The sequence below is a fragment of the Pseudoxanthomonas spadix BD-a59 genome (assembly GCF_000233915.3).
Lineage (GTDB): Bacteria > Pseudomonadota > Gammaproteobacteria > Xanthomonadales > Xanthomonadaceae > Pseudoxanthomonas_A > Pseudoxanthomonas_A spadix.
Genome location: NC_016147.2, coordinates 1,357,393 through 1,414,684 on the forward strand (window position 1 = coordinate 1,357,393; position 57,292 = coordinate 1,414,684).

Sequence of the window (57,292 nt, forward strand, 5' to 3'; positions counted from 1 at the left end):
AGGCGCGGGCTGGCCAGCCACACCGAGCAGCTCGAAGCGCTGCGCGACAAGCGCATCGTCTTCATCTTCGACGAATGCCACCGCTCGCAGTTCGGCGACAACCACCAGGCCATCAAGGAGTTCTTCCCCAAGGCCCAGCTGTTCGGCTTTACCGGCACGCCGATCTTCGAGGCCAACGCCAGCTACAAGCGCATCGAGGGCGAAGAGCAGACGCTCAAGACCACCGAAGACCTGTTCCAGCAGTCCCTGCACGAATACACCATCACCCACGCCATCGAGGACAGGAACGTCCTGCGCTTCCACGTGGACTACTACAAACCCGACGGCAAACGCCCGCCCAAGCCCGGCGAAACGCTGGCCAAGCGCGCCATCGTCGATGCCATCCTGGCCAAGCACGACACCGCCACCGGCGGGCGCCGCTTCAATGCCATCCTCGCCACCGCATCGATCAACGACGCCATCGAATACTTCAAGCTGTTCGCGGTGGCGCAGGCCGAGAAGCAGCAGGCCGACCCGCACTGGCAGCCGCTCAACATCGCCGCCGTGTTCTCCCCGCCAGCCGACGTCAGCCCCGATGTCAGGCAGCTGCAGGAGGACCTGCCGCAGGAGCAGGAAGACAACAAGCACGATCCCGAGGCCAAGAAGAACGCGCTCAAAGCGATCATCGCCGACTACAACGCGCGCTTTTCCACCAACCACCGCATCGAGGAGTTCGACGCCTACTACCAGGACGTGCAGCAGCGCATCAAGGACCAGCAGTTCCCCAATGCCGACCTGCCGCACAAGGGCCGCGAGAAGCTGGACATCGTGATCGTGGTGGACATGCTGCTCACCGGCTTCGACAGCAAGTACCTCAACACCCTGTACGTGGACAAGAACCTCAAGCACCACGGCCTGATCCAGGCCTTCAGCCGCACCAACCGCGTGCTCAACGACACCAAGCCCTACGGCAACATCCTCGACTTCCGCGGCCAGCAGAAGGAGGTGGATGCGGCCATCGCGCTGTTCTCCGGCGCCAAGGCCGACAAGGCGCGGGAGATCTGGCTGGTCGACACCGCGCCCGTGGTCATCGACAAGCTGAAGGACGCGCGCGGCAGGCTCGACCGCTTCATGGCCTCGCAGGGGCTCAGCGGCAAGCCGGACGACATCGCCAACCTCAAGGGCGACGCCGCCCGCGCCGCCTTCGTCGAGCACTTCAAGCAGGTGCAGAAGCTCAAAGTGCAGCTGGACCAGTACACCGACCTCACACCCGAACAGGCGCAGCAGATCGACCAGGTGCTGCCGCGCGACGAGCACAACGCCTTCCGTGGTGCCTATCTGGAAACCGCGCAGCGGCTGCGCGCCCAGCAGGCCAAGTGGTCAGGCCAGAAAGACGGGGCGGCCGATGAGCAGATTGACCAGCTCGATTTCGAGTTCGTGCTGTTTGCCTCCAGCACCATCGATTACGACTACATCATGAAGCTGATCGCCGACTACTCGGCCAAGGCGCCCGGCAAGGCCAGCATGAGCCGCGAGCAGCTGATCGGCCTGATCGCCTCTGATGCCAAGTTCATGGACGAGCGCGAGGACATCAGTGAGTACGTGCGTGGCCTCAAGGCCGGCGAAGGGCTCAACGAGGCCGCCATCCGCGCCGGCTACGAACGTTTCAAGCAGGACAGGGCGGCGCAGGAAATGGCCGCGCTGTCCGACAAGCACGGTCTGCCCGTGACCGCGCTGCGGGCCTTCGTCGATGCCATTCTCGCCCGCCGCATCTTCGACGGCGAACAGCTCACCGAGCTGCTTTCGCCGCTCGATCTGGGCTGGAAGGCGCGCACGCAGAAGGAACTGGCGCTGATGGGCGATCTGTTGCCGTTGCTGAACAAGCGGGCGGGTGGACGCGAGATTGCCGGGCTCAAGGCGTACGAGGAATGATGATGGCGAAGCAGGGTGCGTCGACGGTGATGCCGAGGCTGCGGTTTCCGGAGTTTCGGGAGGAGGGTTCGTGGGAAGAGCACACCCTTAAACAGTTAGCAACGGAATTCCTTGACGGTGATTGGATTGAATCGAAAGACCAATCCGAAAGCGGCTTTCGGCTTATTCAGACGGGAAATATTGGAGTAGGCGTCTTCATTGAGAAGAGTGGAAAAACCCGTTACATCTCTGCCGAAACCTTTGTGAGACTTCGTTGCACGGAGGTCTTTCCAGGCGACTGCTTGGTCTCTCGACTTCCAGACCCAGCGGGGCGGTCTTGTCTTCTCCCCGATATTGGCGCGCGGATGATTACGGCAGTTGATTGCACGATCGTTCGATTCGATGAGAAGAAAATTATTCCCTCCCTGTTCATCGCCCACTCGCAAACCGAGAACTACTTTCGTGAAGTCGCCGCGCTTTCATCTGGATCGACGCGCCAACGTATAAGCAGGGAAAATCTATCAAGCCTCCCTGTTTTCCTCCCGAACATAGATGAACAACAAAAGATCGCCGACTGCCTGACGTCGCTGGACGAGGTGATTGCCGCGCAGGGGCGGATCGTTGCGGCGTTGAAGGCGCACAAACGCGGCCTGATGCAGCAGCTTTTCCCCCGCGAAGGCGAAACCCGCCCCCGCCTCCGCTTCCCCGAGTTCCGCAACGCGCCGGAGTGGGCGCAGAAAGCGCTAAGTTGCATTTGCGAGATGCAAGCCGGCAAGTTCGTTTCAGCCTCGGCAATAGCCGAGAAACAGGGCGAAGGTATGTATCCGTGCTATGGCGGGAATGGCATTCGCGGCTATACCAGAACATTCACACATTCCGGGATTTACTCGTTGATCGGACGTCAAGGGGCACTCTGCGGCAACGTTCAGTTGGCCCGGGGTGATTTCCACGCTACTGAGCATGCACTCGTTGCCTCACCGAGGCCAGGAGTTGATGTTGACTGGCTCTTTTACACGCTAGATCTGCTGAATTTGAATCGATTCGCGACTGGACAAGCCCAGCCAGGATTGTCTGTTGACGTGCTCAACAAGGTTGAGTGTGCGGTGCCGGCTAGCGAGAAAGAACAGCGTCGCATCGCCGACTGCCTCTCCTCCCTCGACACCCAAATCACCGCCGAATCCAACCAACTCGCCGCCCTCAAGACCCACAAGCAGGGCCTGATGCAGCAGTTGTTCCCGTCGCGGGAAGTCGTCGCCGCATGAGCAAGAAGATCCTCATCCTCGACGGCCCGAACGGCGCCGGAAAAACCACCTTCGCCCGTTCGTTTCTTCCCGAGGAGGCGCAGTGTCCCCGCTTCATCAATGCCGACCTGATCGCGGCGGGCTTGTCGCCCTTCGCACCGGACGCAGCGGCGGTGGAGGCGGCGCGGCTGATGCTGGAGGAGATCAACGCCTGTGTTGCCCGCGGTGAAAGCTTCGCGTTCGAAACCACGCTTTCCGGCGTCGGCTACCGGTGGCACATCCGGCGCTGGCGTGGATTGGGATACCACGTCAGCCTGTTCTTCCTGCGCCTGCCCGATGCAGGCACTGCCATCGCCCGTGTGGCGATGCGTGTACGTCAGGGCGGCCATGACATTCCCGACGACGTGATCCGGCGCCGCTTTGATGCCGGACTGCGGAACCTGGACGCGATCTACAAGGAGGAAGTGGACACCTGGGCTTTGTACGATAACGCGGGCGAGGAGCCCGCCCTGCTTGACTGGAGCCAGAAGTGATGAATCCGCGCGATATTTCCCAGGCCAGCGATCCGGATCTGCGTGCTTCGCTGACGGCGTTGCGTCGTGCAGCCGCCTTGGCGCGCAAGACGGCGATCCAGACCGGCACCGACCTGGTCGTGGTGCGTGACGGCCAAACGGTGTGGATTTCCGCCGATACCCTGCGCAACCAGACCAAGACCGACAGGGATTCGGCACGGTGACCGAAAACGACCAGAAACAACTCGGCAAGACCCTGTGGGCCGTCGCCGACCAGCTGCGCGGCACGATGGACGCGGACGACTTCCGCGACTACATGCTCTCGTTCCTGTTCCTGCGCTACCTCTCGGATAACTACGAGGCGGCGGCGAAGAAGGAGCTGGGCTCGGACTACCCGGACCCCAACGCCATCGGCAATGCCGGCAAGACTCCGCTGTCGGTCTGGTATGCGGAAAACCCTGCGGATGTGGCACAGTTCGAACAGCAGATGCGGCGCAAGGCGCACTACGTCATCCAGCCCAGGTATCTGTGGGGCCATATCGTCCACCTGGCCAGGACCCAGGACGACACGCTGCTGGATACGCTGCAGGCCGGCTTCAAGTACATCGAGGAAGAGTCCTTCCAGAGCCACTTCCAGGGCCTGTTCTCGGAGATCAACCTCGGCTCGGACAAGCTTGGCCGCAAGTACCACGACCGCAACGCCAAGCTGTGCTCCATCATCAGCGAGATCGCGCGCGGCATGGCGCTGTTCTCCACCGACAGCGACACGCTGGGCGATGCCTACGAATACCTGATCGGCCAGTTCGCGGCAGGCAGCGGCAAGAAGGCCGGCGAGTTCTACACCCCGCAGCAGATTTCCAACATCCTCTCGGCCATCGTCACCCTGGACAGCCAGGAGCCAAAGACCGGCACGCGCACCAAGCTGGACAGCGTGTTCGATTTTGCCTGCGGCTCGGGTTCGCTGCTGCTCAACGTGCGCCACCGCATGACCGATGCCGGCGGCAGCATCGGCCGCATCTACGGGCAGGAATCCAACATCACCACCTACAACCTGGCACGCATGAACATGCTGCTGCACGGGGTGAAGGACACCGAGTTCGAGATTTACCACGGCGACACGCTGAAGAACGACTGGGACTGGCTGCGCGAAACCAATCCGGCGAAGAAGCCGCAGTTTGATGCCGTGGTGGCCAATCCGCCTTTCAGCTACCGCTGGGAACCCAAAGACGAGGCAAGCCAGGATCCGCGATTCAAGAATTACGGCGTGGCGCCCAGGAGCGCGGCCGACTTCGCCTTCCTGCTGCACGGCCTGCACTACCTCAAGGACGACGGCGTGATGGCCATCATCCTGCCGCATGGCGTGCTGTTTCGCGGCGGCAAGGAGGCGGACATCCGCACCAAGCTGCTCACCGACGGGCACATCGACACGGTGATCGGCCTGCCGGCCAACCTTTTTTATTCCACGGGCATACCGGTCTGCATCCTGGTGCTGAAGAAGTGCAAGAAGCCGGACGACGTGCTGTTCATCAACGCCGCCGCGCACTTCACCAAGGGCAAACGGCAGAACCAGCTGGGCGACAGCGACATCGCCAGAATCGTCCAAACCTACCAGCAACGGCCTGAAGAGCCGATCGAGCGGTACGCGCGCCGCGTGCCCATGCAGGAAATCATCGACAACGACTACAACCTCAATATCTCGCGCTACGTCAGCACTGCCGGTTCGGAAGCGGAAATCGATTTGGCCGCGACCCATGCCGAGCTGGTGAAACTTGATGGCGAACTGCGCGCCGCAAAAAACAGGCACAACGCGTTCCTGCAAGAGCTTGGCTTGCCGCTGCTGCCATGAGCGGCCGATTCATCGTGCCCGGGCATCTGTTGCGATATGCAGCAGCAGCGCGAAAGGCGGTCTCAAGCATCAAGTGCAACACGTGATTGAACCCGGCGATTTCCTTCTCGATCGCCTCCCGAGGCGGGAATCGGGACGGCAGCCGGGCAGGCGATCTGCCGTCGTATGAAGCGAGCAGCGAAGCGGCGCTTGAAACAGCCCTCTGGTCGGTTGGGCTGGCGGGCGGATCAGCGGAGCGGAAATGTCTGGCACCGGTCGTGAGCATGTACCACACTTCGTTGCCGTAGGCACGATGGAGGCGATGTGGCAATACATCCTTCAAACAACGAAGTCCAGGTCGGCGCGCAAGGGCGATTGGTCATTCCCGCCGCGCTGCGCAAGGCGCTGCACCTGAAGCCGGGGGATCGGCTGATCGCCCGGCAAGAGGGCGAAAGACTAGTCCTGGAGCGGCGCGAGGCGATCGAGAAACGGCTCCAGGATCGGTTTCGCCACATCCCCAAAGAGATCAGTCTGGTGGATGAGCTGATCGCCGAGCGTCGCGCCGAGGCAGCGAAGGAGGCGGCGGAGGGGGGTGACGCTGGTCCTTGATGCCTCGAGTCTGCTGGCGTTTCTGCACGCCGAGCCAGGGGCCGACCGGGTCTGGTTCGTATCGGCGGGCGCCATGGTCTGCGCGGTGAACTGGTCGGAACTCGTGCAGAAATCCCTGCGCCGTCAGGTCGATATTGCCGGGATGCGGCAGGAATTCGCGGAGGCGGGCGTCATCTTCATGCCGTTCACGCAGGAGCAGGCCGAAATCGCCGCCCTGTTGTGGGATAAGACACGCCACCACGGGCTGTCGCTGGCTGATCGCGCCTGTCTGGCGCTGGCGATGGAACGCCAACTCCCAGTTCTTACCGCGGACCGGGCCTGGTCCGGGCTGAGCCCGGATCTGGATATCCAGCTCATCCGCTAAAGACGGGCCATGGCAAAAAGCGCCAGCGAAGCTGCGTTTGAAGCCGCCAGTCCAGCCGGTGCATCGGTCACGTTGCGCTGCCTGGGTGGCGATATCATCGCCTCCGAGCGCTGGTGATCGAGCCATCGGACGGGGCAGATTGCCGGGGCCAGCTCTGTTCGAGGAAGATCGGTGATGGAAAAGAAAAATCAGTGGCACGTCGGCTACTGGATCTTCGCCTTCGTGTTCCTGTTGATGCTGCAGAACTATTGGCAAGTGGCCAGGACGGTCGAGCCGGTGCCGTACAGCGAGTTCGAGAAGGCGCTGGAGGAAGGGCGCGTGGCCGAGGTGCTGGTGTCCGACCGCACCGTCACCGGGCGCCTGAAATCGCCCGACAGTAGCGGCAAGACCACCATCGTCGCCACCCGGGTGGAACCGGAGCTGGCCGATCGCCTGTCCAGGTACGACGTGCGCTACACCCGCGTGGTGGAAAACACCTGGCTGCGGGACATCCTGTCGTGGATCCTGCCGGCGGTTGCGTTCTTCGGCGTCTGGTTCTTCCTGTTCCGCCGCTTTGCCGACAAGCAGGGGATGGGGGGCTTTTTGAGCATCGGCAAGAGCCGCGCCAAGGTCCTGGTGGAGAAGAACACCGGCGTCACCTTCGCCGATGTCGCCGGCGTGGACGAAGCCAAGGCCGAACTGGTGGAGATCGTCGATTTCCTGAAACACCCGCAGGACTATGGCCGCCTGGGGGCGCGGATTCCCAAGGGCGTGCTGCTGGTGGGCCCGCCGGGCACCGGCAAGACGCTGCTGGCCAAGGCGGTGGCCGGTGAGGCCGGGGTGCCGTTCTTTTCCATCTCTGGCTCGGAATTCATCGAGATGTTCGTCGGCGTGGGCGCCGCGCGCGTGCGCGACCTGTTCGAGCAGGCCCGCGCCAAGGCACCGGCCATCATCTTCATCGACGAACTCGATGCGCTCGGCCGCGCGCGCGGCGCCGGCGGACCGATGGGCGGGCATGATGAGCGCGAGCAGACGCTCAACCAGTTGCTCACCGAGATGGACGGGTTCGACAGCTCGGTCGGCCTGATCATTCTCGCCGCCACCAACCGTCCGGAAATCCTCGATCAGGCGCTGTTGCGCTCCGGGCGCTTCGACCGTCAGGTGCTGGTGGACCGGCCCGACAAGCGGGGTCGTCTGGAGATTCTCAAGGTCCATGTCAAGAAGGTCACCCTGGCCAGCGAGGTCGATCTCGAACAGGTCGCGGCGCTGACCACCGGCTTTTCCGGCGCCGATCTTGCCAACCTGGTCAACGAAGCGGCGTTGGCCGCGACCCGGCGCAAGGCGCAGGCGGTGGAGTTGCAGGATTTCACCAGCGCCATCGAGCGCATCGTGGCCGGCCTGGAAAAGAAGAATCGTGTGCTCAACCCCAAGGAGCGCGAAACGGTGGCCTATCACGAGATGGGCCACGCGCTGGTGGCGCTGTCGCTGCCGGGCACCGACCCGGTGCACAAGATCTCGATCATCCCGCGCGGTATCGGCGCGCTGGGCTACACGCTGCAGCGTCCCACCGAAGACCGCTTTCTGATGACGCGCGCCGATCTGGAAAACAAGATCGCGGTGCTGCTGGGCGGGCGCGCGGCCGAGAAGCTGGTGTTCGGCGAGCTCTCCACCGGGGCGGCGGACGATCTGGCGCGGGCCACCGATATCGCCCGCGACATGATCACCCGCTTTGGCATGGACGAGGGACTTGGCTATGTCGCCTACGAGCCGCAGCGGCCGCGCTTCCTCGACGTGCCCGAGCTGGCGCACGGCGGCTTGCAGGTGGCCGAAACGACCCAGGCGCGCATCGATCAGGCCATCCGCGACATCGTGATGGGCGTGTTCGCGCGTGCATATCGCATCCTGGAGACCAATCGCGCGGTGCTGGAACGCTGCGCGCGCGAGCTGCTGGCGCGGGAAACCCTGGACGAAAACGATATCCGCCAGCTGACCGAGGGGCTGCAGCGCGAAGCCGCGGAAACGACCGTCCCGGCGGCGGGTTGAGCCCTTCAGGGAAGGGCTGAACGACAGACCTGACGCCTGGATTTCCCGTATCAGAGCGCCGAATCATCCTCGAAGGCGCGTTTACCTGTCGGTTGCAGCAAACGCCGACGGTCGTCCAGGTTGGACAAGGCAAGGATGCCGGGCATCCGGGCGCGTGCGTTGAAGCACAGCGCCTGCCGAGGCCAGGCTCAGGCCGGCCAATGGATCGGCGCCAGCCCGTCCAGCTGCGGGCGGGCGAACAGGTAGCCCTGCTGCAGGTCGATGCCAAGATCCTGCAGCGCGCGCGATTCGTCGGCGGTCTCGATGCCTTCGGCGATGACTGCGATGCCCAGCTCCAGGGCCAGCGCGGCCCCGTGGCGGGCGATGGCCTGGCGCTTGCGGTCCTGGTCGATGCCGCGCACCAGGTGCATGTCCAGCTTCAGCAGGTCCGGGGTGAAGTCGGCCAGCAGGTTCAGGCCCGAGTAGCCGGCGCCGAAGTCGTCGATGGCCGTCTTCAGGCCGACGTCGCGGTAGGTGCGCAGGATGTCCAGCAGGTGCGCCGGGTCGCGCATGACCTCCTGCTCGGTCACTTCGAACAGGATCGAGGACAGCGGCCAGCCGTGCTGGGTGGCCGCCGCCACGGTCGCGCGCAGGCAGTGCGCCGGGTTGTAGACCGCGTTGGGCATGAAGTTGATCGACAGCAGCGCCGGCAGTGCCAGCGCGGCGGCCTGCTCGATCGCCCTGACCCGGCAGGCCTGGTCGAAGGCGTAGCGGTTGTCGGCGGTCACCTGGGCCAGCACCTGGGCAGCACCTTCGCCATGGGCCCCGCGCACCAGCGCTTCGTGGGCAAAGACCACGCGGCTGGAGACCGCGACGATGGGCTGGAAGGCCATCGTGATGTCCAGGGAAAGCGCGTCCCCATCGCGGCAGGCGCGACAGACGGGAATCGAGGGCATGGGTTGTGGCGCGTGGTGATGGGAACTGATTTCATTATCGGCAGCGCAGGCGAGAATCTTGAGTGAAGCCGGGGGCGGCGGCCGGCGTCGGACGTGGACGCGGGTCGCGCAGTCTGTGCGCGAGAGCCGCAATGGCAACGTGCCGATCTTGGCGCTTGCCTGATGCACCTGGCCTGCCGTCTCAGGTGCTGAGATGGGCATGGGCCAGGGTTGCGCGATGAGAGCCGTTCCGTGACCCGCCGCGCCGGCAGCGCCGATCTTCCCCTGCATGGCGGGCGCGTGCCGGCGTGGCTGGGACAGCGGATGACCCGGCTGGGGGCGGTGATGTGCCAGGCCATCGTCCACAGCTACGGGCGCGATGAACTGCTGCGCCGGCTGGCCCATCCGTTCTGGTTCCAGTCCCTTGGCGCGGTGATGGGGATGGACTGGCATTCCTCGGGGATCACCACCAGCGTGATCGGCGCGCTCAAGCGCGGGCTGGCGCCGCTGTCGGGCGAACTGGGGATTCATGTCTGCGGCGGCCGCGGCCGGCATTCGCGCGCCACGCCTGAGGAGCTGCTGGCGGTGGGCGAACGCACCGGCGTGGATGGCGCGGCACTGGCGCGCGCCAGCCGGCTGGTGGCCAAGGTGGACAGCGCCGCGGTGCAGGATGGGTTCGATCTGTATCTGCATGGCTTCATCGTCAGCGACGAAGGCCGCTGGGTGGTGGTGCAGCAGGGCATGAACACCGCCAGCAGGCAGGCGCGCCGCTATCACTGGCTGTCGGAGGGGCTGAAGGATTTCGTCGATGCCCCGCATGCGGCGATCGATGGGCCGCGCCAGGGCAACATCGTCAACCTGGCCGACCGGCGTGCGGCCGGCGCGCGTGCGGCGCAGGTGGAGCTGCTGCAGGCGCTGGGCCCGCATGAGATCGCGCGCGAATATGCGCACCTGGCCACGCCCTCGGCCGCTGCGAGCAGGCGCGCCGCGCGGGCGCGGGCCAAGGCGGCGGTGCCGGTCACCGGCGACCTGTTCGCCACGCCAGCCGCTTGGCCCGACCGGTGGGCGTGGGACCCGGCCGTACAGCCGCATCTGTCGCTGCCGGACCATCACGACGTGCGTGCGCAGGACATCGTGCTGCGCCGCCTGCATGGCAGCCTGGCCGCCGCGGCCGAACAGGGCCCGAAAGACTTCGCGCAACTGCTGCAGGTGCCCGGGGTCGGTGCGCGCACCGTGCGCGCGCTGGCGATGGTGGCCGAAGTGCTGCACGGCACGCCGTGCCGGTTCAGCGATCCGGCGCGTTTCTCGCTGGCCCATGGCGGCAAGGACCGGCATCCGTTTCCGGTGCCGACCGCGGTGCTGGACCACACCATCGGCGTGCTCAGGACCGCCGTGCAGCAGGCCAGGCTGGGCAATGAGGAAAAGCTCGCGGCGATCGCGCGGCTGGATGCGCAGGCGCGCCAGCTGGAAGCGCACGCCGGCGGACCATCGCTGGATGCCTACCTGGACCAGGAGCGGCGCCAGTCGCATCGCTATGGCGGGCGCAGCGTGTTCGGTTGGGAGCCGGCGCCGGGCGAGGCGGCGCGGGCGCCCCGCCCAGCAGACCCTGCGCAACGTGCTGGATGGTGACCGCGCGCTGGACATCGACCTTGCCGACCGGCTGCCGCCGGCGATCGCGCGCTGGTACGGACTGGCCTGGCGTTAGCCGGTGTCGGCGATCGGATTGATCGGGGCGGCGTGCCGGTGCGGCTCACGTGGCGCCAAGGGCGCTTGCGCGAACATTTCTCCTTCCTTGCTGTTGCCCACCGGTTCCGTTGAAACCCGAACGCCTGCTCCCGCTCATCGTCGCCACGGCCCTGTTCATCGAGAACATGGATTCCACCGCCATCGCGACCTCGTTGCCGGCCATGGCCGCGGACCTGGCGGTGGAGCCCGTGGAACTGAAGATGGCACTGACCGCCTACCTGCTGGCGCTGGCGGTGTTCATCCCGGTCAGCGGCTGGGTGGCGGACCGGTTTGGTGCGCGGCCCACCTTCATGAGCGCGATCGGGGTGTTCCTGCTGGGCTCGCTGGGCTGCGCGGTGTCCACTTCGCTGGAATGGCTGGTGCTGGCGCGCTTCATCCAGGGCATGGGCGGGGCGATGATGGTGCCGGTGGGCCGGCTGGTGCTGCTGCGCAGCGTGGCCAAGGCCGATCTGGTGCGCGCCTTGAGCTGGCTGACGATCCCGGCGCTGCTGGGGCCGATCCTGGGGCCCTTGCTGGGCGGCCTGATCACCACCTACAGCCACTGGCGTTTCATCTTCCTGATCAATCTGCCGATGGGCGCGCTGGGCATCTGGCTGGCGTGGAAGTACATCCCGCTGCTCAAGGGCGAGGTCAAGTCGCTGGACTGGACCGGCTTCGTGCTGTCCGGTGCGGGCCTGGCGCTGTCGATGTTCGGCCTGGCCACGCTGGGCCGGCACATGGTCGGCACCTGGACCGCCGTGGCGTGCGTGGCCGCCGGCGTGACGATCCTGGCAGCCTACGTGATGCACGCGCGGCGGCACCGGCACCCGCTGATCGACCTGGGACTGCTGAAGCTGCCGACCTATCGCATCGGCGTGATCGGCGGCTCGCTGTTTCGCATCGGCATCGGCGCGATCCCGTTCCTGCTGCCGCTGATGCTGCAGCTGGGCTTCGGTCTGAATCCGCTGCAGTCCGGCGCGGTGACCTTTACTTCGGCCGCCGGGGCCATGTTCATGAAGACCCTCGCCGCGGGCATTCTCAAGCGCTTCGGCTTTCGCAGGGTGCTGGTGTTCAACGCGGTGGCCGCCTCGCTGATGCTGTGCACCTATGGCTTGTTCCGGCCCGGGACGCCGTACCTGCTGATGGTCGCGATCCTGCTGGTCAGCGGCTGCTTCCGTTCGCTGCAGTTCACCAGCCTCAACGCGATCATCTATTCGGAGGTGGACCAGGCGCGGATGGGCCAGGCCACCAGCCTGGCGGCAATGGTCCAGCAGGTCTCGCTGGCGCTGGGTGTGACCGTCGGCGGCTATGCACTGAGCCTGACCAGCCTGGCCACCGGGCAGGCCACCGGCGCGCCGATCAACTTCACCTTTGCCTTCCTCACCATCGGCCTGATTTCGGCCAGTTCGGTCTACACGATGAGCAAGCTGGCGCCCGATGCCGGCGCCGAGATGGCCGGACGCGCCCAGCCTGGCGGTGAGATCACCGATCCCAAACCGATGGCGCGGCCGGGGACCTGAGATTGCGGTGGCTGACTGACCGGCAAAACATCCGCGGACCACCGCGGAGCGGTTGCCCGGCCCGCGGACTTGCAGCGTTGGCGTTAGCCGCCCGGCTTGCCCCGCGTCTTGCGCAACGATTCGCCCTTGAGCTCGATCTTCATGCTGGAGTACACGAGCCGATCCATGATCGCATCGGCCACCGCTGGATCGCCGATGTACTTGTGCCACTTCCCAATCGGCATCTGCCCGGCCACGATGGTCGAGCCTTCCGCCCGCCGCTCGACCAGTTCCAGCAGATCGGTCTTGTGACGCTGAATCAGCCCGACTAGCAGCCTGTCGGGCTTTGGTGGTCGAGGCGAGAATTCGGCTGTGCGAGGTCAGATTTTCGACGGTTCGCCGGCCCATAGTGGTGCTATGGGCCAAGAAGCGGCGGAAAGATGGACCGCACAGGCGGATTCGCAGCCCGGCCGGCCAAAGTCCGACAGGCTGCTAGGCCGAAGTCATCGAGGATGAGCAACTGTGGCCGGGCGTACTGATTGCGCACCTCTTCGATGTCGCAGGTTTCGTGCGCGATCGCCATCTCCTCCAGAATGATCGCAGCCCTCTGGTAGAGGATGGAGATGCCATGCCGGGCGGCATTACTATTAATAATAACTACGTTAACAAAGCCTCACATAGCTGCGTACACGCAGGTCGGTGTCGAAAGAAGCCGGCCACGATCTGCGGTAGTTTCTGCAAACGACGCATCACGCGCTCAACCCGTACCTTCAGATCGTCTTTGGTCTGTACGGTAGCCTTGGCGATCTCTGACTTGATGTGCGCCCAGGCAAGTTCGTCCGGATTGGGTTCCGGGGCGTACGGTGAGGGGCCGGCTGGATGATCTCGTCGCCGGCGAGGTGTCGCGGGCATTCGCAGAGGAACTATCCAGGAAGCTGGACGACCTCGTGGAGGAACCTGCCTACGCTTAGCCAAATCGAGACTGATAGGATCGCCGGATAGGGTCCTGAGGCGCAACAAAAATGGACTGGAATGCGGTCAGCTTGCAGTTTCAGTTCAACGGCAAGAACGGCCAGTCAATCACCACGATGAAGGAGCACCGTGCATCATGAGCAAGTGGGCAATTGAAGGAGGGCTTGGCCTCGCGCTCGGTATTCTGCTGTGGTCGTGTAGCGCATGCGCTGCTGAGCCCACTGTATCCGCGATGCCTAGGTTTCAGGAGGCATTCGGCAAGATTACCCAGGACAAGGGCGACGCATTCGCCGAGTACGAGCGGCTGCAATCGCTCTATGCGCGGATGGCAGGCAAGGAGCAGGCGCAGGCAGCGCAATTGCTGTCCATGACCGATGCGATGTTCGGGCGCTATCAGGATGCAGAGGATCATTATTACGCGGCCTTTCCCGCCGGCCGAAAACCCATCTCGTGTCCTGCGACGGGTGTGACGCCCGAGCCGGCGCTGATGGCATTGCGCAGGTTCGCCGCCGAAGCGCAGGTCGTGATGATCAACGAATCCCACTCGATGGTCACCACGCGAGTCTTCCTGTACGACTTGTTGCCAGTGCTGCGCGCGCTTGGGTTCAAGTATCTGGCAATGGAGGCGCTCGCGCCCGCATCGGACGAACCGCCGCAGGGCCAATCCATGATGGCACTGCAGGATCCCGCCTTGCCCTCGCGCGGCTACCCACTCGACCAGTCTGCCGCCGGGTTCTATCTGCGCGAGCCGATCTACGCCGATATGGTACGGGAGGCCATCGCGCAGGGGTTTACCCTGGTTGCTTACGAGACCCTGCAGGCCAAATCCCGTGACGAGCGCGAGGCTGGGCAGGCCGATGCGCTGGCCAAGCTGATCGCCTCCGATCCTCACGCCAAGGTCGCGGTCATCGCAGGCTATTCCCACATCTGGAAAGCCGATGGATGGATGGCCGAGCGGCTGCAGAGGCAAATCAGTGGGAAGATCCTGTCGATCGATCAGACCGCTGGCCTCCTTGGGTGTGATTTGCCGCCCAAGACCGATTCGCTGCAGCCTTACGTTCTCGTGGATGCCAAGGGAGTCGGCTGGGCGAGCAAACCTGATCGTGTGGATGTCACTGTTCTGCACAAGGCACGCAAGGATGGACGCACAGCGCACTCGGGGTGGCTCACCTTGGGGGGGCGCCGTAAGGGCATTCAGCCGGACACACGCGCATGCGCCGACGCATGGCCGTGCTTGGTCGCCGCGATCTACGCCAGCGAGGGCGAGGACGCGGTGCCTGCCGACCGGGTCCTGCTCGAGGGGCCTGACGATCGGGCTCTGCTGTTCCTTCGTTCTGGACAGTACCGCTATGTGGTGGAGCCGAAGGGTGGCGCGCGGACACAGCAAACCCTGATCGTTGATTAACGGCGCCCTGTGAAAACGATCCTGCAATCGGAAGCGGCGGAATGCGGCTTGGCCTGCTTAGCGAGGGTCGCCGGCGTGCGCAGCGTGTTCTTCTGGGCGTCGGTCACCACGTTAAGCATGACTGGGAAGTAGTTGGCCCCGCGGTTGCCGACGTTCATCCCGGCCTCGCGCATGTAGCCCATCATCTCGACGTTGAAGGCGCGGATCTTCGCCACCGCCTCCTGCACCACCGGACGCTCTGCCGACAGGTCGGTCGCCCCGGACTGCAGCAGGGTCATGGCCCGGGCCATCTCGCCGCGCTTCATGCCAGCTACCGCACGGCGCAGGTAGTTGCTGCGGCGAGCGAGGGCGTCACGGGCGGCCGGGATGTAGCCACGATCCTCGCCGGCGCTGCCATGCGGCTTCTGCAGCAGCACGCCGATCTGGCGCAGCGCCGGTACGTTGTGCCCGCTCAACCGCGCCCACTTCCCGTCCACGGCCCGGCTCAGTGCCTCGCCAACGACGCCGATTATCTCGGCCGCCTGGTTGAACAGCTTCTGCTTCGTCCCACGCTCGCGGGCCTCACGGGCCATCGGGTCGTAACGTGGCACCAGGTCATCATTCACCCCGTTCCTGCTCCTGAGCCGATACGCGCGCCGCACATCGGGGTCCTGGAGCGCATCGTTATCCATAGTGGCATGCGCCGACTTCAGGTTCTTGATCCGCTCCACACGCCGCACGGCGATGTCCTGGAAAATCCGCTCGGCTACGTCCCCCTTGCCAGCCAGCCCCAGGATCTTGGCCAGGTCATCCTTCACGGTGAGCATGGCACTGCGGGTCTTGGGGCCGAGCTTGATCGACTCGGTGCTGGAGAAGTCGCGCGCAGTAGTTGTCAGCTCGCCGCTGCGCCAGATGATGTACCCGGCGGCGAACCGCGCTTCGAGCGCTGTGCGCGCGTTGTTGAGCAGCGCAGACTCGCGCGGCATATCGCCAAACACCGCGTCGATCATCGCCTTGGACGCTGGTGTGCTAAGCCCACGGTCGATGATGCCGCGCACATCCGGGGTGAGGAACTCGCGGCTGTAGCGCATCAGCTCGGCGAACCCCGCCGTGCTCGGATCGAACTCGCGCAGGGTGCCACCAGCTTTCTTCGGGGGCGCAGGTGGTTGGTTCGATGCGTCGCCCTCGCGCGAAGGGGCGGTGTTCACTCTCGGCCCCGGCTTTCGTGCCCGTGATTCCAGTGACTTGGCGCACCGCAGCGATGTTGCCGTCGAACAGGTCGTTGACCCACGCTTCGACTGTCGGCGCCGGCTTGTACTTGGCTAACTTCGGGTCGCCGGCGATGGCCGCGTAGAGCTTGCGCAGCTTCTCGGCGATGTCGGCGAAGAACATACCAACCACCGACTGGGTCTCGCGCTTGCCTTCCAGCGCGCGGGCGATGTTGTCGGCCAGCCACTCGTGGAAGCTGTTGTTGCGGTTGACGTACTTGCCCATGCTGCGCTCTTTGAGCCCCTGCGCACGCGCGAACGTGGCCGCGCCCTGACTCAGCGGAGCGCCAGAACTGGCGGGACCAGGTGTACTGCTCAGCGGTAAGGGCGGCGAAATTGGTAGTTGCCATGGGTATGATCTCTGAAAAGTGAGTGGTGGCCGGAATGGCCGCGTCGTCACCTGGATCACGCTCAGGTCTGCGAGTAACACGGTTTTCGCCCCGCGAAGCGTTGCCAAACTGACGCGTTGGCGGACGAGTAACAACCGGGTTGTTCGGTTGATGTGGAGAACGCTACAACAGCTGAAACGGTATGTAAACGATTGAATTATAAGAATTAATTGAAGACGGCGCCCGGAGGCGCCGTCTGTTTCAAACCCCGGTGAAGGGCTACGCGTAGTCGCCCCGCAACTCCGCTTTCTTGGATTCCGGGAGCTTGTCAAACTCGGCGTCCGAAAGCTCTGCAATGCGGATCTTCGTGCTGTCGCGGTTGACGCCGCGATCGCCAGCGTCTGGCGGCTGGCGCTTTGCCGTATCGACGGCCTTGGCCGCATCGGCCTTCTTCTGGGCCGGCGCTTCCTTCGCCTTGGTCCTGCTGGTGTCCTCGGCCGAGGGCTTGGTCAGGTCGATCTTGTACGCCAGCTTCATCGCCTTGCTCAGTGCCGCCGTCGGCGTCATGCCAGCGCGCTCGAAACCGACGACCATGGTCCCCAGGTCATCGGCCGCTTCGCGGTCGAAGTCGGCGTGCCTGGCTGGTCAAGCTGATGCTGGGATTGCTGCGGGCGCACGCATGGCGTGACAGGGATCTCGCCAGTGCAAGGTGTCGATCAGCGGCGATAGCCCGCCGCGGCTTCGTGCACTTGGCTGCCCGGCTTGGGCTTGAGGTGGACCCGCAGCCAGTCGGCGAATTGGGCTTGGTCCAGGGAGCCGTCGGCCAGCCCTAGATAGACCGGATAAAGTGTCAGGTCATCGGCATCCAGCTCCACATCATTGAGCAGCAGGAAGGTTTCGCAGACGACCGCTGCGGTGCGCTTGTTGCCGTCCACGAACGGATGGTTGCGGGCCAGCCCGAACGCCAGGCTGGCTGCCAGCGCGGCAATGTCGGGGGGTGGGTCGCCATAGGCGAACAGTTGCTGCGGCCGTGCCAGGGCCGAGTCGAGCAAGGCATCATCGCGCACGCCGCTGGCGCCGCCATGCTCGGCCAGTTGCCGATCGTGAATGGCCAGGACCAATGCACGACTGATCCAGACGATCATGGTGGTGTCATCCCTACTGCGCGAGCTTGTTCAGCAAGCTGCGGCGATTGCGCATCACCTGCTCGGCCACTTCCATCTGCCTGGCCAGTTCGGGATCGAATACGGTCAGCTTGATTCCGTCCGGCGTCTCCAGCGCATATAGCTCATCGCCCTTGCCCAGGCGCAGCCGCGCCAGCAGGTCCTTGGGCAGGATGACGCCTGCGGAATTGCCGATGGTGGTGATCTTGAGCTTCATGGCAGCGGCCTGTTGGTTATAACGGATGTTATACGGGTGGACTATAAACCGCCCGCGCCTGCGGCGCAAAGTGGGGTGGCCGGCATGAATCTCGCCGCGTGCGACCGAATCGGTGTACAAATGTACACCCATGGATACCTTGCCCCCCAAACGCGCGGCCGTGCTGGCCTTTCTGCAGCAACAGGCCGCGCTCGGCCACGCGCCCAGCCTGGCCGAGATCGCCGCCGCCTTCGGTTTTTCCTCGCGCAATGCCGCCCAGAAGCACGTCCAGGCGCTGGCCCAGGTCGGGCTGATCCAGCTGCAGGCCGGCCAGCGCCGTGGCATCCGCCTGCCGGGCGCCGGGCGCGGCGCCGCGCTGCTGTCGCTGCCGGTGCTGGGCCGGGTCGCTGCCGGCGTGCCGATCGGCGCGGACATCGGCCTGGACCAGCAGCTGCTGCTCGATGCCGGCGTGTTCTCGCTGCGTCCGGATTACCTGCTCAGGGTGCAGGGCGATTCGATGATCGACGATGGCATCGTCGATGGCGACCTGGTCGGGGTGCATCGCAGCGCCGAGGCGCGCAACGGGCAGATCGTGGTGGCCCGGGTCGAGGGCGAGCTGACCATCAAGCGCCTGGAGCACGGCCCGCGCCAGATCCGCCTGCTGCCGCGCAACCCGGCCCATGCGCCGATCGTGGTGCCGGCCGGCGCGGACTTCGCCATCGAAGGCCTGTACTGCGGCCTGGTCCGGCAGGGCTGAGCGATGGCCCCGGTGCCACCTCGAGCAGCGTCCGCTGTGCCAGCCCAGGCCATGGCGCTGGAGGACCTGCTGGCCGCGCGCACGGTCTGGCGGGCAGGGCGCGGCGGCGCGATCCAGCATGCGGGTGAAGCCAGCGGCCATGCCGCATTGGACGCGCTGCTGCCTACCGCCGGCTGGCCGCGCAAGGCGCTGACCGAACTGCTGCTGCCGGCCGCTGGCATCGGCGAGATCACGCTGCTGCTGCCGGCTCTGGCGCGGATGACTGCTGCCGGCGGGCGGGTGGCGCTGGTCGCGCCGCCGTACATCCCCTACGCGCCGGCCTGGCAGGGCGGCGGCATCGACCTGGCGCAGCTGGACGTCATCCAGGCCGAGCCGCGCGATGCGCTGTGGGCGTTCGAACAATGCCTGCGCAGCGGAGCCTTCGCGGCGGTGCTGGGCTGGCCACAGACGGCCGATGAGCGCGCGCTGCGGCGCCTGCAGGTGGCGGCCGACAGCGGCCACTGCTGCGGCTTCGCCCTGCGCGATGCACGCCATGCGGTCAACGCCTCGCCCGCGGCGCTGCGCCTGGAATACCGCAGCCAGACCGGTGCCTGGCACGTGCGCAAATGCCGCGGCGCGCAGGTGCCGTCGCAGCCCTTGCGGTTGGTCCATTGAGGCCCGGCCATGGCATCGCACCCTTCACTGCCGTGCAATCCGGCCTTGCGCTGCGACGCTGAAGCAACCGCCACGCCGCAGGCGGCGCGCTGATGCTCTGGGCCTGCATCCTGCTGCCGCACCTGGCGATGGACAGCATCCTGCGCCGCCGCCCGGACCCGGCAACCGATACGCCGCTGGTGCTGGTCGAAGGCCCGGCGCAGCTGCGCCGCCTGCATTCGGTCAATGCCGCCGCCGCGCAGGCGGGCCTGAAAGCGGGCATGCGCCTGTCCGCCGCGCATGCGCTGATGGCCAAGGTGGAGACGGTCGATTTCGATCCGCGCGAGCAGGCGCGCAGCCAGTGCTTGCTGGCCAATTGGGCCTACCGGCACAGCTCTCTGGTCAGCCAGCAGTGGCCGCACGCGATCGTGCTGGAGGCGCGTGCATCGTTTCGCCTGTTCGGGCCCTGGCCGCAGTTCGCCCGGCGCCTGCGCAACGAGCTGGCCGCACTGGGCTTCCGTCATCGTCTGGCGCTGGCCCCCACGCCGCGCGCGGCCTACGTGCTGGCCGGGCTGGAAGACGGCCTGGCCATTGCCCACATCGAGCGCTTGCAGCAGGTGCTCGATGGAGTCTCGGTGCGGCGCGCGCACCTGCCCGAAGACAGCGGCGAACGGCTGCAGCGCATGGGGCTGCGCACGCTGGCTGCGCTGCGCGCACTGCCGCGCGATGCGCTGCGGCGGCGCTTTGGCGCGGCGCTGCTAGATCACCTGGATCGGCTGTACGGGCAGGCCGACGATCCGCTTGATTGGTACAGGCCGCCGGACCATTTCGACGCGCGCGTGGAAATGGGCTACGAGGTCGAGAGCCACATGGCGCTGCTGTTCCCGCTGCGGCGCCTGATCGGCGAGCTGTGCATGTCTCTGTCCATCCGCGACGGCGGCGTGCAGCATTTCGTATTGCGGCTGGAGCATGAGCACGGCCACAGCGACGTGGAGGTGGGCCTGCTGGCACCGGAGCGCGAGCAGGCGATGCTGTTCGAACTGGCCCGCAACCGGCTCGAGCGCGTGGCGATCGATCGCCCGGTGGTCGGCGTGCGCCTGCTGGCGCGGCAGCTGCCGCCGTTCGTGCCGGCCGCGCGTGATTTGTTCGATCCACGCCCGCAGCAGGCGCTGGACTGGCCGCAGCTGCGCGAACGCCTGCGCGCGCGGCTGGGCGACCAGGCGGTGTATCGGGTCGAACCGGCCGGCGATCCGCGCCCGGAGCGCGCCTGGCGCCGCGCCAGCGGCGATGCACTGGCCGGTGGGGTGCAGAGCGCGCCGGCACGCCCACCGCGTCCGGCCTGGCTGCTGCCGCAACCGGTGCCGCTGCAGGGCATGGCCAGGATCATCTCCGGCCCCGAGCGCCTGGAAAGCGGCTGGTGGGATGACGGCGACGCCCGCCGCGATTACTACGTGGTGGAAACCGTCCACGGCCAGCGCGCCTGGGCGTTCCAGCCGGCAGGCGTGCGCGATGCCGGCTGGATGCTGCATGGGTGGTTCGGGTGAGCCGGGAGCAGGCCATCGACGGGCTGGATCGCGACACGCCCGGTGGCCGCATGCCGCGTGCCTGGCGCAGGCCTCCGCGCCTGCAGCAGGCGGCCAATGACGATCTGCTGCAGGGCGGCCAGGACGATGGCCTGCCGGCCTATGCCGAACTGCATTGCCTGTCGGATTTCTCGTTCCTGCGTGGCGCCTCCGATGCAGCGGCGTTGTTCGAGCGCGCCGGCAGGTGTGGCTACCAAGCCCTGGCGATCACCGACGAATGCTCGCTGGCCGGCATCGTGCGCGGCTGGGAAGGGGCCAAGGCCACCGGCGTCAAGCTGATCGTCGGCAGCGAGTTCGCCCTGGTCGACGGCACCCGGTTCGTCCTGCTGGTGGAAACGCGCGCCGGCTACACCCAGCTGTGCGCGCTGATCACCACCGCGCGGCGCGCAGCCGCCAAGGGTCACTACACGCTGACCCGTGCTGATGTGCAGGCGCAGTTCGAAGATGCGGCGCCCGAGCTGTTCGCGCTGTGGCTGCCGGGCAGCCTGCCGCAGGCCGAAGCCGGGCGCTGGCTGCAGCAGGTGTTCGGTGAGCGCGCCTATCTGGCGGTGGAGCTGCACCGCGAGTGCGATGATGCAGCGCGGCTGGATGCGCTGCTGGCGCTCGCCCGCCAGCTGGACATGACGCCGCTGGCCAGCGGCGATGTGCACATGGCCAACCGCCGCGACCGCGCCTTGCAGGACACGCTCACCGCCATCGGCCATGGCGTGCCGCTGGCCGAGGCCGGCGCGCTGCTGTTCCGCAACGGCGAGCGCCACCTGCGTTCGCGCCGGGCGCTGGGCAACATCTATCCGCCGCAACTGCTGCAGGCAGCGGTGGAACTGGCCCGGCGTTGCAGCCGATTCGATCTCAGGCGCGACGTGCGCTACGACTATCCGGCCGAGTTGGTGCCCGCCGGGCACACCGCGACCAGCCATCTGCGTGAGCTGACCGAAGCCGGCATCGGCGAGCGCTGGGACGCGCGTGGGCTGAGGATCTCGGCCAAGGTCCGCCAGGACATCGAGCAGGAACTGGCGCTGATCGAGGAGCTCGGGTACGAGGCGTTCTTCCTCACCGTCCATGACCTGGTGCGCTTTGCCAGGTCGCGGCAGATCCTGTGCCAGGGGCGGGGGTCATCGGCCAATTCGGCGGTGTGCTACGCGCTGGGCATCACCGCCGTGGACCCGGAAGAAAACCGCCTGCTGATCTCCCGGTTCCTGTCCAAGGCACGCAACGAGCCGCCGGACATCGACGTGGATTTCGAGCACGAACGGCGCGAGGAAGTCATCCAGTACATCTACGGCAAGTATGGCCGGCATCGTGCGGCCCTGGCCGCGACGGTGATCTGCTATCGCGGCAAGAGTGCGGTGCGCGATGTGGCCAAGGCCTTCGGCCTGCCGCCGGATCAGATCTCGCTGCTGGCCAACTGTTTCGGCTGGGGCAATGAGCAGACGCCGATCGAACAGCGCCTGGAGGAAGCCGGGTTCGATCCGGCCAACCCGTTGATCGCCAAGATCCTGGCGCTGACCGGGCAGCTGCAAGGCAAGCCGCGCCATCTCTCCCAGCATGTCGGCGGGTTTGTCATCGCCGAGCAGGCCCTGTCCACCGTGGTGCCGGTGGAGAACGCGGCCATGGCCGATCGCACCATCATCCAATGGGAAAAGGACGACCTTGAGACCATGGGCATGCTCAAGGTCGATTGCCTGGCCCTGGGCATGCTGACCTGCATCCGCAAGACCCTGGACCTGATCCGGGTGCACCGCCGGCGCGATTACCAGATCGCCACGATTCCCGGGGAGGACGCGCAGACCTACGCGATGATCCAGCTGGCCGACACCGTGGGGGTGTTCCAGATCGAATCGCGTGCGCAGATGGCGATGCTGCCGCGGCTCAAGCCTGCAAGGTTCTACGACCTGGTGATCGAAGTGGCGATCGTGCGTCCCGGGCCGATCCAGGGCGAGATGGTCCATCCGTACCTGCGCCGTCGCCAGGGCCTGGAAAAGCCCACGTATCCTTCCCAGGGCGTGGAAGACATCCTCGGGCCAACCCTGGGCGTGCCCTTGTTCCAGGAACAGGTCATGGAACTGGTGATCCATGCCGGCTATTCGCCTGATGAGGCCGATGGCCTGCGCCGTTCGATGGCCGCCTGGAGGCGTGGCGGCGACATGGAACCGCATCGCGCGCGGATCCGCGCCTTGATGGAGCAAAAACACTACGCGCCGGACTTCATCGACCAGATCTTCGAACAGATCAAGGGTTTTGGCTCCTACGGCTTTCCGCAGAGCCATGCCGCTTCGTTCGCCAAGCTGGTCTACGTCAGCTGCTGGCTGAAGCGGCACGAACCGGCCGCCTTTGCCTGCGGACTGTTGAATGCGCAGCCGATGGGGTTCTATTCGCCCAGCCAGATCGTGCAGGACGCACGCCGTGGCCGCGCTGGCCGCAAGCCGATCCAGGTGCTGCCGGTGGACGTGATGCACAGCGACTGGGACAACACGCTGGTCGGCGGCACGCCCTGGCGCGGTGAGGATGACCAAGGCCAGCAGCCGGCTATCCGCCTGGGCCTGCGCCAGGTGGCAGGGCTATCGGGAAAGGCCGGGCTGGCGATCATGGCCGCACGTAGGCGGCAGCCGTTTGGCGATGTCGCCGACCTGTGCCTGCGTGCGCAACTGGACGAAAAGGCGCGCAGCGCACTGGCCGAAGCCGGCGCCCTGCACGCGCTGGTCGGCAACCGCAATGCCGCGCGCTGGGCGGTGGCCGGCATCGAACGCCAGCGGCCGTTGCTGCCGGGCAGTCCCGAAGAACGGCAGGTCGAGCTGCCCGCGCCGCGCCTTGGCGAGCAGGTCACCGCCGACTACCGCAGCCTCGGCCTGAGCCTGCAGGCCCATCCCCTGGCGCTGCTGCGCCCACGGCTGCGCGCCCAGCGCATCCTGGGCCTGCGCGATCTTCAAGGCAGGCGCCATGGCAGTGGCGTGCATGTGGCCGGGCTGGTGACCCAGCGCCAGCGCCCGGCCACCGCCAAGGGCACCTTCTTCGTCACCCTGGAGGACGAGCACGGCATGATCAACGTGATCGTGTGGTCGCACCTGGCCATGCGTCGGCGCCGCGCGCTGCTGGAGTCGCGCCTGCTGGCCGTGCGCGGGCGCTGGGAGCGGGTGGACGGGGTCGAACACCTGATCGCCGGCGACCTGCGCGACCTGAGCGCCATGCTGGGTGCGCTGTCGCTGCCGTCGCGGGATTTCCGATGAACGCACACCCGCACGACCTGTTCGCGCCGCAGCCGTTGACGGTGTTCGACGATGCGGAAGGCGGCATGCGCTACTGGCCGGAGGTGGTCGATCCGGCCACCGCCGCGCGCTGGTTCGACACGCTGCGCGCCCACGCCCACTGGAAGCACGAACGGCGGCCGATGTACGAGCGCATCGTCGAGGTCCCGCGCCTGCGCGCCGGTTATCGCCTGGACGCGCTGCCGGCGCAGCTGCCGCTGGCGCAGATGCTGGCCGTGGTCCAGGGCAGGGTGCCGGCGCCGTACACCGAGGTGGGATTGAACTTCTACCGCGACGGCCGCGACAGCGTGGCCATGCATCACGACAAGCTGCACATGCTGGTCCCGGGCCAGCCGATCGCGCTGCTGTCGCTGGGCGGCCCGCGGCGCATGCGGATCCGCGCCATGCACACACCCAGGACCTGGTCGCTGGAACTGGCGCCGGGCAGCCTGTTGATGATGAGCCACGCCTCCCAGCGCACCCACGAGCACGGCATCCCCAAGACCGCCGGTCCGGTGGCGCCGCGGATGAGTGTGGTATTGCGCGCACGCCCGGATTGAGACCGGCGTTGAAGATTGGAGATGCGGTGCAACGCCGCGCTTGTGGTGGCGCCGCAGGTCCGGTAGATCGGGCGCAGGCCTTCCATCTGGAAGGCTCAGGAACAGGGGCGTCACACCATGCAGCATTTCATCACCTTGGCCGGTCAGCGCGCAGCTGACGGCTTGGCCGTATCGTCATCCAGCGTGGGCGCCACGCGCCTGGCACAGGTCTATCGTGAGCAGGGCTTCCGCGTCGAGCAGCTCGCGCCCGCTGCCGATGCCGCGGATGAGGCGCCGGATGCCGCGCTGGTGCTCCATCGCGGCGGTGACAGCGTGCTGGTGCATGCCTACTGTCGAGCCCAGGCGCCGCTGGCGTCGCAGGCCGTGGGCCACCTGGCCCAGGCGTTGTTCGATGCCGGTGCCGATTCGGCAGTGCTGGTCGGCCGCTCGGGCTTCAGCGTCGGTGCGCGTCGCGCGGCCGCGCGCCTGGGCCGGATCGCGCTGCTGGACGGGGCCGCGCTGCAGGCGATGACCGGTGGCAGCGAAGCCGACGCCTGGGACTTGCTGGCAACGCCGGACGCACTGCCCGGCACGCTGCCGCGCGATGCAGGCCGTCCCGGCTGGCCGATGCGCCTGGCAATCGGCATGGGTGGCCTGGCCATGGCGGCCACGATGGCCTTCGCCTCGGTGCCGGCCCTGCGCGGCGAACTCCTGCAGCTGCTATTCAAGCCGAGCGTGTCGGCCGTGGTCGCTCCGCCGTCGCAGGCCGACGAGCCCTGGCTGGCGCCTTCCCAGTCGCGATCAGGCGAGCTGGCACTGAAGGCGGCCGCCGCCGATGCCGCTCCGCGCACGCAGCAGGCTGTTCATGAGACCACCGGCGAGCTGCCGGCCAACTTCAACCAGGCCCTGGCCGCGCCGCGCCTGTAAGGTGGTTTCACGCCGCGCTGCCGCGGCCATGACGCGGCAGCGCGCAGACTGGCAGCTCCCGTCAGGAGTGCCCGCGATGCCTGGTCTTCCCATCGATCCGATCCCGCCGTCCGACATGGACCCGCATGCCGCCGAGCCGATGCCTGCACCGTCGCCGGCCCGGCACGACGACCAGGACCAGCAAGAGCCCCAGGTCGACCCCGGGCTGCATCACCGGCCGCTGTAGGTCGTTGAGCCAGCCCGCCTGCGCGTCTTGAGCGGCGAGAACAGCGCGAAGTCGCCTCGCGGTGTGCAAGCGGCTTTGAGCCCGCCGGGCCATTCGGCCATTCCTGGCGCTCCCTGGTGTTAACGCCCCATGCGCATGGCAGGCCCGGGATGAGACGACGTGTTTACTCCGTCATTGCTACATCTGCATGGGTCACTGCCACCGCAGGGAGACCTCACATGCCAGAAGCCAGTACCCGCAAGGCTGCCGCCAGGGACAAGCGCCAGGGCAAGTCGGCCAGCACCCAGGCCGGCGAATACGTGCACGAGGAAATCGAACACGTCCGGCACGGCCAACATGGTGTCAAGAACACCAGGCAGGCCATCGCCATCGGCCTGTCCAAGGCGCGTCGCGACGGGGTGCCCGTCGAGCCCTCCAGGTCCGCATCCAAGGCCACCAGGGAAAAGGCCGGGCAAGACAGCCAGGCGGCGAAGAAAACCACCCACAAGCCCGCCACCAAACGCTCGGCGGGGGCCCGCAAGGCGCTCAAGACCGCCAGCAAGGCCACCACGGCACGCAAGACGGTTGGCAAGCAGGCCCTTTCCGCCCAGGCCAGCAAGGCCGCCAGCAAGCGCACGGCCGCCAGCCGTTCGGCTGCTGCAAGGAAAGCCTCCACCACCAAGGGCCCGGCCGTGCGCAAGGCGGCAGCCAGGAAGGCCGCACGCACGCGCAGGCAGGCTGCGTGAGCCCCCAACCCCAGGAGCATTCCATGACCCAGCCAGGACCGGACAAACAGGCGCCGATACCGCGGCACAACGCCATCGAGCGTGAGCGCATGCCCGACGGCCAGTCGCCGCTGCGCGGCGAGCAACCCGGCAAGCGGACCAACGACGAACGCAATGATCCCCACGCCCAGCCGGCCTCCGTGGACGGGATGCCGCATCCGCCGCGCACGCCCTGATCCAAACGGACGGCAGCGGTTGTCCGCCCTCGTTCCAAACACGCGGGTGCCAGGCTGAACCCAGCCGCGCCACGCCAGGAGACAGACCTCATGCATGCTTCCGCCTCGCGCGCCGCCGGCGTGCTGTTGTTACTGGCCGGCGGCACGGTGATCGCCACCAATGCGATCGCCTCCGACACGGCGCCACCTGCCCAGGGCCAGGCACGTCCGACCGACGAGGAAAGCCTCGCCCTGGTCCAGGCGATCAACCTGCACGAGATCGAATTGGCCAAGCTGGCCTTGACCCGTCCGGCCGCCCAGACCACCCAGGCCATGGCGACCATGCTGGTGCAGGAACACACCCGGAACGAGGCCGCGCAGGCCAGGCTGGGCATCGCGCCCGGCCAGACCCAGGCGGTGCTGGCCCTGCAGCGTCAGCAGCAGGCCGAAACCGATACGCTGATTGCGCTGGCACCTGATGCCTTCGAGCACGCCTACATCGATGCGATGGTCAAGGATCACATGGCAGCCAAGGATCTGCTGGACGAGCGCGCCGGCCTTGCGCGTTCGGCGCCGGTGCGCGCGTATCTGGTACAGACCCGCACCGCGGTGGAGGACCACCTGAGCCAGGCGCGCAAGCTGCAAAATGGCGCGGTGGGCAAGTAATCGCGCCATCTTTTTTTCACATCCCGGCCGCTCCTGCGTCTTTAACCTCACTGGGTCTTCCAGAGGCGTTGCGATGCACGGAAATTTATTGGGCCGCACGGCACGTGCGGCGGCGACCATCGTCTCGGGCCATGGCCTGGAAGCCCTGCGGCCCAACGGTGTGCTGTACCAGGCCCAGGCCGTCGCGCCTGGCGAGCGCCGCGTGCCCGATGACCCGAGAGCCCGCGCCTTGCTCGGGCTGGAAGGCGTGGACCGGCACAGCTGGTGGCATGCGGTGCTGGCGCAGGACCTGGACGGCGCGCTGGCGGGCTATCTGCAGTTCATCACCGCCGGTGAAAGCCTGGATATCCAATACCGCATTCAGCTGCCCGATGGCAGCCAGCGCTGGCTGCGCGACCGTGCACGCGTGGTGGAGCGCGCCGGCGACGGCGTGCCGCTGCGGCTGTTTGGCGTCATCGACGATGTCACCGCGTGCAATAGCTTGCAGCGTCGTGCCCAGGAGGCGTCGGACAAGTATCGGCTGCTGTTCGATTCAATCGACGCCGGCTTCTGCGTGATCGAGGTGCTTTTCGATGCCGCCGGCGAGCCGGAGGATTACCGCTTCCTGGAAGTGAATGCTGCCTTCGAGGGCATCACCGGCATCCGCGACGGGGTAGGGCGCAGGATGCGCGAATTCGCCGGCACCCATGAGCGGCACTGGTTCGAAACCTACGGACGGATCGCACGCACCGGCATTCCCGAGCGCTTTGAGAACAGCGCCGAGCAACTGGGCTTTTACTACGATGTCTATGCCTTTCGGGTCGGCGACCCGGGGCTCAACCAGGTCGGGGTGCTGTTCACCGACATCACCCAGCGCAAGCGCGCGGAGGACGCGCTGCGCGAGGATGGCCGGCGCAAGACCGAGTTCATCGCCATGCTGGCCCATGAACTGCGCAACCCCCTGGCCACCATCACCAGCGGCCTGCAGGCCATGAAGCTGGGCAGTCACGGCGTGGCCTCGCACCCGGCCACGGCGATGATGGAGCGCCAGGTCGGGCAGATGCGGCGCCTGCTGGACGACCTGCTGGACATCAACCGCATCACCCTGGGCAAGGTCCACCTGCGCCGCGAACGCTGCGACCTGGTCCAGCTGCTGCGCCAGGTGTCCGAGGCATTCCAGCCGCACTACGACCAGCAGGGCCTGGTGCTGGACTGGGCCTGGCCGGTGCAGCCGCAGTGGGTCAAGGCCGATCCGGCGCGCCTGATGCAGGTGTTCGGCAACCTGCTCAGTAATGCCGCCAAGTTCAGCAATCCCGGCGGGCGGGTGACGCTGTCGCTGCAGCACGATGGACAACAGGCCGTGATCCAGGTGCGCGACCAGGGCGTTGGCATCGAGGCGGCGCAGCTGGAGAGCATCTTCGAGCTGTTCGCCCAGGTGGACAGCGAGCGCAATGCCTCCTCGGGCGGACTGGGGGTGGGCATTGCCCTGGCGCGTCAGCTGGTGGAGATGCACCAGGGCCAGATCCTGGCCCACAGCGACGGCCTGGGCCACGGCAGCACCTTTACCGTGTGCCTGCCGCTGGACCTGCAATCCAGCGCGCCGCCGGCCCTCGCCCCGTCCGAAGAACCGGTGCCTGCCAACGATGGCGTCCTGGACATCCTGCTGATCGACGACAACCATGATGCGGCCGATTCGATCAGCATGGTCCTGGAGCTGCTGGGCCACCGGGTGACCACGTGCTATAGCGGCCAGCAGGGCCTGGACGCGCTGGCGGCGGCGCGCCCGGACCTGGTGTTCACCGACATCGGCATGCCGGGCATGGACGGACACGAAGTGTGTCGGCGGATGCGGGCGATGAGCGAGGGCGCGCCGCTGAAGATCGTCGCACTGACCGGCTGGGGCACCCTGGAAGACCGCGCGCAGAGCGCGCAAGCCGGCTTCGACTACCACTTGGTCAAGCCGATTACCACGGCCAAGCTGCGCGAAGCGCTGGGCATCATCTCCGGCCGCCTGCCGGCCTGATCCAAATCCGCGCATCAAAAAAAACAAGGCCGCGGGGCTGCCGCGGCCTTGTTGCCTGTCGTGCGGGCCGGGCGATCAGGCCAGCATGCGCAGCTTGGGTTCGCGCGCCCACTGGCGGGTCTTGGCCGCGGCAATGAAGCCCTTGGCATCACCGGCATCGACGATGCCGGCATCCTTGCCCACGTTGCCGGCCTCCAGCAGCGGCTGCGCGCCGGCATCGCTGGCGATGGCCTTCAGGTGGGCCCAGGCGTTGCTGACGAAATCGATCGCGGCCGACTCGTTGGCCAGCATCTTGCCCGCCTCCGCGGAGAGCACCACGGCCACCGCGTCGAACACGAAGGAAGGGGTCCCGGCCAGCTGCCCGTCGGCGGTGATCTGCTTGCCGTCGGAAAGCTTCACACCCAGCTTGGGGGCGACGATCTTGCAAGTGGCACCGGCATTCTCGGCGGCTTTCTGCAAGGCCTTGACCGTGGCCGCGTCCGAGTCGTCGTGCACCAGGATGCCGACGGTGCGCCCTTCCAGGGTGTCCTTCATCTTGCCGATGAGCTGCAGCGCGGGCGAGGGCGGCATGTCCTGCGCTTCGACCGCGGCCGGTGGCGCGGGCGGCAGCTGCTCCAGCCCCAGGCCGTCGGCGACGCGCTGGGCCAGATCGGCGTCGACATGGCGCAGCTGGCCGACCACCGCTTCGCGCACGTGCGGGGTCTGGACCTTGGACAGCTCGAACACCACCGCCGAGGCGATGTGCGCCTGTTCGGGCCCGGTCTGGCTGCGATAGAACAGCCGCGCCTGGGTGAAATGATCGGCAAAGCTCTCGGCGCGCACGCGGCCCTTGACGCCGTCATCGGGCGTGGCATGGCTGCGGAAACCGGCCGCCGTTTCGCGTGGGCTGTCCTCCTGCAGCGAGGACGGCTCGTAGGCGACCCGGCCCTTGGGCACCTGGGTCTGCATGTGGCCATCGCGCTGGTTGTTGGCAAACGGGCACTTGGGCGCGTTGATCGGCAGTTGATGGAAGTTGGGCGAGCCCAGCCGCGAAAGCTGGGTGTCTAGGTACGAGAACAGCCGGCCCTGCAGCAGCGGATCGTTGGAGAAGTCGATGCCGGGCACGATGTTGGCCGGGCAGTAGGCGACCTGTTCGGTCTCGGCGAAGAAGTTGTCCGGCCAGCGATCCAGGACCATGCGGCCGATGATCTGCAGCGGGATCAGTTCCTCCGGGATCAGCTTGGTCGAGTCCAGGTGGTCGAAGGGGAAACCGTTGGCCTGTTCCTCGGTGAACAGCTGCACGCCCAGTTCCCATTCGGGGAAGTTGCCGGAACTGATCGCCTCGAACATGTCGCGGCGGTGGAAATCCGGATCGGCACCGGCAATCTTGACCGCCTCGTCCCACACGGTGGACTGCAGGCCAAGCCTGGGCCGCCAGTGGAACTTGACGAAGGTGCTTTCGCCGCGTTCGTTGAGCAGGCGGAAGCTGTGGATGCCGAAGCCCTCGATCATGCGCAGCGAGCGCGGGATCGCGCGGTCGCTCATCGCCCACATGATCATGTGCATGGCCTCGGGGGTGAGCGAGATGTAGTCCCAGAACGTGTCATGCGCGCTGGCCGCCTGCGGAAAACCGCGGTCCGGCTCCATCTTCACCGCGTGGATCAGGTCGGGGAACTTGATCGCGTCCTGGATGAAGAACACCGGGATGTTGTTGCCCACCAGATCCCAGTTGCCTTCCTTGGTATAGAACTTGACCGCGAAGCCGCGCACATCGCGCGGGGTGTCGATCGAACCGGCGCCGCCGGCCACGGTGGAGAAGCGGGCAAACAGCGGCGTCTTCTCGCCGACCTCGGTCAGGATCTTGGCCGTGGTGTACTCGGACAGCGACTTGGTCAGTTCGAAAAAGCCATGGGCGGCCGTGCCGCGCGCATGCACGATGCGCTCGGGGATGCGCTCGTGGTCGAAGTGGGTGATCTTCTCGCGCAGGACGAAGTCTTCCAGCAGGGTCGGCCCGCGCGTGCTGGAGCGCAGCGAGTTCTGGTTGTCGCTGACCGGGATGCCCTGATTGGTGGTCAGCGGCGGATGGCTGGCACCACAGGATTGGTGCAGTTCGCCGCCCGTGCCACGGGTATCGGCCGGTGCGGGCGGGGAGGTGGGGACGGGTTTGCGTGCGGCCATGGCGTAAAGGCTCCAGGTGGCGTGCGAAGGGGAGCCCGCATGCTCCGGCCATGGTCGTGAATGCATTGTGCCCATCGGGGCACGTTGGCTTCACGCCATCCAACGCGGCACGGGCGCTGCGCATGGTCGAAGCGACAGGTGACGGCACGGGGGGCTTGCTTGATTGCGCCGGATGCTGGCCGCGATGGCAGGCGCTGCATGCCGATGGGGCCCTGCGCGGCGCCTCGCCCCGACGGGCGCCAGAAACCATGGACCAGGCCGGCATCCGATCACCCACGGTGCGTTAACATCGCCGCCGCGGGCGCATGGGCGCCATCGGAACCTGACGTTGCGGAACGTCTGACCATGCGCTACGCCGGCATTGCCCTGGTCCTGACCTTGCTGCACCTGTTGGTGGCTGCCCGCGGCGGCACGCACGCGGACATCATCGGCCAGCTGCTGCGGATCGGCGTGTTCGCCAGCGGTGTCTGCGCCGCGCTGCAACGACAACGCCGGACCCGGGGCATGGGCCGGGTGTTGTGGGCGCTGCTGGCGCTCGCGCTGTTGATGCAGGTGTTGTGGGCCGCGTCCATGCTGGCCTCGGTGCTGTGGCCGGCCCATGGGCTGGCGCTGGCGATCGCCGCCAGCGTGCTCTCGGCGCTGTACACCATCCCTTGCATGTACCTGATCACCAGCGCCTTCACCGGACGCGAGCCACGCCTGGTCAAGGCGCTGGATACCGGCATGTCAGTGCTGCTGGCGGCCTTGCTGATCCTGCTGATCTCCACGGTCATGGGTGGGGACACCCCTGGCGATGTGGCCTCGGTCCGGCTGGCGATCTGGCATGCCGATGTGATCGATTTCTCGCTGGCGGTCCTGGCCACGGTGCGGCTGGTCGGCGCACGCGGGCTGGGCCGGCGTCACTTCTACCTGGCCACCTCGGCCTTTCTATGGGTCAACGCGATCGCCGCGGCGATCTACAACCGCCTGGACATGGCCGGCCAGACCTGGTGGGGTCCGGTGCTGCTCGATGTGGCCTTCGTCCTGCTGGCGGTGCTGGCCTGGCGGCCGCCGCCGGCCTGGCTGCGGCGGTACGTGCCCAGCGTGCAGGCCGCGCGCCTGATCGCGGCCTTCGCGCCGGTGGCCATCTCCCTGGGCGTGCTGATCCTGGGCATCAGCCTGTCGCGGCTGAACTTCATCGGTGGCGCCTCGGCGGTGCTGCTGGCCGCGGTGCTGTACGGCCTGCGCGTGGCCGTCATCCAGACCCAGCACGAGGACAAGCAGCAGCTGGCGGACCTGAGCAACCGCCAGTTGCTGCGTCAGCTGGGCGTGGACCCGCTGACGGCCATCGCCAACCGCGGCGCGCTGGATGCGCGCATGCGCCAGATCCTGGCCAGCGGCGTGAGCTGCTCGCTGATGATGATCGACATCGACTACTTCAAGCAGTTCAACGACAACCACGGCCACGTGCTGGGTGATCGCTGCCTGGTGCAGGTGGCCGCGGCGCTGAAGGGCGCGCTCCAGCGCAGCAGCGACCTGGTTGCACGCTATGGCGGCGAGGAGTTCGCCGTGGTCCTGCCCGATGCCAGTGCGCAGGAAACCGAGCAGATGGGCCAGCGCCTGCTGACCGCGGTGCAAGGGCTGCACATCGCCCATCCGTCCTCGCCATTGGGTTACGTCACGGTGAGCATCGGCGTGGCAATCGGCCGCCACGACTGGCTGGATGAAGGCGACGCCGTCACCGCATTGCTCCAGGCTGCCGACCATGCGCTCTACCAGGCCAAGGCCGACGGCCGCAACCGCATCCGCCACGCCGATGGCGACGCCGGCCAGCGTGCGCCGACATTCGATTCATAGGCGTGCCCGATCAGGCCTGCACCTCTTCCTTGTAGGCCTCCACCGGGATGCAGGCGCACATGATGTGCTTGTCGCCGTAGACGTTGTCCACCCGCGCCACCGGCGGCCAGTACTTTGCCTGCTTCAGCGAGGCCAGCGGGAAGGCCGCCAGCTCGCGCGGGTAGGTGTGGGTCCACTGGCTGCCCGAGACCTGCATGGCGGTGTGCGGGGCGTGCTTGAGCGGGTTGTCCGTAGCGTCCAGACGGCCGTCTTCGACCGCGCGGATTTCCTCGCGGATCTGGATCATCGCGTCGATGAAGCGGTCCAGCTCGTGCAGTGATTCGCTTTCGGTCGGCTCGACCATCAGCGTGCCGGCGACCGGGAAGCTCAGGGTCGGGGCGTGGAAGCCGAAGTCGATCAGGCGCTTGGCCACGTCCTCGGCGCCGATGCCGGTGGCCTTCTCCAGCGGGCGCACGTCCAGGATGCATTCGTGCGCGACCAGTCCGTTGCGACCGGTGTAGAGCGTCCTGTAATGCGGGGCCAGCCGCCTGGCGATGTAGTTGGCGTTGAGCAGGGCGACCTGGGTGGCCTTGCGCAGGCCGGCGCTGCCCATCATGGTGATGTACATCCAGCTGATCGGCAGGATGCTGGCACTGCCGTAGGCGGCAGCCGAGACCATGCCGCCGCCGCGCGAGGCCGAACCCTCACCCCGACCCTCTCCCGGGGGGAGAGGGGGCAGAGCCGACGGCAAAAACGGGGCCAGATGCGCCTTGACCGCGCACGGGCCCACGCCCGGACCGCCGCCGCCGTGCGGGATGCAGAAGGTCTTGTGCAGGTTCAGGTGCGACACGTCCGAGCCCCACTTGCCTGGCTTGGCCACGCCGACCAGGGCGTTCATGTTGGCGCCGTCGGTATAGACCTGGCCGCCGTGCGCGTGCACCGCTTCGCAGATGGCGACCATGTCTTCCTCGAATACACCGTGGGTTGACGGGTAGGTGATCATCAGCGCGGCCAGGCGGTCCGAATACTTCTGCGCCTGTGCGCGGATGTCTTCCACGTCGACGTTGCCGTTGGCGTCGCACCTGGTCACCACGACCTTCATGCCGCACATCTGCGCCGAGGCCGGGTTGGTGCCGTGGGCCGATTCGGGAATCAGGCAGATGTCGCGATGGCCTTCACCGCGCGCGCGGTGGTAGGCGCGGATCGCCAGCAGGCCGGCGTACTCGCCCTGCGCGCCGGAGTTGGGCTGCAGGCTGACCGCGTCGTAGCCGGTGCATTCGGCCAGCATCGCTTCCAGCTCCTGGATCAACTGCCTGTAGCCCTGCGTCTGTGCGGCCGGAGCCAGCGGATGGATCGCGCAGAACTGCGGCCAGGTGATCGGGACCATCTCGGCGGTGGCGTTGAGCTTCATGGTGCAGCTGCCCAGCGGGATCATGGTGCGATCCATCGCCAGGTCCTTGTCGGCCAGGGCGCGCATGTAGCGCAGCAGCTCGTGTTCGCTGTGGTGGGTGTTGAACACCGGGTGCTGCAGGAACGCGCTGCTGCGCCTCAGGCCTTCCGGCAGGGCGTCGGCGGTGATCGCATCCAGCGCATCGACATCAACGGTGACACCGAACAACTGGGCCAGGGCAACGATGTCGGCACGGGTGCTGGTCTCATCCAGGCTGATGCCCAGCGCTTCGCTGTCGATCACCCGCAGGTTGATGCCGGCGGCCAGGGCCCTGGTGTGGATCGCATCGGCCTGCACACCCTTGACGTGCAGGGTGTCGAAGAAGTGCGCGCCGACTTCAACGCCGGCGCCACGCAGCGCCGCGGCCAGGATCGCAGCCAGGCGATGGGTGCGGCGGGCGATCCGGGTCAGCCCTTCGGGGCCGTGGTAGACCGCATACATCGAGGCCATCACCGCCAGCAGCACCTGTGCGGTGCAGATGTTGGAGGTGGCCTTCTCGCGGCGGATGTGCTGCTCGCGGGTCTGCAGGGTCAGGCGGTAGGCCGGGTTGCCCTGCGCATCAATGGACACACCGATCAGGCGGCCGGGCATCGAGCGCTTGAAGGCATCGCGGCAGGCCATGAACGCCGCATGCGGGCCGCCGAACCCGAACGGCACGCCGAAGCGCTGCGAGTTGCCGACCACGATGTCCGCGCCCCATTCGCCGGGCGCGGCGATCAGGGTCAGGGCCAGCAGGTCGGCGGCCACTGCGACCAGACCGTGGCGGGCGTGCACCGCATCGGCCAATGCCTGGTAGTCACCCATGGTGTTGAACGAGAGGCCGCCGAAGGTGTCCGGGTACTGCAGCAGCACGCCGAAGGCATCGGCTTCCAAAGCCTGCTGCACGGTGCCCAGCTCCAGCACGATGCCCAGCGGCTCGGCGCGGGTGCGCAGCACTTCCAGAGTCTGCGGATGCACGGCGTCATGGACGAAGAACACCTGCGACCTTGACTTGGCCGAACGCCTGGCCAGAGTCATCGCCTCGGCTGCGGCGGTGGCCTCGTCCAGCAGCGAGGCGTTGGCGATCTCCATGCCGGTCAGCTCGGCGCACAGGGTCTGGAAGTTGATCAGCGCCTCCATGCGGCCCTGCGAAATCTCGGCCTGATACGGCGTGTAGGCGGTGTACCAGGCCGGGTTTTCCAGGATGTTGCGCAGGATCACCTGCGGGGTATGGGTGCCGTAATAGCCCTGGCCGATGAAGCTCTTGAAGACCTGGTTCTTCAGCGCGATCTGGCCGATCCTGGCCAGCGCTTCTTCCTCGGTGATCGCTTCGGGCAGCGCCAGCGGGGCTGGCGATTTGATCTTGGCCGGGACGATGGCATCGGTCATCGACTCCAGGGTCGGGTGGCCGATCACCGACAGCATCTGCGCGATCTCGGCGTCGTTGGGGCCGATGTGGCGCTGGACGAAGGCCTCGTGGTGTTCGAGTTCGCGCAGCGAGGGGGTGTTCCGGGACATGGCAGGCATCCGAAGGGTGGGGCACGCGGTCATCAACGGATGCCCCGGATCTTCAAGCCGTTATCCCCGCCAAGGCGGGAACGACGATCGGATCAGGACATCCTCTCGCGCCCCTCTGTCCTTTTGCCTGAGAGTTTGGAAGCGCGCCGACTGCCGCTTCGTGCCCCTTCGGCGCCGGTGCCGACCCATGCGGGCCGACCGGTCTCTCCAGAGTGTGTGCTGCCTGCGGTGGTATCGGGCCTGAGCGATTACGGGCGTTGCGCCTTCGGCAGCGGCGATGGCCCTGGGGGCCGGCGCCGCTTCTCCCACCTGAACTACGCGGCCGATTATACGGGCCTGCCGGCTGCGCGGGTGCTGTGCACGCGCTCATGGGCGATGCGGTCCCGCAATGGCGTGTTCAGCCGGCGGCGGTGACCAGCCCGGGGGCAACGCCTATCATGCCGCCTCTTCCCACCAGCGTCGGCCCGTGCCTTGTCCTTGGCGCGGCCTGCGTCGTGTCGCCGCCGGACACCGGTCGCGGCGGTCCCTTCCAGGATGTCCCATGCCGTTGCCTGCCACCTCGACCCGTCGGCTTGCCCTGTTGCTGGCGGGGCTGGCGATGTTCGGCCCGTTCACCATCGACACCATCTTCCCGGCGTTCCCGCAGCTGGCCCAGCGCCTGGGCGTGGACCAGGTGGCGGTGCAGCAGACGGTGAGCGTGTACCTGGCGGCCTATGCGGTGATGAGCCTGGCCCACGGCGCGTTGTCCGACGCGTTCGGCCGCAGGCGGGTGATCCTGGGCGGGCTGGTGGTGTTCGTGATTGCCTCGGCCGGTTGCGCGCTGTCGCCTGACCTGGGCACGCTGCTGGCATTCCGCGCCCTGCAGGGCTTCTCGGCCGGGGTCGGCATGATCGTCGGCCGTGCGGTCATCCGCGACCTTTACAGCGGGCACCTGGCGCAGAAGCTGATGAGCCAGGTGTCGATGATCTTCGGCATCGCCCCGGCCATCGCGCCGATCATCGGCGGCTGGATCCTGGGCGCCGGCGCGGGCTGGCCGGTGATCTTCTGGTTCCTGGTCGCCTTCGGTGTGGTGCTGCTGCTGGCCACGGCGGTATGGCTGCCGGAAACGCACCCACCGGCATCGCGCACGCCGCTGTCGGTGACCGGCCTGTGGCGAGGCTATACGGGGATTGCGCGGGACCGCCGCTTCCAGCGGCTGGCCGCCGTCGGCGCACTGATGTTCGCCGGCATCTTCCTGTATATCGCCTCGGCGCCGGTGTTCGTGCTGGAGTTGTTGCACAAGACCGAGCAGGACTTTGCCTGGCTGTTCATCCCCACCATCGGCGGCATGACCCTGGGCTCGTGGTTGTCCGGGCGCATGGCCGGCAGGATGAAGCCGGCCGCGCAGGCGCGCGTGGGCTTTGTCTGTTGCGCGGTGGCCAGCGTGGCCAGCATCGGCTATGCCGCGCTGTCCAGCACGTTCGTCGTGCCGTGGGCTGTGCTGCCGATCCTGCTTGCCGGCACCGGCATGGGCCTGGTGTTCCCGATCGTGGCGCTGGCCGTGCTGGACCTGTATCCACGCCAGCGCGGGTTGGCCTCGTCGTTGCAGGCCTTCGTGCAACTGACCTGCAATGCCATCGTCGCCGGCGTGCTTTCGCCCCTGGTTGCGCACGATCCGCTGAAGCTGTCATTGGGTGCGAGCGTGTTCTTCACCGCTGGCTGGCTGTGCTGGAAGGCCGACCGGCGTGCCGGCCGACGCCTGCAGCGCCAGGGTGCAATCGCGACACGGCTGGAATCGACCGACGGCGCCTGAGCGCGGACGGCCTGTGCAGGAGGAGGGCTTGCACCAAACCCGGCCCTGCGCGCAGGCAGCGCGCGGTTGCGCTAGACCGCTTGCCCTGCGGCGTGCCCGGAGGCCCAGGCCCACTGGAAGTTGTAGCCACCCAGCCAGCCGGTCACATCCAGCACCTCGCCGACGAAGTACAGGCCCGGCGCGCGCCTGGATTCGAAGGTGGCTTGCGAGACCTCGCGCGTGTCCACCCCGCCCAGGGTCACCTCGGCGGTGCGATAGCCCTCGGTGCCGCTGGCCACCAGCGGCCAGGCGCGCAGCAGCTGCGCGGCCTGGCGCAGTTGTGCTGGGTTGAACTGTTTCATCGGCCTGTTGGGCAGCCAGTGTTCGCACAGGCGCTGGGCGAACCGGCGCGGCAGCAGGTCGCCCAGCACGGTCTTCAGCTCGGCTGCCGGGCGCGCGGCGCGCTGGGCCTGCAGCAGGTCCAGTGCGTCCTGGCCGGGCAGCAGGTCCAGGTGCAGCGGCTGGCCGGGCTGCCAGTAGGAAGAGATCTGCAGGATCGCCGGGCCGCTGACGCCGCGGTGGGTGAACAGCATCGCGTTCTCGAACGCGGCCCTGCCGCTTGCCACGCGCACCGGCAAGGCCACCCCGGCCAGGTCGGCCAGCTGTTCCTGCGGCTTGCCGCTCAAGGTCAGCGGCACCAGCCCGGCCCGCGTGGGCAGCAGGGTGTGGCCGAACTGTCTGGCCAGCGCGTAGCCGAAGCCCGACGCCCCCATCGAGGGGATCGACAGGCCGCCGCTGGCCACCACCAGCGCGGGCGCAGCGAACGCCCCGTGCGCGCTGTGCACCACATAGCCGCCGCCTTCGTGCACGGTCACCTGCTCGATGCTGCAGCCGGTGGCGATGTGGACCCCGGCCTGTTCGCATTCGGCCAGCAGCATGGCCACGATCTGCCTGGACGAGTCGTCACAGAACAGCTGGCCCAGGTCCTTTTCGTGGTAGGCGATGCGGTGGCTTTCGACCAGGGCGATGAAATCGCGCGGGGTGTAGCGGGCCAGCGCCGAGCGGCAGAAATGCGGGTTGCTGGACAGGTAGTTGGCCGGGCCGGCGCCGGTATTGGTGAAGTTGCAGCGCCCGCCGCCGGACATCAGGATCTTCTTGCCGACCCGGTTGGCGTGTTCGATCACCAGCACCGAACGACCGCGCGCGCCGGCAGTGGCCGCGCACATCAGGCCCGCCGCGCCGCCGCCGATGACCAGCACGTCGTGGCTGAAGCCGGACGCCATCTTCAGGCCGGCGGCGCGTGCCGGATCGTCGGGACCAGCACCAGCTGCAATGCATCGCCCATCAGCTGGGTTTCGCCATCCTGGGTCAGCACGTCCAGGCGCATGGTGCGCTGGAGCGTATCGGCCAGCTGCCTGACCTGCGCGTGCGGCAGGTCGATCACGGTCAGCTGCTTCATCCGCTTGAGCGAGGCGGCGTTCCTGGACCACCACACATCGCCGGGATTGCCGCTGTAGTTGAGCACCACCACCTGGCGCGAACGGCCGGCCGCCTTGCGCAGGCGGCTCTCGTCCGGCTGGCCCAGCTCGATCCATTGTTCGATCTGGCCGCTGTAGTCGCGCCGCCACAGGTCCGGTTCGTCCTCGTTGCTCAGGCCGCGGCCGAATTCCAGGCGCTCGTCGGCGTGCAGGATGAAGGCCAGCAAGCGCGCCGCCAGGCGCTCGTCGGTCTCGGAAGGATGCTGGGCCAGGGTCAGCGCGTGGCTGGCGTAGTGGTTGCGGTCGATGTCGCTGATCTGCAACTCGACCTTGCGAATCGTGGCGGAAAGGGCCATGCCGGTACCGATGAAGAACAGGCGTCATGATATGGCCAGTTCGCCTCGATGCGCGCCGGAGCAGACGCCTGATGGAAAACCCGCCGTCTCCTGCCTCGATTCCCGCTCGCCTGCAGCTGGCGCCCGGCCCGTGGACCACGCTGCTGGAAGGGCTGTGCGCGCGCTTTCCCTGGATTTCGACCATGCAGTGGCAGGACCGGTTCGCCCGGGGCCGCGTTCAGGATCGCGGCGGCCGCGCCCTTGCGCCAGGCGATCGGTGGCGGGCGGGGCAGGAGATCGTCTATTTCCGCGAGGTGGCACATGAGCCGGCGATCCCGTTCAGCGAAACTATCCTCCACCACGATGAGCACCTGCTGGTGGCCGACAAGCCGCACTTCCTGCCGGTGGTCCCGGCCGGGCGTTTCGTGCGCGAAACCCTGCTGGCCCGGCTGCAGGCGCGCACCGGCTGCGCCACGCTGGTGCCATTGCACCGGATCGACCGTGACACGGCTGGCCTGGTGCTGTTCTCGACCGATCCGGCCACGCGCGGGGCCTACCAGGCGCTGTTCCGCGAGCGCCGCATCGACAAGGGTTACGAGGCCCTGGCGCCGCCGTTGCCGGACCAGGGATTTCCGCTGGAACGGCGCAGCCGGCTGCAGCGTGGCACGCCGTTCTTCCGTACCGAGGAAGGCCAGGGCCCGGCCAACAGCCTGACCCGCATCGAGGTGCTCGAACGTGGCCAGATCCACTGGCGCTACGCGCTGACCCCGGTCAGCGGCCGCAAGCACCAGCTGCGCGTGCACATGGCGGCCCTGGGCGCCCCGATCTGCAACGACCGCTGCTATCCGCTCCTGCAGGCTGAAACGCCGGATGATTTCAGCCGTCCGCTGCAACTGCTGGCCTGCAGCCTGGGTTTCGTCGATCCGGTTTGTGGTGCAACGCGCCATTTCCGCAGCAGGCTTGCGCTGGCGTAACGGCGGCCCTGGAACATCGCGTCAATTCACAACTTTATGAATTTAAAGGAATTTTTTTTGGTTTTCCAAACCTGGCTGCGGCCGGTCCGCGCCTGCGCCGAACGAACCGATGAACGGGCTTGCATTTGTGTTGGCTTTTTCCCCGCAACCTGCGTATGGTGCGCCCACTGTGCTTGCCAGGCTCACCCGTAAATCGTGAGACCTGATGCGGTAGATCGCTAGATCGCTACATCGTTTGCGTTTTTCCTACGCCTGCAAACCCAGTCTCAGCCGCGGTTCTTCGTGGTTGTGATTACCCATCAACATGTTTCCAGGAGTAGTAAAAATGTCCGATAACCAGCGCCAGCAGGGCACCGTCAAGTGGTTCAACGATGCCAAGGGCTTTGGCTTCATCACCCCGCAGAGCGGCCCGGACCTGTTCGTGCATTTCCGCGCGATCCAGGGCACCGGCTTCAAGTCGCTCAAGGAAGGCCAGGCCGTGACCTTCGTGGCCGTGCAGGGCCAGAAGGGCATGCAGGCTGACCAGGTGCAGCCGGTCTGATCGACCGCTTCATCGCGTCACACGCAGCATAAAAGACGCCGGGCCTGTCCCGGCGTTTTTTATGCGCCGCTTGCAAGGGCTTGCCGTTGAACGCAGCGGCATGTGCCTGGTTTGGCTGCCCTGCAGGCATGGGCGCGTAGGCTGTGCGCATGCAACTGAACTTCGACAACCGCCTGCTGCGTGAATTGCCGGGCGACCCGGTGTCCGGGCCACAGGTGCGCCAGGTCCGCGGCGCGCTGTGGTCGCAGGTCGCACCGACCGCCGTGGCCGCCCCACGGGTACTGGCCTGGTCGGCCGAGGTGGCCAGCCTGCTGGGGCTGAGCGCAGGCGACATCGCCGATCCGCAGTTCGCCCAGGTGTTCGGCGGCAACGCGCTGCTGCCGGGGATGGCGCCGTATGCCACCAACTACGGCGGCCATCAGTTCGGCAACTGGGCCGGGCAGTTGGGCGATGGCCGGGCGATCTGCCTGGGCGAGGTCATTGCGGCCGATGGTTCGCGCCAGGAGCTGCAGCTCAAGGGCGCCGGCCCCACGCCGTACTCGCGCTTCGCCGATGGCCGGGCGGTGCTGCGCTCGTCGATTCGCGAGTTCCTGTGCAGCGAGGCGATGGCGCACCTGGGGGTGCCGACCACGCGCGCGCTGTGCCTGATCGGGACCGGCGAGGCGGTGGTGCGCGACATGTTCTACGACGGCCACGCCGCGCCCGAACCGGGCGCGGTGGTCTGCCGGGTGGCGCCGTCGCTGCTGCGCTTCGGCCATTTCGAACTGCCGGCCTCGCGCGGCGAGTCCGCGTTGCTGCGGCAGCTGGTGGACTTCACCATCGCCCGCGATTTCCCGCACCTGGACGGGCCGGCGGGCCAGGCCCGCGATGCGGCCTGGTTCGCCGAAGTCTGCACGCGCACGGCCACGCTGATGGCGCACTGGATGCGGGTGGGCTTCGTGCACGGGGTGATGAACACCGACAACCTGTCGATCACCGGCCTGACCATCGACTACGGCCCCTATGGCTGGATCGACGATTTCGACCTGGACTGGACGCCCAACACCACCGATGCCAGCGGCCGGCGCTATCGCTTCGGCTGGCAGCCGCAGGTGGCGTTCTGGAACCTGAGCCGGCTGGCCGGTGCGCTGGCGCCGTTGTTCACCGACGCCACGCCGCTGGAGGACGCGCTGCGCGGCTACGCCGAGGCCTATGCCGCGGCCGAGCGGGCCACCATCGCGGCCAAGCTGGGGCTGGCCGAATGCGGACCGGCCGACCAGGCCCTGATGGCCGATCTGCATGCGCTGCTGCAACAGGCCGAAGTGGACATGACCCTGTTCTTCCGCGGCCTGGGCGAGCACCCGCCGGGTGCGCAGGCACTGCAAGGGCTGCGCGAGGCGTTCTACGACGATGCCAAGTACCACGCGCACGCCGGCGCGTTCGGTGCGTGGCTGCAGCGCTACGCGCAGCGTTGTGCGCAGGAGGGCAGCGAGCAGGCGCGCCGCACCCGGATGCGCGCGGCCAATCCGCGCTACGTGCTGCGCAACTACCTGGCCCAGCAGGCGATCGACCGCGCCCACGCCGGCGATCTGGGCGGCGTGCATGCGTTGCTGGAGGTGCTGCGCCATCCGTACGACGACCAGCCCGGACGCGAGGCGTTCGCGCGCAAGCGCCCGGACTGGGCGCGTTCCAAACCCGGCTGCTCGATGCTCTCGTGCAGTTCCTGATCGCCGCAGCACCGCTCCGGCTGGCACCGCCGGTCATGTGCAGTAGGATCGGCCTTCATCCAGGAACGTGAGAGCGTGATGTACGGCCAAACCGAGTGGGCGGGCCTGATCCGCGATGTGCCCGATTTCCCCAGGCCGGGAATTCTGTTCAAGGACATCACCCCGATGCTGGCCAACGCCGCGGCCTTCGCCGCGGCCACCGGCGCGCTGGCCGAACCCTGGCGCGACGCCGGCGTGCAGGCGGTGCTGGGCATCGAATCGCGCGGGTTCATCCTGGGCGCGGCCCTGGCGCGGGCGTTGAAGAGCGGTTTCGTGCCGGTGCGCAAGCCCGGAAAGCTGCCCGGATCGGTGCTGACGGTGGAATACGGGCTCGAATACGGCAAGGACACCTTGCAGCTGCGCGCCGATGCGGTCGCGCCCGGCACCCGCGTCCTGATCGTCGACGACGTGCTGGCCTCCGGCGGCACCTTGCACGCGGCGCTGTCGCTGGCCCGCCAGCAGGGCTGCGACGTGCTCGGTGCGGCGGTGCTGATCGAACTGCAGTCGCTGGGTGGCCGCGGGCGCTGGCAGGCGGATCTGCCGCTGACCGCGACGCTGCGCTTTCCCTGAATGCTCCCGGCAGCAGGCTGGGACCCCTTTGTTGCAGGGGCGGACCTGCTGCGATTGCTTGCCGGGGCTGCGCCGCCCTGGTGCGGATCCGGGAGAAAGGTCCCAACGGACCAGACTCGGGGCTGCATGCGCTTGGGCTTGCGCCGCGGGACGATGATTTCTACAGCGCGCGCACGCGGAAGCTGCGGCCCTTGATCTTGCCGGCCGACAGCCGCGCCACCGCCTTTTCGGCGTGTTCGTGCCGGATCGAGACGTAGCTGCGCACCGGGCCGATGATGATCCGGCCGATCGCGCTGGCCGGCAGCCCGGCCTCGCCGGTCAAGGCGCCGAGGATGTCGCCGGGGCGCAGCTTGTCCTTCTTGCCGCCGTCCACGCGCAGCGAGACGAATGGCGCGCGCGGCGGCTGGCTGGGCCGGCCGGTGGCCAGCGGGGTCTTGATCCACGCCAGCGGCGCGCCGGCCAGTTCCTCCAGGGCGCGGGCGCGCGGCAGTTCGCGCGGGGTCACCAGGCTGAAGGCCAGGCCGCTGCGGCCGGCGCGTGCGGTGCGGCCGATGCGGTGGGTGTAGGTGTCGGTGTCGGTCGGCAGTTCGTAGTTGAACACCGCGGCCAGCTCTTCCACGTCCAGCCCGCGCGCGGCCACGTCGCTGGCCACCAGCACGTTGCAGCTGCCGCCGGAGAAGCGCACCAGCACTTCCTCGCGATCGCGCTGTTCCATGTCCCCGTGCAGGGCCAGCGCCGAGAAGCCATAGCCCTGCAGGGAGTTGGCCACCTCGTCCACGTCCTTGCGGGTGTTGCAGAACACCACCGCCGGCTCCACCCGCTGCTGCAGCAACAGGCCGGCCAGGGCCTTCTGGCGCAGTGCCGGCTCCACTTCGCAGAAGCGCTGCAGGATGTCGGGGGTGTCGGCGGTGGCCAGATCGGTGGCGACCTCGACCGGTTCCTTGAGGCTGTCCTGGGCGATGGCGCGGATCGCCTCGGGCCAGGTCGCCGAGAACAGCAGGCTCTGCCGGGTCCTGGGCGTGCGGCCGAGGATCTCGCGGATCTGCTCCTCGAAGCCCATGTCGAGCATGCGGTCGGCCTCGTCCAGGACCAGCACGCGCACGCCGTTCAGGTGCAGGGCCTTCTTGCGCAGCAGTTCCTGGATCCGGCCCGGGGTGCCGACCACCACGTGCGGGTCGTGTTCCAGCGAGGCCAGCTGCGGTTCCAGCGCCATGCCCCCGCACAGCAGCGAGACCTTCAGGTTGGGCAGGCCCACCGCCAGGCGGCGCACCGCGCGGGCGACCTGGTCGGCCAGCTCGCGGGTCGGGCACAGCACCAGCGCCTGGGTCTTGACCAGGCCGGTGTCCATGCGGGTGAGCAGGCCCAGGGCGAAGGCGGCGGTCTTGCCGCTGCCGGTGGGGGCCTGGGCGATGACGTCGCGCCCTTCCAGGATCGGCGGCAGGGCGCGGGCCTGGATGTCGGTGGGCCGGGTATAGCCGGCGGCGTCGAGGCCGCGCCGCAGCGCGTCGGACAGCGGCAAAGTCGAAAAATCTTCCATCGGCCATGATCGCAGCTTCGCCGGTGGCTGCGAAGCAACATCGGCGAGCGGCTTCAGTCTTCCAGCTCGGCGATGTCCTTGTCGCGCAGGGCCATGAACGCCCAGAACGGGACATTGCGCGCGCGCCAGGCCGCTTGCGCCTGGTCCAGCACCGCGACCAGGGTGTCGAAGTCCGGCTCGTTGTGGGCGTGCATCTCGCCGGCGCCTTCCAGCAGCAGCGCGTAGCCCGGCGCCGGCAGCCACTGCAGGTCGCGCAGGCAATCCAGCAGGCCCTCCCAGTTGCGCCCGGAAGCCATCGGGAAATCCAGCGCCACGGCGATGCGCAGCAGCAGGGTGCGCCTGTCGCGCACGCCCATCAGGTCGATCCGTCGCACCAGCAGCCGCGCCTCGAAGGCGAATGCAGCCAGCACGTCCAGCTCGTGGGCGCTGACGAAATACACGCCGGCGCGGCCGGGATCTTCCAGCTGCGGGTCGTGGCTGCTCATCGGGCGGGTACCTGGGATTGGTCAGGGACGAACACCGGTGCGCTTTGCCGCGCTGGCGCGGGCAGGAATGCGGGCAACGCGCCACCTGACGCCCGTGGCAACGCGCTCGCCGCCTGATGTGGTGCGGCGCGCTGCAGCTTTCCGGTACTGCCTGAGCACCACCACGGGCGCCAGACCAGTGCCATGGCCCCCGCGCTTGCAGCGAGCAGGCGCAGCCACGCGCTGTTCCCCTGGGCGCCCCACGCGCCCAATCCCCCAAGCGACATGCGCTTTTCCCTGTTCAGGTTGAGAGACGAGAGTGTCGGCCGACGCGGCCCGCTTGTAAACGGTTCAATGGGTGAAGATCGGTCACCATACGCCGGTCTGTGACGGGGATTCCGCTGGCGCCACGGGCCTGCAGCGGGCGTCGTGCGCGTTACTGTACGGTCCGGGCAGGCGGGTCCCGGGCCAGTCCCTTCGGGTGGTGGGCCGCGTCGGTTCCAGGCCAGCGGCGGGCCGGCCACGACTCTCCCAGGCCTTGGCACTGGCCGGTCGCCGAACCGGACGGGCGCGGCCGGCCGGTGCCCTGCCGGGCCGCTTGCCGATCATCGAGCCGCCGTAACCGGCCTGGTTTGAGCATGTGTTCGCTCCCGGGAATGGGTTGATGACGTCAGGGCGGCGCGGTATCGGTGCCCAGCACCGGATACAGGCCGTAGCGGGTGTCCCACGAGGGATGGCGGCGGGCGAAGAACTCCAGCCGCGCGCGTGGATTGGCGGCAAAGTCCGGGTCGTCCTTCAGGCGCTGCTCGAACTGCGCCTTGACCTGCCGATCGCGCAGCATCTGCCGTGCGACTTCCTCGGCGACGTAGCCTTCCATGTACTCCTTGCGCTCGAAGGCCGCATTGAACAGGCCCCACTGCAGCAGCGAATCCGGCGCGGCCGGATCCAGCAGGGCCACCACCAGCCGCGCGCGCGGCTGGGCGATCGGCACGAACAGGCTGCCGGCGGGCAGCTGGGCCGGTTCGTCGGCCCAGGCGCCGCTGAGCTTCAGGCGCTGGCGGCCCTCGGTGGAGGTCTTGTCGAAGTCGATCTTCGTCGCGCGGAAGGCCTGCACCTGCTGCGCCGCCTCGGCGTCCAGGCGCCGGTACTGCAGGCCATGCACGCGCAGCTTTGGCTCCACGATCGACGCCCAGCCGGCTGGCACCAGATAGCCGGCGCGCGGGGCGGTGGTGGTGACCGAGGGCGTCATCGTCTCGCGCAGCGGAATGTGCCAGACCTGCGGCCTGGTTTCGTCGTACTGCGTCATCTGCGCGCCGGAGACGTCCGAGGGCGTGCGCGTGTAGGCATAGCCGAGGAAGTCGATCATCCGCACCTGGTCGCTGGCCTTCCAGTCCAGCACCTGCGGCTGGCCACCGAGCGCGGTGGCGGCCTGGTCGGCGGCAGCGGCGTCGGCGCGCCATGCGGCGCCATGCGCGGCAACCTGCTGCAGCACCGCGACGATGGCATTGCCGGTGATCGCCACGCGCTGCGGGTAGCGCAGCCACGCGTGGGTCTCCACCAGCATGCCCAAGCGGTTGCGCAGCTGGAAATAGCCATGCGAGAAGCGCGGCGGATAGACCTCATCGGCAAAGCCGGCAGCCGGATTGTCGTTCTGCGCCAGTGCCGGATAGAACGGCAGCGCGTGCGAGCCCTGGCGGTCGAGCTGGGCAATCACCGCTGCACGCAGGGCCGCACCATCGCGCTGCAGGGTGGCATCGCCTGCATGCGAGGGCTCGACCTGCACCGACACGTCATGGCGGAACTTGGCCCCGTCGGTGACGTGCAGGTCCATGGCCAGCAGCGGATCCCACTGCTCGACCAGCGCCAGCATCGCCTGCATCTCCGGCGCATCGGCCTTCATGTAGTCGCGGTTGAGGTTGAGGTTCTGCGCGGTGGCGCGGAAGCCCATCTGTTCCGGGCCGCGCTGGTTGGGCCGGTTCCACGGGCCGAAGCGCTCATGCCCGTCGACGTTGAACACCGGCACGAACAGCCACACCAGCCTGTCCAGGGTGCCCCTGGCGCGGGTGCCCTGCAGCAGCTGGCGCGCGACCTGGAAGCCGGCGTCCTTGCCGTCGATCTCGCCGGCGTGGATGCCGCCCTGGATCAGCACCACCGGCAACTTGCGCGCCCTGGCCGCGGCCGGGTCCAGCGCGCCGCTGGTGGACAGGGCCATGGCATGCATCGGCCGGCCCTCGGGCGTGGTGCCGTAGTCGAAGCAGCGCACGGCAGCGGGCCAGCGGGCGGCGAAGGCCTGGCACAGCCGGCCGACCTCTTGGTAACGGCCGGTCCGGTGGAAGCCGGAGGCCTCCGATTCGGTGACCAGATCGGCATCACCGATGGTGGACGCCGCGCCGGCCAGGGGCGAAAGCAGCAGGCAGGCGAGGGTCGCGGCCCTCGCCAGGGGGCGCAGCCTGGAGACGGTCATCGTGGCGCGGCGCAAGGCACGCTGCGTTGCCCGGACTGGCAATGCGGGCAACGCCTGCGCGGCCGCGATGTGAGGGGTGGGCACGTTCGGCTCGACATTTTCCGGCTGTCGCGGTACCAGGGCGGGACGCAGGCGCATCGGGCGGCTTCACCGTGTTCAGTGCGGGCCGCCATGATGCCAGCGGCGGCGCGCCTTGCCAGCCGATCAACAGCACATGGGCAAGCCACGGCATGACAGGATGGTCGGCCGGGCGCGGAAGGGGAATACGCCCGTCTGTCGTGTGGCTGCAAGGGCAACGAGGATGTCTGGCGCCGGATCGCCACGCGCTCGGCGCAAGCACCTGCTCTGGGACATCAGGCGAGCGATGCAGGACAATGCTCGGGTCGCCTGAGGCGGCGCTCCTCGTCCCGACCCCAGGATTTCGATGTTCACCCTGATCTTCATCGCCGTCACCGTCGTGGTGTCGCTGCTGGCCCTGAACAACCGCCGCATCGCCGACCGCCTGATCCTGTGGCCACCGGCCATCGCCAGGAACCATCAATACGATCGCCTGCTCACCCATGGCTTCATCCATGCCGACTTCATGCACCTGTTTTTCAACATGCTGACGCTGTTCTTCTTCGGCCGGCCGATCGAGGGCTTCATGGCCGAGCAGACCGGTGCGCTGTGGGTATTTCCGCTGTTCTACCTTTCGGCGCTGGTGGTGGCGATCCTGCCGACCTACCTCAAGCACCAGAAGGACCCCAACTACTTCAGCCTCGGTGCCTCCGGCGCGGTCTCGGCGGTGCTGTTCGCCTTCATCCTGCTGGCGCCGTGGTCGAGGATCGTGGTGTTCGTGTTCCCGATGCCGGCGATCGTCTTTGCCATCCTCTACGTCGCCTACAGCATCTGGATGGACCGCCGCGGCGGCGACCGGATCAACCACAGTGCGCACCTGTCCGGGGCGGCCTACGGAATCCTGTTCCTGATGATCATGCAGCCGCAGGTCCTGCAGCACTTCCTGTCCGAACTGAGCCGGCCGAGGTTCTAAACCGGTTGATGCAGCCGGCAACTGCTGAACTTGCAGGGCAACGCCTGCTGGATGTGAATGCCGTGCATGGGCCCGAAGGGCCGACTGAGAAAATCACAGGCAAAAAATCGCCTGGAGCGATTTTTGACGTTGCGCAGCAACGGCCCGAAGAGCCTGCCCCGGACTTGATCCGGGGGTGGCCGCCAGGGATGGTGGGCCACAAAAAAAGACGGGCGACCCCCGTCGCCCGTCGTGGCAATGTTGAAGCAGGTGTTGCTGCTGTATGCGCCTTCGGTCAGGAACCGGTGAACCGGCGCTTGCTTTTGTCAAACGAAGGAGGTTTGCCGGCGTAGGAGGACAGCAGGCGCTCGTACACGGCGTTGTTGAGGCGCTCGAACTCCCAATCCTTGGTATGGCCGGTGATGGCCAGCTGATACAGGCCTTCGAGCAAGGTAAAGTCGCTCGGCCCTTGCGACGGGTCTTCGATGTGGCTCATTGCACTGCCCCTGTCCAGATGATCTCGAGGTGTTTCACGCATCATCCGTGCCAATCGTCCAGGCGGCGTTGGCCACGGCTGCGAGCCCGCAATGCGCGGTTCCTGCCAAAAGGTGACGCGCTGGGTCCAACCCTGCCATCCACGCCGGACCGGCCAGGGCAGTGCCGGGATCGACACCCGCAACCGGAGAGATGCCCATGACCCAGCCTGTCCATCACCAGCCCCAGGCCAACCGCTTCGTCATCGACGCGGACGGACAGCAGGCCGTGCTCGATTACCAGCTGCAGGGCCACCGCATGGTCATCACCCACACCGGCGTGCCGACCGCCCTGCGCGGGCGCGGCCTGGCCGAAGCCCTGACCCGCGCCGCACTGGCCCATGCGCAGGACCAGGGGCTGAAAGTGACGCCGGCGTGTTCGTATGCAGCCAGTTTCCTGCAGCGCCATCCCGAATATGCGGCGCTGTCAAAATGAAACGCGCGGCGGCGGATGATGGGTACACTCGCGCCGTTCTCTGCCCGGAGATGTCCAGCGTGCGCTCTGCCAAGACCATCGCCAGTGTGACCGTGCTGACCATGTTGCTGGCTGCCTGCAACCGGGCACCGCCGCCCGCACCGGCCGCCAGCGCGCCGCCGGTTTCGGCGCCGGCCCAGGCGCCCGCGCCGGCACCGGCTTCCACCGTACTGACCGACGTGGCCGAGTCCGATCCGCGCTATGTGGTGGGCATCAGCTATCCGCCGCAGGCCAACCGGTACCCGGGCCTGGCCAAGGCGCTGGGCGACTACGCCGGCGCCGCCCGCGCCGGACTCATGCAGGCGGTCGAGGGCCTGGGCAGCGAGAAACCCCCCGCGCCCTATGAACTGTCGCTGGCGTTCGAAATGGTGGCCGAAACGCCCGAGGTGGTGTCGGTGGCGGCCGATGGCGGGCGCTACACCGGCGGCGCCCACGGCGAGCCGCTGGTGGCGCGTTTCACCTGGCTGCCCAGGCACGAAGCGATGCTGACCACCCAGGCGATGCTGCCTTCGCCCGAAGGCCTGCAGGCGGTCAGCAGCTACGTGCGCGAGCAGCTGCACACCAGCCTGTCGCTGCGCGCCGACGGTGAGGACATGGCACCGGAGGAGCGCGCCCGGATGCTGCAGTCGGGCACCAGCATGATCGACGCCGGCACCGGCCCGGAAGCGGCCAACTTCAGCCAGTTCCAGCCGGTGATGAACGCCGACGGCAAGATCGCCGCGGTCCGGTTCGTGTTCCCGCCCTATCAGGTGGGGTCCTATGCCGACGGCACCCAGACCGTCGATGTTCCGGCCCAGGTCCTGGGCCCCTACCTGGCACCGGCGTACGCCGATCTTTTCCTGAGGTGAAATGAAACAGTTCCAGGCACCGGCCACCACCGCCACCACCCGCGCCCCGCGCTTCCAGGCCCGCGTTGCCCGCCTGCTGAGTCAGGCCGATGTGCGCATCGGCGGCGACCGGCCCTGGGACTTGCAGGTCCATGATCCGGCGCTCTACGCGCGGCTCTTGAGCCAGGGATCGCTGGGGCTGGGCGAGGGCTACATGGACGGTCAGTGGGATGCCGTTTCGCTGGACCGGTTCCTGACCCGGCTGCTGGCCGCGCGCCTGGACGAGCAGGTCCACGGCATCGGCGAGATCTGGGACGCGCTGCGGGCGCGGCTGTTCAACGCGCAAACCCTGCGTGGCAGCCGCAAGGTCGGCGAACAGCACTACGATCTGGGCAACGACCTGTACGCGGCGATGCTGGGCCAGCGCCTGGTCTACAGCTGTGGCTACTGGCGCAATGCCGATACGCTCGATGCCGCACAGGAAGCCAAGCTGGACCTGGTCTGCCGCAAGCTGGGGCTCCGGCCCGGCATGCGCGTGCTGGACATCGGCTGCGGCTGGGGCGAGGCGCTCAAGTTTGCCGCGCAGCGCTATGGCGTCAGCGGGGTCGGGGTGACCATCTCCAGGGAGCAGGCCGAGTATGCGCGCCAGCTGTGCGCCGGCCTGCCGATCCAGATCGCGCTGCAGGATTACCGCACGGTGGAAGGTCCGTTCGACGCGGTGCTGTCGATCGGCATGTTCGAGCACGTGGGCGTGAAGAACTACCGCACCTATTTCCAGACGGTGCGGCGTGTGCTCAGCGAGCAGGGCCTGTTCCTGCTGCACAGCATCGGCACCAACGTCTCGCAGAACCGCACCGATCCGTGGATCGCGCGCTACATCTTTCCCAACTCGATGTTGCCTTCGCCGGTGCAGGTGACCCAGGCACTGGAGGGCCAGTTCGTGATCGAGGACTGGCACAATTTCGGCACCGACTACGACCGCACCCTGCAGGCCTGGCGCAGCAACATCGAAGCGGCATGGTCGCGGCTGTCGGCGCGCTACGATGAGCGCTTCCGCCGCATGTGGCGGTTTTATCTGGCCGCCTCGATGGCCACCTTCCGCAGCCGACGCTCGCAGCTGTGGCAGCTGGTGCTGTCCCCGCGCGGTGTGGTTGGCGGCTACATCGCGCCGCGCTGAAGGCACGGCGCGATGTGGCGCTCAAGCCGCCTTGCGCGGCTTGCCGTAGAGATCGCGCAGTTCGTCCTTGGCCCGTTCCAGGATCTCCCGCTGCTGCTGCGAGAGGTTCTTGCCGGCCCGGTTGATGTAGAACACCAGCATCGACATCGCCGAGCGGAACGGCGGCGCCTTGCGCCGGGTGCTGGATTCGGCCGAGTGCTTCAGCGAGCGGGCGATGGCGCGGGGGTCGTCCTGTTCGAACACGCCAGGGGCCAGATCCATGGCATCACTGGTCTCGGTGACCTGCTGCGACCAGCGGTGGTCTTGGTGCGCATCGTCATCATGTCCGTGCTTCAAGGCCATCATGGGTTTCGGTCCTCGTTCGCGCGCAATGCGGGGGAAAGTCTGCGCGGGCAATCAAGGACGCTATCGGTCCTGACGTAAAACAACTGCAAACCGGTTGTTGTGAAAACCTTCAGAGGCCGTGTACAGGTGCGGGCACCGTCCCACTTGGGGACCGGCCCGCGGTCACAACACCGCTGCATCGCGTATTGACCGCGCCCGGACGCGTCCCCATCTTGGGCACTTCATCCTCGCCGCGCTGTTCGTGCCGCCGCCCGTGGCCCATTCGTTCCATCCCGCCGTCCAGCGCTGGTTCGCCAGGACATTTGCCGCGCCCACCCCAGCGCAGGAACAGGCCTGGCCGGCGATCCAGTCCGGCCGCCACACCCTGGTCGCCGCGCCGACCGGCTCGGGCAAGACCCTGACCGCGTTCCTGGCTGCGCTGGACGCACTGGTGCGCGAAGGCCTGCAAGCCGGCGGCGTGCTGCCCGATGAAACCCGGGTGCTGTACGTCTCGCCGCTGAAGGCGCTGTCCAACGACATCCACCTGAACCTGGACGCACCGCTGGCCGGCATCCGCGCGCAACTGGCCCAGCTTGGCCTGCCCGACGTGGCCATCCGCACCGCCGTGCGCACCGGCGATACCCCGCAGCGCGAGCGCGCCGCCGCGCGCAAGCGGCCGCCGCACGTGCTGGTGACCACGCCCGAGTCGCTGTACGTGCTGCTGGGCAGCGACTCCGGCCGCGCCGCGCTGCGCCATGTGCGTACGGTGATCGTCGATGAGATCCATGCGCTGGCCGCCAATAAGCGCGGCAGCCACCTGGCGCTGACCCTGGAGCGCCTGGCCCACCTGTGCGAACGGCCGCCCACCCGCATCGGCCTGTCGGCCACCCAGAAGCCGATCGAGCAGGTCGCCCGCTTCCTGGTCGGCACGCGCCACGTGCACCAGGACACAGCGGACTGCGCGATCGTCGACATCGGCTACACCCGCCAGCGCGACCTGGCCCTGGAGCTGCCGCCCACGCCGCTGTCGGCGGTGATGTCCGGCGACCAGCTGCAGCAGGTGTTCGAACGCATCGCGCAGCTGGTGCGCGCGCACCGCACCACGCTGGTGTTCGTCAACACCCGGCGCATGGCCGAACGGGTGACCCGTCACCTGGGCGAACTGCTGGGCAATCAGGCCGTGGCCGCACACCACGGCAGCCTGGCGCGCGAGGCGCGGCTGCTGGCCGAACAGCGGCTCAAGGCCGGCCAGCTGCAGGTGCTGGTGGCCACCGCCTCGCTCGAGCTGGGCCTGGACATCGGCGAGGTCGACCTGGTCTGCCAGATCGGTTCGCCGCGCTCGATCGCCACTTTCCTGCAGCGCGCCGGGCGCTCGGGCCATGCGGTCGGCGGCACGCCCAAGGCGCGGCTGTTCCCACAGTCGCGCGATGAGCTGGTCGAATGCGCGGCGCTGCTCGATGCCATTGCCCGCGGCGAGCTGGACGCGCTGCACCTGCTCCAGGCCCCGCGCGATGTGCTGGCCCAGCAGATTGTGGCCGAGGTTGCCACGCAGGAGTGGGACGAGGATGCCTTGTTCAACCTGGTCCGCGGCGCCTGGCCATATGCACGTCTGGCCCGCGCGGACTTCGATGCGGTGGTGCGGATGCTGTCCGAAGGCTTCAGCACTCGTCACGGCCAGCGCGCCGGCTACCTGCATCGCGATGCGGTCCATGGCCGCCTGCGCCAGCGCCGCGGCGCGCGCATGACCGCCCTGACCAGCGGCGGCACGATTCCCGAGACCGGCGACTACGCGGTGGTGCTGGAGCCGCAGGCGCAGACCATCGGCACGGTCAACGAGGATTTCGCGGTGGAAAGCCTTGCAGGCGACGTGTTCCAGCTGGGCAACGCCAGTTACCGGATCCTGCGGGTGGAAGCCGGCCGCGTGCGCGTGGAAGACGCCCGTGGCGCGGCGCCCAACATCCCGTTCTGGCTCGGCGAGGCGCCCGGCCGCAGCGACGAACTCTCCCAGGCAGTCTCGCGCCTGCGCACCCAGGTGGCACAGGCCATCGAGCAGGGTGGCCGCGAGGCGGTGCAGCCGATGCTGATGCGCGCGCTTGCGCTGGATGCCGAGCCCGCCCGGCAGATCGCCGATTACCTGGGCAGCGCGAGGACCGCACTGGGCACCCTGCCGACCCAGCAGCAGCTGGTGATGGAGCGCTTCTTCGATGCCTCCGGCGGCACCCAGCTGGTGATCCACAGCCCGTATGGCAGCCGCCTCAACCGGGCCTGGGGCTTGGCCCTGCGCAAGCGCTTCTGCCGCACCTTCAATTTCGAACTGCAGGCCGCGGCCACCGAGGACGCCATCGTGCTGTCGCTGTCCACCAGCCACAGCTTCGCGCTGGAGGAGGTCTGGCATTACCTCAAGTCTGCCAGCGCGCTGGAGGTGCTGGTCCAGGCGCTGCTGGATGCGCCGCTGTTCGGCGTGCGCTGGCGCTGGAACGCGACCAACGCGCTGGCCCTGCCGCGCTTCAGCGGCGGCCGCAAGACCGCCCCGCAGCTGCAGCGGATGAAGTCCCAGGACCTGCTGGCCGCGGTGTTTCCCGACCAGCTCGCGTGCCTGGAGAACCTCGCCGGCGAACGCCAGATCCCCGACCATCCGCTGGTCGCCCAGACCCTGGAAGACTGCCTGCACCAGGCCATGGACGCCGACGGCTGGCTGGCCCTGCTGCGGCGCATGGAGGCAGGCGAGGTGAAGCTGCTGGCGCGCGATCTGGCCGCACCCTCGCCGCTGGCGGCCGAGGCCTTGAACGCCAAGCCCTATGCCTTTCTCGACGACGCGCCGCTGGAAGAGCGCCGCACCCAGGCGGTCCAGGCCCGCCGCTACAGCGATCCGGACAGTGCCGACGACCTGGGCCGGCTCGATCCGGAAGCGATCGCCGCGGTGCGCGCCGAAGCCTGGCCGCAGGTGCGCGATGCCGACGAGCTGCACGAGGCGCTGACCGGACTGGGCCTGCTGACCCCGGCCGAAGTCGCCGCCAACCCGGGCTGGGCCGCATGGCTGGCTGAACTGGCCGCTGCCGGCCGCGCGGCGCAGCTGGTCGATGCCGACCGAACGCCCGGGCTGTGGGTCGGGGCCGAGCGCCTGGCCCAGTTCGGCCCGCTGTATCCGGGCGCCAGGCCCGAGCCGCAGATCACCGTGCCGCGCGGCTATGCCGTGGCCGACTGGCAGCCGGAAACCGCATTGCGCGAGCTGCTGCGCGCACGCCTGTCCGGCTTCGGCCCAATGCCGGCCGCGCTGCTGGCAGCCGACCTGCAGCTGCCGCTGGCCCAAGTGCAGCTGGCCCTGCTGGCGCTGCAGGCCGAGGGCTTCGTCATCGCCGGTCGCTTCAGTCCTGGCGCAACGCAGGACGAGTGGTGCGAGCGCCACCTGCTGGCGCGCATCCACCGCTACACGCTGGGCCGGCTGCGCCGGGAGATCGAACCGGTGCCGGTGCGCGACTACGCGCGCTTCCTGTTCCAGTGGCAGCACCTGGATGCCGACAGCCGCGTGGCCGGGCCCGAAGCGCTGGCCGGCGTGCTGGCCCAGCTGGAAGGCTTCGAGGCGCAGGCCGCGGTGTGGGAAAGCGAGATCCTGTCGGCGCGCGTGCGCGACTACGCGCCGTCCTGGCTGGACGAGCTGTGCAGCGCCGGGCGCCTGCTGTGGACGCGGCTGCGGCCGCCGCCAGCGACCGCTTCACCCCCGATACCGTCATCCCCGCGCACGCGGCGGCCCAGCGCCTTGCGCTCGGCACCCAGCGATGCCATCGCCTCGCCGCCCGCACAGCCACCTTCGCGCGGCACCGTGGGTAACTCCCTGCGTTCGACCCCGATCCTGCTGCTGCCCCGGCGCAGCGCCGCGCACTGGACCCGGCTGGTGCCGGCCGGCGAGGGCCAGGCGGCGCTGGGCTCGCGCGCGCAGCGCGTGGCCGATTACCTGGCCGCGCACGGGGCCTCGTTCTTCGACGAGATCGCCGAGGGCGCGCGCCTGCTGTCCACCGAGCTGGAAGACGCGCTGTCCGAACTGGTCGCTCGCGGCCGCGCGCACTGCGACAGCTTCGGCGGCCTGCGCGCGCTGCTGGTGCCGGCGTCCAGGCGGCCTTCGGCGCTGTCGCGCAAGCGCCGGCGCGTGCCCTTGTTCGGCATCCAGGACACCGGCCGCTGGGCGCTGGTGCGTGCGCGCCAGGTGCCCGATGCCGATCAGGCCCAGGGCCGTGCGTTGATGGCCGAAGCGCGTGGCGAGTCGGTCGAACACATCGCCCGGATCGTGCTGCAGCGCTACGGCGTGATCGCCTGGCGCCTGCTGGAACGCGAGGCCGTCTGGCTGCCCCCCTGGCGCGAGCTGGTGCGGGTCTACCAGCGCCTGGAAGCGCGCGGCGAGATCCGCGGCGGCCGCTTCATCGACGGCCTGTCCGGCGAACAGTTCGCCCTGCCCGAGGCCATCGGCCTGCTGCGCCAGATACGCCATCGCCCGCACGACGGACGCCTGCTCAGCCTGTCGGCCTCGGACCCGGCCAACCTGCTGGGCAGCGTGCTGCCCGGCGAGCGGGTGGCGCGGGTGCCGGGCAACCGCGTGCTGTTCCGCGACGGCGTACCGATCGCGACCTGGGTCACCGAGCACTTCAACGCACTGGTCAGCCTGGACCCACAGACCCAGGCCGCTGCGCTGGCCGCCCTGAGCGGCCGCCAGGCCAGGCTGCAGGCGTCGATGGCGGGCTGATCCCGGC

49 protein-coding genes, 2 pseudogenes and 1 riboswitch (1 of these 52 cut by a window edge) are annotated in these 57,292 nt (G+C 67.8%); of the genes and pseudogenes, 34 read left to right on the forward strand and 17 right to left on the reverse strand.

Annotated elements, in window-relative coordinates; genetic code table 11:
- The 8 genes from DSC_RS06120 to ftsH form a co-directional block, all read left to right on the forward strand.
- Positions 1–1,911 carry the 3' portion of a type I restriction endonuclease subunit R gene (locus DSC_RS06120; protein WP_014160269.1) on the forward strand. The gene continues 1,110 nt to the left of window position 1, outside the view, so only the last 1,911 of its 3,021 coding nucleotides appear in the window; its start codon lies off the left edge, out of view; its stop codon occupies positions 1,909–1,911.
- Between the two features lie 2 nt (positions 1,912–1,913).
- A complete protein-coding gene (locus tag DSC_RS16975) occupies positions 1,914–3,152 on the forward strand; it encodes a restriction endonuclease subunit S (RefSeq protein ID WP_162470506.1) in 1,239 nt (412 codons plus the stop codon).
- Complete coding sequence (locus tag DSC_RS06130) at positions 3,149–3,664, forward strand: ATPase (RefSeq protein ID WP_014160271.1); 516 nt, start codon at positions 3,149–3,151, stop codon at positions 3,662–3,664. The genes DSC_RS16975 and DSC_RS06130 overlap by 4 nt, the downstream gene beginning before the upstream one ends.
- Positions 3,664–3,867: a hypothetical protein gene (locus tag DSC_RS06135; RefSeq protein ID WP_014160272.1), complete on the forward strand. Its 204-nt coding sequence runs from the start codon at positions 3,664–3,666 to the stop codon at positions 3,865–3,867. The genes DSC_RS06130 and DSC_RS06135 overlap by 1 nt, the downstream gene beginning before the upstream one ends.
- On the forward strand, positions 3,864–5,489 hold the full coding sequence (locus tag DSC_RS06140) for a type I restriction-modification system subunit M (RefSeq protein WP_014160273.1): 1,626 nt from the start codon (positions 3,864–3,866) through the stop codon (positions 5,487–5,489). Before DSC_RS06135 ends, DSC_RS06140 begins: the two co-directional genes overlap by 4 nt.
- A gap of 303 nt (positions 5,490–5,792) precedes the next feature.
- The gene (locus tag DSC_RS06145) at positions 5,793–6,077 is read left to right on the forward strand and encodes an AbrB/MazE/SpoVT family DNA-binding domain-containing protein (RefSeq protein ID WP_202944905.1); all 285 of its coding nucleotides are present in this window, start codon (positions 5,793–5,795) and stop codon (positions 6,075–6,077) included.
- Positions 6,061–6,441 carry a type II toxin-antitoxin system VapC family toxin gene (locus DSC_RS06150; protein ID WP_014160275.1) on the forward strand — a complete coding sequence of 127 codons (381 nt, stop codon included), beginning with the start codon at positions 6,061–6,063 and terminating at the stop codon, positions 6,439–6,441. Before DSC_RS06145 ends, DSC_RS06150 begins: the two co-directional genes overlap by 17 nt.
- A 174-nt stretch (positions 6,442–6,615) precedes the next feature.
- On the forward strand, positions 6,616–8,463 hold the full coding sequence (gene ftsH, locus DSC_RS06155; RefSeq protein WP_014160276.1) for an ATP-dependent zinc metalloprotease FtsH: 1,848 nt from the start codon (positions 6,616–6,618) through the stop codon (positions 8,461–8,463).
- A gap of 188 nt (positions 8,464–8,651) precedes the next feature.
- On the opposite strand, the gene DSC_RS06160 is transcribed toward ftsH, so the two are convergent.
- Positions 8,652–9,398 carry an EAL domain-containing protein gene (locus DSC_RS06160; RefSeq protein WP_014160277.1) on the reverse strand — a complete coding sequence of 249 codons (747 nt, stop codon included), beginning with the start codon at positions 9,396–9,398 and terminating at the stop codon, positions 8,652–8,654.
- 231 nt (positions 9,399–9,629) lie between these two features.
- Here DSC_RS06160 and DSC_RS06165 point away from each other — a divergent pair, with 231 nt between their 5' ends.
- Positions 9,630–11,006 carry a DUF763 domain-containing protein gene (locus DSC_RS06165; RefSeq protein WP_014160278.1) on the forward strand — a complete coding sequence of 459 codons (1,377 nt, stop codon included), beginning with the start codon at positions 9,630–9,632 and terminating at the stop codon, positions 11,004–11,006.
- A 185-nt stretch (positions 11,007–11,191) separates the two neighbouring features.
- Complete coding sequence (locus DSC_RS06170) at positions 11,192–12,622, forward strand: MFS transporter (protein ID WP_014160279.1); 1,431 nt, start codon at positions 11,192–11,194, stop codon at positions 12,620–12,622.
- 83 nt (positions 12,623–12,705) lie between these two features.
- Here the strand turns inward: DSC_RS06170 and DSC_RS15995 are convergent, their stop codons facing one another.
- Positions 12,706–12,936: an ATP-binding protein gene (locus DSC_RS15995; RefSeq protein ID WP_083833491.1), complete on the reverse strand. Its 231-nt coding sequence runs from the start codon at positions 12,934–12,936 to the stop codon at positions 12,706–12,708.
- 80 nt (positions 12,937–13,016) lie between these two features.
- Positions 13,017–13,256, reverse strand: a complete 240-nt coding sequence (locus DSC_RS17530; protein WP_083833493.1) for an ATP-binding protein — start codon at positions 13,254–13,256, stop codon at positions 13,017–13,019.
- A 453-nt stretch (positions 13,257–13,709) separates the two neighbouring features.
- On the opposite strand from DSC_RS17530, the gene DSC_RS06180 reads away from it, so the two are divergent.
- Positions 13,710–14,978 (forward strand): hypothetical protein, encoded by a 1,269-nt coding sequence (locus DSC_RS06180; RefSeq protein WP_014160281.1) that lies wholly within the window; start codon positions 13,710–13,712, stop codon positions 14,976–14,978.
- Here DSC_RS06180 and DSC_RS06185 read toward each other — a convergent pair.
- The 5 genes from DSC_RS06185 to DSC_RS06200 all read right to left on the reverse strand — a co-directional run bounded on the left by DSC_RS06185 (position 14,975) and on the right by DSC_RS06200 (position 17,934).
- Positions 14,975–16,048 carry a hypothetical protein gene (locus DSC_RS06185; protein WP_148268095.1) on the reverse strand — a complete coding sequence of 358 codons (1,074 nt, stop codon included), beginning with the start codon at positions 16,046–16,048 and terminating at the stop codon, positions 14,975–14,977. The two genes, DSC_RS06180 and DSC_RS06185, sit on opposite strands and share 4 nt — an antisense overlap.
- Positions 15,987–16,451, reverse strand: coding sequence for a hypothetical protein (locus DSC_RS16545; protein ID WP_014160282.1), 465 nt, complete (start codon positions 16,449–16,451; stop codon positions 15,987–15,989). The genes DSC_RS06185 and DSC_RS16545 overlap by 62 nt, the downstream gene beginning before the upstream one ends.
- Positions 16,452–16,833: 382 nt before the next feature.
- The gene (locus DSC_RS06190; RefSeq protein WP_014160283.1) at positions 16,834–17,148 is read right to left on the reverse strand and encodes a hypothetical protein; all 315 of its coding nucleotides are present in this window, start codon (positions 17,146–17,148) and stop codon (positions 16,834–16,836) included.
- A gap of 122 nt (positions 17,149–17,270) precedes the next feature.
- On the reverse strand, positions 17,271–17,699 hold the full coding sequence (locus DSC_RS06195) for a type II toxin-antitoxin system death-on-curing family toxin (protein ID WP_014160284.1): 429 nt from the start codon (positions 17,697–17,699) through the stop codon (positions 17,271–17,273).
- A gap of 13 nt (positions 17,700–17,712) precedes the next feature.
- Positions 17,713–17,934: an AbrB/MazE/SpoVT family DNA-binding domain-containing protein gene (locus DSC_RS06200; protein ID WP_014160285.1), complete on the reverse strand. Its 222-nt coding sequence runs from the start codon at positions 17,932–17,934 to the stop codon at positions 17,713–17,715.
- Positions 17,935–18,064: 130 nt separating this feature from the next.
- On the opposite strand from DSC_RS06200, the gene lexA reads away from it, so the two are divergent.
- The 11 genes from lexA (at position 18,065) to DSC_RS06250 (ending at position 29,407) form a co-directional block, all read left to right on the forward strand.
- Positions 18,065–18,670 (forward strand): transcriptional repressor LexA, encoded by a 606-nt coding sequence (gene lexA, locus DSC_RS06205; RefSeq protein ID WP_014160286.1) that lies wholly within the window; start codon positions 18,065–18,067, stop codon positions 18,668–18,670.
- Between the two features lie 51 nt (positions 18,671–18,721).
- The gene (gene imuA / locus DSC_RS06210) at positions 18,722–19,324 is read left to right on the forward strand and encodes a translesion DNA synthesis-associated protein ImuA (RefSeq protein WP_014160287.1); all 603 of its coding nucleotides are present in this window, start codon (positions 18,722–18,724) and stop codon (positions 19,322–19,324) included.
- 92 nt (positions 19,325–19,416) lie between these two features.
- Positions 19,417–20,847, forward strand: a complete 1,431-nt coding sequence (locus DSC_RS06215; RefSeq protein ID WP_014160288.1) for a Y-family DNA polymerase — start codon at positions 19,417–19,419, stop codon at positions 20,845–20,847.
- Positions 20,844–24,110, forward strand: coding sequence for an error-prone DNA polymerase (locus DSC_RS06220; protein WP_014160289.1), 3,267 nt, complete (start codon positions 20,844–20,846; stop codon positions 24,108–24,110). The genes DSC_RS06215 and DSC_RS06220 overlap by 4 nt, the downstream gene beginning before the upstream one ends.
- A complete protein-coding gene (locus DSC_RS06225) occupies positions 24,107–24,688 on the forward strand; it encodes an alpha-ketoglutarate-dependent dioxygenase AlkB (RefSeq protein ID WP_014160290.1) in 582 nt (193 codons plus the stop codon). The genes DSC_RS06220 and DSC_RS06225 overlap by 4 nt, the downstream gene beginning before the upstream one ends.
- A gap of 117 nt (positions 24,689–24,805) precedes the next feature.
- Positions 24,806–25,594, forward strand: coding sequence for a restriction endonuclease (locus DSC_RS06230; protein WP_014160291.1), 789 nt, complete (start codon positions 24,806–24,808; stop codon positions 25,592–25,594).
- 76 nt (positions 25,595–25,670) lie between these two features.
- Positions 25,671–25,820, forward strand: a complete 150-nt coding sequence (locus tag DSC_RS16850) for a hypothetical protein (RefSeq protein WP_014160292.1) — start codon at positions 25,671–25,673, stop codon at positions 25,818–25,820.
- Between the two features lie 218 nt (positions 25,821–26,038).
- Entirely contained in the window at positions 26,039–26,545 is a 507-nt protein-coding gene (locus DSC_RS06235; RefSeq protein ID WP_014160293.1) for a DUF6496 domain-containing protein, read from the forward strand.
- A gap of 23 nt (positions 26,546–26,568) precedes the next feature.
- Complete coding sequence (locus DSC_RS06240; RefSeq protein WP_014160294.1) at positions 26,569–26,760, forward strand: hypothetical protein; 192 nt, start codon at positions 26,569–26,571, stop codon at positions 26,758–26,760.
- Positions 26,761–26,850: 90 nt separating this feature from the next.
- Positions 26,851–27,405 carry a DUF4142 domain-containing protein gene (locus tag DSC_RS06245; protein ID WP_014160295.1) on the forward strand — a complete coding sequence of 185 codons (555 nt, stop codon included), beginning with the start codon at positions 26,851–26,853 and terminating at the stop codon, positions 27,403–27,405.
- Positions 27,406–27,493: 88 nt separating this feature from the next.
- Positions 27,494–29,407 (forward strand): hybrid sensor histidine kinase/response regulator, encoded by a 1,914-nt coding sequence (locus DSC_RS06250; RefSeq protein ID WP_014160296.1) that lies wholly within the window; start codon positions 27,494–27,496, stop codon positions 29,405–29,407.
- 75 nt (positions 29,408–29,482) lie between these two features.
- Here the strand turns inward: DSC_RS06250 and DSC_RS06255 are convergent, their stop codons facing one another.
- A complete protein-coding gene (locus DSC_RS06255) occupies positions 29,483–31,564 on the reverse strand; it encodes a catalase (protein WP_014160297.1) in 2,082 nt (693 codons plus the stop codon).
- A gap of 345 nt (positions 31,565–31,909) precedes the next feature.
- Between DSC_RS06255 and DSC_RS15670 the strand changes: the two genes are divergently transcribed.
- Positions 31,910–33,400, forward strand: a complete 1,491-nt coding sequence (locus DSC_RS15670; RefSeq protein ID WP_014160298.1) for a GGDEF domain-containing protein — start codon at positions 31,910–31,912, stop codon at positions 33,398–33,400.
- 10 nt (positions 33,401–33,410) lie between these two features.
- Here DSC_RS15670 and gcvP read toward each other — a convergent pair whose 3' ends face one another.
- A complete protein-coding gene (gene gcvP, locus DSC_RS06265; protein ID WP_193384093.1) occupies positions 33,411–36,335 on the reverse strand; it encodes an aminomethyl-transferring glycine dehydrogenase in 2,925 nt (974 codons plus the stop codon).
- 96 nt (positions 36,336–36,431) lie between these two features.
- Positions 36,432–36,547: riboswitch (glycine riboswitch) on the reverse strand.
- A gap of 320 nt (positions 36,548–36,867) precedes the next feature.
- On the opposite strand from gcvP, the gene DSC_RS06270 reads away from it, so the two are divergent.
- A complete protein-coding gene (locus DSC_RS06270; RefSeq protein WP_014160300.1) occupies positions 36,868–38,118 on the forward strand; it encodes a multidrug effflux MFS transporter in 1,251 nt (416 codons plus the stop codon).
- Positions 38,119–38,189: 71 nt separating this feature from the next.
- On the opposite strand, the gene DSC_RS06275 is transcribed toward DSC_RS06270, so the two are convergent.
- Complete coding sequence (locus DSC_RS06275) at positions 38,190–39,380, reverse strand: BaiN/RdsA family NAD(P)/FAD-dependent oxidoreductase (RefSeq protein ID WP_014160301.1); 1,191 nt, start codon at positions 39,378–39,380, stop codon at positions 38,190–38,192.
- Positions 39,381–39,382: 2 nt separating this feature from the next.
- On the reverse strand, positions 39,383–39,931 hold the full coding sequence (locus DSC_RS06280; RefSeq protein ID WP_014160302.1) for a YaeQ family protein: 549 nt from the start codon (positions 39,929–39,931) through the stop codon (positions 39,383–39,385).
- Between the two features lie 71 nt (positions 39,932–40,002).
- On the opposite strand from DSC_RS06280, the gene DSC_RS06285 reads away from it, so the two are divergent.
- The 4 genes from DSC_RS06285 (at position 40,003) to DSC_RS06300 (ending at position 43,740) form a co-directional block, all read left to right on the forward strand.
- Entirely contained in the window at positions 40,003–40,884 is an 882-nt protein-coding gene (locus DSC_RS06285; RefSeq protein ID WP_014160303.1) for a pseudouridine synthase, read from the forward strand.
- Positions 40,885–41,209: 325 nt separating this feature from the next.
- Positions 41,210–41,425 (forward strand): cold-shock protein, encoded by a 216-nt coding sequence (locus DSC_RS06290; RefSeq protein ID WP_014160304.1) that lies wholly within the window; start codon positions 41,210–41,212, stop codon positions 41,423–41,425.
- A gap of 149 nt (positions 41,426–41,574) precedes the next feature.
- Complete coding sequence (locus DSC_RS06295; protein WP_014160305.1) at positions 41,575–43,131, forward strand: protein adenylyltransferase SelO; 1,557 nt, start codon at positions 41,575–41,577, stop codon at positions 43,129–43,131.
- A gap of 78 nt (positions 43,132–43,209) precedes the next feature.
- Complete coding sequence (locus DSC_RS06300; RefSeq protein WP_014160306.1) at positions 43,210–43,740, forward strand: adenine phosphoribosyltransferase; 531 nt, start codon at positions 43,210–43,212, stop codon at positions 43,738–43,740.
- Between the two features lie 160 nt (positions 43,741–43,900).
- Here DSC_RS06300 and dbpA read toward each other — a convergent pair whose 3' ends face one another.
- The 3 genes from dbpA to DSC_RS06315 all read right to left on the reverse strand — a co-directional run bounded on the left by dbpA (position 43,901) and on the right by DSC_RS06315 (position 48,181).
- The gene (dbpA, locus tag DSC_RS06305; RefSeq protein WP_014160307.1) at positions 43,901–45,277 is read right to left on the reverse strand and encodes an ATP-dependent RNA helicase DbpA; all 1,377 of its coding nucleotides are present in this window, start codon (positions 45,275–45,277) and stop codon (positions 43,901–43,903) included.
- 53 nt (positions 45,278–45,330) lie between these two features.
- On the reverse strand, positions 45,331–45,762 hold the full coding sequence (locus DSC_RS06310) for a barstar family protein (protein WP_014160308.1): 432 nt from the start codon (positions 45,760–45,762) through the stop codon (positions 45,331–45,333).
- 649 nt (positions 45,763–46,411) lie between these two features.
- Complete coding sequence (locus DSC_RS06315; protein ID WP_425476615.1) at positions 46,412–48,181, reverse strand: M14 family metallopeptidase; 1,770 nt, start codon at positions 48,179–48,181, stop codon at positions 46,412–46,414.
- Positions 48,182–48,629: 448 nt separating this feature from the next.
- Here DSC_RS06315 and DSC_RS06320 point away from each other — a divergent pair, with 448 nt between their 5' ends.
- Positions 48,630–49,235, forward strand: a complete 606-nt coding sequence (locus DSC_RS06320) for a rhomboid family intramembrane serine protease (RefSeq protein WP_014160310.1) — start codon at positions 48,630–48,632, stop codon at positions 49,233–49,235.
- Positions 49,236–49,509: 274 nt separating this feature from the next.
- Here DSC_RS06320 and DSC_RS06325 read toward each other — a convergent pair whose 3' ends face one another.
- The gene (locus DSC_RS06325; protein ID WP_014160311.1) at positions 49,510–49,710 is read right to left on the reverse strand and encodes a hypothetical protein; all 201 of its coding nucleotides are present in this window, start codon (positions 49,708–49,710) and stop codon (positions 49,510–49,512) included.
- Positions 49,711–49,907: 197 nt separating this feature from the next.
- On the opposite strand from DSC_RS06325, the gene DSC_RS06330 reads away from it, so the two are divergent.
- The 3 genes from DSC_RS06330 to cfa are packed head-to-tail and all read left to right on the forward strand — an operon-like array spanning position 49,908 to position 52,226.
- On the forward strand, positions 49,908–50,183 hold the full coding sequence (locus DSC_RS06330; protein WP_014160312.1) for a GNAT family N-acetyltransferase: 276 nt from the start codon (positions 49,908–49,910) through the stop codon (positions 50,181–50,183).
- Between the two features lie 50 nt (positions 50,184–50,233).
- The gene (locus DSC_RS06335; RefSeq protein ID WP_014160313.1) at positions 50,234–51,070 is read left to right on the forward strand and encodes a DUF3298 and DUF4163 domain-containing protein; all 837 of its coding nucleotides are present in this window, start codon (positions 50,234–50,236) and stop codon (positions 51,068–51,070) included.
- A 1-nt stretch (position 51,071) separates the two neighbouring features.
- Complete coding sequence (cfa, locus tag DSC_RS06340; protein WP_014160314.1) at positions 51,072–52,226, forward strand: cyclopropane fatty acyl phospholipid synthase; 1,155 nt, start codon at positions 51,072–51,074, stop codon at positions 52,224–52,226.
- Positions 52,227–52,247: 21 nt separating this feature from the next.
- Here the strand turns inward: cfa and DSC_RS06345 are convergent, their stop codons facing one another.
- A complete protein-coding gene (locus DSC_RS06345) occupies positions 52,248–52,571 on the reverse strand; it encodes a DUF3175 domain-containing protein (protein ID WP_014160315.1) in 324 nt (107 codons plus the stop codon).
- Between the two features lie 241 nt (positions 52,572–52,812).
- Here DSC_RS06345 and DSC_RS06350 point away from each other — a divergent pair.
- Positions 52,813–56,244: pseudogene (locus DSC_RS06350) on the forward strand (DEAD/DEAH box helicase); the annotation flags it as partial.
- 111 nt (positions 56,245–56,355) lie between these two features.
- Positions 56,356–57,243 (forward strand): annotated as a pseudogene (locus DSC_RS17535) (Lhr family helicase); the annotation flags it as partial.
- Positions 57,244–57,292: the final 49 nt, after the last annotated feature.

Bases quoted from the DNA above. Each gene is read 5' to 3' on its own strand.
- DSC_RS06280 (WP_014160302.1), bottom strand. From the start codon at position 39,931: ATGGCCCTTTCCGCCACGATTCGCAAGGTCGAGTTGCAGATCAGCGAC.
- DSC_RS06295 (WP_014160305.1), top strand. From the start codon at position 41,575: ATGCAACTGAACTTCGACAACCGCCTGCTGCGTGAATTGCCGGGCGAC.
- DSC_RS16850 (WP_014160292.1), top strand. From the start codon at position 25,671: ATGCCTGGTCTTCCCATCGATCCGATCCCGCCGTCCGACATGGACCCG.
- DSC_RS06190 (WP_014160283.1), bottom strand. From the start codon at position 17,148: ATGGTCGTCGGTTTCGAGCGCGCTGGCATGACGCCGACGGCGGCACTG.
- DSC_RS06195 (WP_014160284.1), bottom strand. From the start codon at position 17,699: ATGATCGTCTGGATCAGTCGTGCATTGGTCCTGGCCATTCACGATCGG.
- DSC_RS06320 (WP_014160310.1), top strand. From the start codon at position 48,630: ATGTTCACCCTGATCTTCATCGCCGTCACCGTCGTGGTGTCGCTGCTG.
- DSC_RS06230 (WP_014160291.1), top strand. From the start codon at position 24,806: ATGCAGCATTTCATCACCTTGGCCGGTCAGCGCGCAGCTGACGGCTTG.
- dbpA (WP_014160307.1), bottom strand. From the start codon at position 45,277: ATGGAAGATTTTTCGACTTTGCCGCTGTCCGACGCGCTGCGGCGCGGC.
- DSC_RS06235 (WP_014160293.1), top strand. From the start codon at position 26,039: ATGCCAGAAGCCAGTACCCGCAAGGCTGCCGCCAGGGACAAGCGCCAG.
- lexA (WP_014160286.1), top strand. From the start codon at position 18,065: ATGGATACCTTGCCCCCCAAACGCGCGGCCGTGCTGGCCTTTCTGCAG.
- DSC_RS06185 (WP_148268095.1), bottom strand. From the start codon at position 16,048: ATGCGCTACAGCCGCGAGTTCCTCACCCCGGATGTGCGCGGCATCATC.
- DSC_RS06325 (WP_014160311.1), bottom strand. From the start codon at position 49,710: ATGAGCCACATCGAAGACCCGTCGCAAGGGCCGAGCGACTTTACCTTG.
- gcvP (WP_193384093.1), bottom strand. From the start codon at position 36,335: ATGCCTGCCATGTCCCGGAACACCCCCTCGCTGCGCGAACTCGAACAC.
- DSC_RS15670 (WP_014160298.1), top strand. From the start codon at position 31,910: ATGCGCTACGCCGGCATTGCCCTGGTCCTGACCTTGCTGCACCTGTTG.
- DSC_RS06160 (WP_014160277.1), bottom strand. From the start codon at position 9,398: ATGCCCTCGATTCCCGTCTGTCGCGCCTGCCGCGATGGGGACGCGCTT.
- DSC_RS06225 (WP_014160290.1), top strand. From the start codon at position 24,107: ATGAACGCACACCCGCACGACCTGTTCGCGCCGCAGCCGTTGACGGTG.
- DSC_RS06290 (WP_014160304.1), top strand. From the start codon at position 41,210: ATGTCCGATAACCAGCGCCAGCAGGGCACCGTCAAGTGGTTCAACGAT.
- DSC_RS06335 (WP_014160313.1), top strand. From the start codon at position 50,234: ATGTCCAGCGTGCGCTCTGCCAAGACCATCGCCAGTGTGACCGTGCTG.
- DSC_RS06275 (WP_014160301.1), bottom strand. From the start codon at position 39,380: ATGGCGTCCGGCTTCAGCCACGACGTGCTGGTCATCGGCGGCGGCGCG.
- ftsH (WP_014160276.1), top strand. From the start codon at position 6,616: ATGGAAAAGAAAAATCAGTGGCACGTCGGCTACTGGATCTTCGCCTTC.
- DSC_RS06245 (WP_014160295.1), top strand. From the start codon at position 26,851: ATGCATGCTTCCGCCTCGCGCGCCGCCGGCGTGCTGTTGTTACTGGCC.
- DSC_RS06310 (WP_014160308.1), bottom strand. From the start codon at position 45,762: ATGAGCAGCCACGACCCGCAGCTGGAAGATCCCGGCCGCGCCGGCGTG.
- cfa (WP_014160314.1), top strand. From the start codon at position 51,072: ATGAAACAGTTCCAGGCACCGGCCACCACCGCCACCACCCGCGCCCCG.
- DSC_RS06255 (WP_014160297.1), bottom strand. From the start codon at position 31,564: ATGGCCGCACGCAAACCCGTCCCCACCTCCCCGCCCGCACCGGCCGAT.
- DSC_RS06200 (WP_014160285.1), bottom strand. From the start codon at position 17,934: ATGAAGCTCAAGATCACCACCATCGGCAATTCCGCAGGCGTCATCCTG.
- DSC_RS06135 (WP_014160272.1), top strand. From the start codon at position 3,664: ATGAATCCGCGCGATATTTCCCAGGCCAGCGATCCGGATCTGCGTGCT.
- DSC_RS16545 (WP_014160282.1), bottom strand. From the start codon at position 16,451: ATGGGCAAGTACGTCAACCGCAACAACAGCTTCCACGAGTGGCTGGCC.
- DSC_RS06285 (WP_014160303.1), top strand. From the start codon at position 40,003: ATGGAAAACCCGCCGTCTCCTGCCTCGATTCCCGCTCGCCTGCAGCTG.
- DSC_RS06300 (WP_014160306.1), top strand. From the start codon at position 43,210: ATGTACGGCCAAACCGAGTGGGCGGGCCTGATCCGCGATGTGCCCGAT.
- DSC_RS16975 (WP_162470506.1), top strand. From the start codon at position 1,914: ATGGCGAAGCAGGGTGCGTCGACGGTGATGCCGAGGCTGCGGTTTCCG.
- DSC_RS06270 (WP_014160300.1), top strand. From the start codon at position 36,868: ATGCCGTTGCCTGCCACCTCGACCCGTCGGCTTGCCCTGTTGCTGGCG.
- imuA (WP_014160287.1), top strand. From the start codon at position 18,722: ATGGCGCTGGAGGACCTGCTGGCCGCGCGCACGGTCTGGCGGGCAGGG.
- DSC_RS06215 (WP_014160288.1), top strand. From the start codon at position 19,417: ATGCTCTGGGCCTGCATCCTGCTGCCGCACCTGGCGATGGACAGCATC.
- DSC_RS06130 (WP_014160271.1), top strand. From the start codon at position 3,149: ATGAGCAAGAAGATCCTCATCCTCGACGGCCCGAACGGCGCCGGAAAA.
- DSC_RS06240 (WP_014160294.1), top strand. From the start codon at position 26,569: ATGACCCAGCCAGGACCGGACAAACAGGCGCCGATACCGCGGCACAAC.
- DSC_RS06330 (WP_014160312.1), top strand. From the start codon at position 49,908: ATGACCCAGCCTGTCCATCACCAGCCCCAGGCCAACCGCTTCGTCATC.
- DSC_RS06180 (WP_014160281.1), top strand. From the start codon at position 13,710: ATGAGCAAGTGGGCAATTGAAGGAGGGCTTGGCCTCGCGCTCGGTATT.
- DSC_RS06345 (WP_014160315.1), bottom strand. From the start codon at position 52,571: ATGATGGCCTTGAAGCACGGACATGATGACGATGCGCACCAAGACCAC.